The following is a 57,671-nucleotide window of genomic DNA, read 5'->3' as shown; positions in this document are numbered from 1 at the left end:
TTAATTGGTTTAATGTTAGTTCTAGCGGTATCAACAATAGCTTTTGAGTGTAAACCTGCTTCGACAGTTTTTACTTTTGCTTTTCCGTATACTGGCGTTACGACTCTGGTATTATGTGGGCCAAGATCATATGTACTAACCATACTAAGTTTAGAAACTTCGTACTTAGTGATTCTTTTACCAAAAGTCATATTAATTGTCTCTTCAACTTCATAAGCTACTATTACACGATCGTCTTTTGGCGAGTTGTTTGACTGAGAAGTTGTGTTTCCTAATGCTGCAATGTTTTGCGAAGTGCGATTGATACTTTGTCCAAAACATTTAAAAGAAAAAGCAGCCATAATTGCGATAATAAGTACTGCATAAGTTTTCATGATAGGTTAGATAAAGTTGTTGTCTAATACAAAAAGACAATATAAAGATAGCTCTAGTTCTCTTTTTAATTTTATTATGCCCGTGAACAGCCTTAAAAGTCGTTTAAGTACTTGTTTTTGCTGTCAAAGTTCGGCAATTGAAACCATTTCTTTACCTATTTACTTCTTTAATTTTTTATGCATTCATAATTGCAATGCAGGCTTTTTCTATTTCTTGATCTGAGAATGGCTCTAATGCTTTTGCCAACATTTTACTGGTTTTGATACAACCTATCATTTTAGTTCGCAAATCGAGATCGTCGCCAATTTCGGTTTCGAGAATGTTATCAAAAATTTCGGCTAAATAATCGGGCTGATTTCTAAAATCGCCTTCTAACCAAAGCGCCGAAAGAAATTTGGCTAATGCTAATAATACATCACTATTTTGTATCGTTGTTTGATTTTCTGTTTGCATGATTGCGATTTTTTATAATTTAGTTCCAGAACATTTTCTATCAGAAAAATTGTATTTTTGTTTTTTATCGAAAGTAAATAACAACTTGCATTGTATCGAAACTTGCCAAATTGTAAACCACAAACGCAAGCTTGTGTTTTACAATACAAATAATTTTTTTCAAGAATTTTAAATATCTTTGAACTATGAGCACAGCAATAAAACCAAAACATATTGGAAGAAATATAAGCCGAATCAGAGAGCTTAGAGGCATGAAACAAGAAGCCCTTGCAATGGCAATTGGCGTAAGCCAGCAATCTGTTTCGAACATTGAAGGAAGTGAAAGTATTGACGAAGAGAAACTACAAGCAATTGCCGAAGTTTTGGGCGTGTCTGCCGAAGCAATTAAAAACTACAGCGATGAAACTGTTTTAAATGTTATCAACAACACTTTTTCTAGCCATGATAGCTCAACGATTAATGCAGTTAATATTCAGCCTAATTTCAATCCACTTGATAAAGTTGTAGAACTTTATGAGCGTTTGGTTCAAGCTGAAAAAGATAAAGTTGAATATTTGGAGAAGTTGTTGAAAGGGAAATAATTCTTTTTAGAAATATATAACTAAGGAAAAGAGGTCTCAAATTGAGCCTCTTTTTTACTTTGTAGAGCTAATTACGGATATTCCTCGTTCCTGGGAAAGACAAACTCTAGGAAAATATTATTATAAAAATTATTATTCTAGCCCCGATAGAAGTGGAAATCCTTTTGTGCCGGGGTTCGGCACAAAAGATTGTAACAGATAGCGGGATTAGCTCCTAAAAAAAGATTTGGTTTTATCATAGAAATCGGAAAGACAAGATTATCTAAAATTGAAAAACAAAAAAAAGCGCCACAATTACTTGTAGCGCTTTTCTATTTATTTTAAAATCTGGAATAAAATTATACTCCAAGTTTTTTAGCAATATCAGAAGGAATTCCTCCTTTGTTTACTAACAAAGCAGTCGTTTTATATTTCACGAAATTTTTGGTTACAAACAAGAAACCTTTGTAATCGTTTGTTTCTCCCCAAGAATTTTTTACGATGTAATATTCTTTTCCAGATTGATCTTTTGCAAGACCAATAATGTGCATACCGTGATCGTCTGTAGTTGTGTAGTTATCAAATGCAGTTTGACGCATTTCTGGAGTAATTTCCGGTTCTGCTTTTGGTCCGTTAAACATGTCTGCTTTTTCTTCGGCAGTCATATCTTCAAATTTCTTTGTTGGAACGTATGCTACTCCATTTTTCCAGCTAAAGCTTTTCTCGCTTACATCTGTTGCCCAAGCTACTGTGTATCCTTTTTTCAATGCATTGTCGATAACATCTGTCATGTCGTTTACTTTTACATTGTAAACCTGATCGAATGACCAGTTGTCCGGTACCATCATTGTTGTTTTTTGGTAGTATGGAGATGTTGTAAATGACGACATTTCGATATACTCATCTGGATTAATTCCTACTACATCTTTAGCAAAAGATTGTGGTGTATAGTTTTTTCCTTTGTAAGTAAAGTTTTCCGGTACTTTTCCTAAATACGAATCAATAACGGCAGCATATGCTTTTTGCCAGTTTGGTGTTAATTCTCCGTTTGGATTTTTTACAACTGCTGCCAAAACTCCTTCGATAAGAGCCGACATTTCTCCAAATTTATTTTTATCTGTTCCGTAGTTTAATCCTGTGTAAACTTCTCTAGGAACGGTTCCGTATTTTTTGTACATATTAATTACATCATGCAATGCACCACCGTCACCCAAAGTAACTGCACCGTGCATGCGTACATAATTGATACCTTTTTCTACATAAACATTTCTTGCTGAGTAAATTTGAGATAATTCAACTGGTTGTTTCCCCAAACGAATCATTTCTGACTCTAAGAAAGAGTTTGTTGAATAACTCCAACAAGTTCCTGATGAACCTTGCAATTTTACCGAAGTTGTTCCAAGATTAATTACTTCTGTGAATTTAAAGTTTTCTTTACTTTTTTCGCTTGCATTAAGCTTTAGTGAATTCACTAAAATGTCTTGTGCAAAACAGCTAGATGCTCCAACAAAAAAAACTGAAGCCGCCAGTACTGATTTGAATGAAAATGTATTCATAATGTAGATTTAATGTTTTGATAAATTAGTTGTTGTAATTTACTTTTTGTTACAAAACAATTAAATAATAAATAATTTGTGCGAAGTAAAACAGTTAATATTTTCTTAAATATTTAACATTATACCCCTTATAACTGCGTAAAGCCCCTGTAGATACAACTATCGGGGCTTTACAATGAACATCTAACTAACCAATTTCTTTATATATTTAATACTATTAATTGTATTATCGTAGCCAGTTACTGCCAAAAACTACGTAATATGCCCAATCTTCGGGACCTTTTGCTACGTCGACTCCCATTCTGAGTTTGAATTTTCGAGCCAATAAATATCTAAATCCCGAACCGTAACTGTAAACGACTGGTTTAGAAAAAGCTTTATCCCAATCATTAAAAGCACTTGCTAAGCCACCATAACCCATAAGACTCCATCTTTTGTACAAATCCCAACGTAGTTCGCCCTCGGTAACCACACTAGCTTTTCCTTGATATCTTGCGGCGGGAACTCCTCTTAAATTAATTCCTGGTCTAAGATAAAAAGGTGGACTCCCAAACGCCTGCTCTCCCTCTAACCTAAGTCCACCAATTAATTTTTTGGTTAAAGGATAATATCCTATTGCAGATAAATTTACCCTCCAAGCCTGATAATCACTACCTAATGCTTTATCTGACCAAAAAAAGTCTGCCTGTAGTCGCACTCCTTTATCTGGTGTAAATATATTGTCACGCCCATCAAACTGAATTGCCGCTCCTAACTGACTCACTGTACTATTTACATCTGTAAGTTTAGCAAACGATGGAAGATTATTTAAATCTGGAAAATTAATTTTAGAATCTAATAAAAAATATTGTGGTCCTGCACTCCATTTTGCGTTCCTAAATTGTTTCATTACTCGTGTGTAAAACACAAACGATTCAAAATTAAGATCAAATTCTTGGTCTTTGCCATTGGGCAAATTTTCATAAAAAGACATGTTTACATTTCCATATCCAGCCCCTACACGATACATTATTTTCGATTTTACAAAACTTCCTGCTCGAAATGCACCTGCAACCCAACTTTTATTGCCTGTATACATTCCCATAGCTCCTGTAATATCAGGATCTATAAATCTTTTTTTTCCATTTTCATCAATTACCGGTGCATGCTTTTTAAGAAAAAGTGGCACAACTGCACCACCAATTCCTCCTAAAGCAGGCTCTGTTATTAAGGTTGGAACTACAATAAAACCATGCGCATAAATAATGTAATCGCTTAAATCTATAGCACCATCTATTGAATCTCTTAAACTTATATGTTGCTTTTGAGCAATTGCATTAAATGATAAAAGAAAAAAAAGATTTAACAAGGCTATTTTTTGGAAGATTTTTTTGCTTTTCATATTAGAATCTGAATATTTATTTGCCATTTAAACACCTTTAGAATTTATCGTATTCATTAAAAAAGAATAATTACTCAGACTTAAAACGGTCCTTATTATTGCTTTTAATTATTTTTTCTTGAAACTAAATACATGTGCCAACGTTAGAAAGAAAGTATTACCCTGAAATCTATTTATTGCTTCGACCTCAGCGATCCAGCGAATTCCGGCAGAAGTGCTACACCCAAGATGAAAATAATTTATCTCGGCTCCTATTCCGCCAACGCGATCTTTGGTCGTTTCTATTGTACCAATTATAGGAACTGGAATTTTATCGCTTGTCATTTTATATTGCAAATAATATATCAAACCTGCATTAATAATTGATTTCGGCATTGGGTTTGTTCCATCCATTACATAAAAAGTTTTTCCCAAACCTCCTTCAACACTTAAGATATCACCGGTTTTAATGTCGGTATCTTTCTTTTTTCCGTTGATCTCATATGATGCTAAAGCAGAAAAATGAAATGTTTTTTTATCATTAAAAAATAAGGTTGTTCCTGCTGAGATTTCATTCATAAACATTCCCAAACCACTATTGTCTGAAGCTCCTGCAGTAAATTTTCCAGTTGGAAGATACATTTGATAGCTAAAAACAAAATCGGCTCTTTTATTGTGCCAGCCTAATTGTAACGGCTGAACATAGGAATCTGTAAAAGCCAAAGAATTATGAACATCTGTACTGTTTCCTTGAATTGTATTGGCCGCAAAAGCAAGTAAAACGGTTGCTCCGTAATTAGCTCCTAAAATTTTAAAATCACTCACATAAGACGCTCCTACACCAGTAATGCTCATGGTTAAATCAGGATTTGCTATCGATTTGTCTCCATCTGCATTTCTTAAAGAAGATGCACTGTAAAAATAACCTGGTATATAGACGCTTAGTGTATTTTCGGGAGTTTGAGTTCCAGATTGTAAACCCATCGCTCCAAGTATATGTCCTCCTTTGAGTTGCGCATGACTAAAGAAACAAAACATTAGAAGTATTAAGGTAAAAATAGATTGTACAATTTGTCTTTGCTTATTAAATTTCGTTTTCATAGCTAATATTTAAAAATTATTGAGTCATTACAGCTACTCTTAATAAACCATTGTTAATTTGAAGTTTGCTTTAAATAATAAGGCACTGTTTTCTCAGGATTAATTCTAATTACTTTAAAATATTCAGAAGGAGATTTTCCTGTATGTTTGATAAACGCTCTAAAACAAGTCGTTCTAGACTTAAAACCTGATCCCCAGGCCATACCTTCTAATGATAAATCTTTCCACTCAGGATCGTTTATTTTTTCTTTGAAATAAATAATCCTTTTTAAATTTACATAATCTTGAAAATGAAGATTTAGTTCTGAATTGATTAAATTAGAAAGATGATGTACAGATATTCCAGTTTCATCAGAAATATCACGAATTACTAAATCTTTCTTCAAAAAGAGTTTTTTGGAAGTAAAAACACTTTCTAATTTTAAGAGGTATTCCTCTTTCTTTTCTGTCGTTAGATCTTTAACAACTGGTAATATTATTTTATTTTCTGTTTCGATCGTAATCGACACTTTATCTATAAAATCTAAATTTTCATTTGTATCGTAAAAAACTTGTGGTTTAAAATAGAGCCATCCCACAGTAAAAACCAAAACTGATGAGATTAAAATATAACATGAAAAATCAATACGATCTATGCGACTAATTAAAAAATAATGAACAAAAAGGGCTGAAAATAAAAATAAGATCATCAAATTATAGACTCTTATCCAACTTAAAACCTTCGTTCGACCAAAATGATTTTCTTTGAATTTTTTTAAATCGTAATTCAAAATCATCATCGTTTGACAAAAAGCGTAAAACAGCCAAATCGTAAGACTTAACATCGAAAAAGGATTACTTATTTTGGTAGAAACATAATCAACAATGTTAAGATTGATTTGACTTCCAATCCATACAAAAATTGTTAAACTAAAATAAACTAGAAAGGGTAAGAAATGTAGCCAATCATATTTTCTAAACATTCTTTCTGAAAATAAAATGCTTCTAACATATAAAAATGCACATGGAGCCACTAAAAAAATAAAAGATTTTGCAATCATAAATAGGTCCGGAAAATCCTTTAAATCATTTGCTGACAAATAAAAATTATAGATACTTACTACGGCAAGACTAAACAGAAATAGTCCTAAAAAGAAACTTTTTGAATATTTTTTCTTTGAAAAAAGAACCATAAACGATGTCGCAAAACCAACTATTGTTGCCACAAAAAAGAAAATTGAGAGTAGTATATCTATCATGTTGATTAAGCTTGATTTGTTGGAATATTACCTTTCCCTTCAAAATAAATTTTAAAAGAAATGATCTCTAACTTATTAAATACTATACTTATCGGGGGATTGATAAGTATAGTATTTAGTATAAGTATTATATGCTATTTTTTTGCCAAACCAGGAGGGAAACCTTCCAGGATTTTCTTGATTGAATTCGCAACAAATTCATCAGGATTATCAGGTTTACTATCAATTTGGGCATTCCCAATTCCTTGCCAAATTAGTTTTTGCGTTTTAGATGATACAATGTCAATTATAAGTGAGCCATCAACATAATCGTAAGTATTAAATGTTGTGTTTGCTCCACCCATCATGGCACCACCACCCCAATATCCATAAGGGCGATACATTCCGCCATAACCATAAAAATCAGAGTTGGCTGTAACCTGAGTTTTGTTTTTTAAGATTGTTACTGCATTTACTTTTAAATCCGGATTATTGGTCGTTTCTGTAAAACCTTTACTGATAAGTTCGGCACGAATTGCCTTTGTAATACGATCAACATTTAATTGATTTATCTGTCCTTCCTGCGCTTTTAGATCATAAAACGCAAACGTTTTGTATTCGCTAAAATTTGCACCATGGTCATAATCAGTTGTAACTTTTACAGTTGGAGAACAGCTGTAAACTAAACCCAAGAACAATAATGGGATTATACGAAGACTCTTTCTTTTAATATTCATATTGTAGTTTTTAAATTAATGATTAAAATATTTTAACTTGAAATCTTTAAAATCTTGCTTAAATCCTGAATATGTAGAAATTCTGTCAGATAACTGCCTAATATCGCATAATTAACTATGCAACAGCACCTTACTATATACTCAAAGATAAATTATTTTATTTAACCAACATAGTGTTGTGTATAAAATTCTTACTTATTTTTTCAAAAAATTTTATAACCTATAAAACAATCTTTAATAAGCTTTATTTAGGACCTTTATTTTCCTTGAACAACAACATAACTGTCTTGTCCATCTTTTGAAATTGGCTGATAATACACATTGTTATAAATCATGTATTTTTGACCGTCAATAGTTTTCTCTTCTGCTCCTTCTGGAAGATGCGAAACAACAGCTCCAACCGGGGCATTTACTACTTTATATTTACTTGTGTCCTTAGCATAATAAGCTCCGCCGTAATAGTAATAATCTGTCCCTGAAACATTAACGGTCACATAACCTTTAGGTAGTTCTGAAATTGTCGCTCCAAGTGGTGCTGGCACTACTTTATAACCATCCGATTCTTTTACATAATAAACTCCATCATCATAATTGTATTGATTATTTTCTACTGAAATTACTATAGCAGCAGTCGTTAAGGTTGCCATAAAGAATCCTACAGGATACCATGTTGGACCCCAAACATAAGGAACGAAGGGATGGTAAGCATAAGGAAATGGTACCGGATAAGGATGAAATGGTACCGGATATGGCCTAGGATATGGGTAAGGATGTGGATATGGATGCGGAGGTGGCGGCAATGGTCTTGGAGGAATTGGACGCGGCCCAGGAGGAATTGGTCTAGGTTCAGGTCTAGGCATTGGCATTGGTCTAGGCATAACCGCATGTGGTGTAAAATGACCAAAACGTTGCGCAGTTGCCTGTTCCGGAATCATAAGTAATAGTGCAAAAAATGCTATAATTATGAGTGATATTTTATTTTTAGGGTAAATTGTTTTCATAGCTCTGAATATTTAGTGATTATTTGGTGTTTTCTCTAGGCGCTAACTTCACTTTTGTGGCTTTTGGCGGCGTCGTAAACTCAAACATAGAATCCGGGTAATCAGTATTTATTGTCCAGTCTTTATAAATTGCTTCATATTGAGGTTTCTCTTTATCAGAAGTATACACTATTACCATTTTTATGGGTAAAAACAAATTGTCATCTCCTATCCAAAATTGAAAACTTTTTGTTTTGTCGCTTCCAGCGATATGAAAACATTCACGTCCATCGACTATCGTTTTTCCTAAAAAGACTAAATTTCCTTGTTCTGAAATAAGATCTTGTAAAAAAGTAGGATAGAAAAAATCTGCAGCAGGAAATTCAATTCCAAATTTTTTGCTCACCTCATCAATCGTTTCTATAACAGAAGCAGGAGCCGTTACAAAGCCATAGGTATTATTATCAAGCGAATAATAATTTACCTTTTTACCATTATACCATAAACCTCGATTTCCTTTATCACCTGTCGAAGTGACTTTCATTTTGTTAGGAAACTTAATCGCAACTTTGTCTGTTATCGCGTGCTTTATCAAACCTAAACTTTCACTTGGAATGTCGTAAGTTGTAACTGCCGTAAAGCTACAAGACTTAATATCCTGAAAGGTTACACTTGTCCGGTTTAATAGATAAACAGCCGTAGAATCGATACGCTGTGTTTGGGCTTTTGTCGTAATCGACATTATTACAAAGCCTACTAAAAATAATAGTTTTCTATTCATACTAGTTTCTTTTTTGAATATTTAAAATGATAAATTAAAGATTTTATTTATAAATAAATTGGCGCTTCTTGTAGGTCTTTATTTAATAATAATGATCGCTGATTTATAAAAATGCTCTATTCAGAAATAGGTAACTTTCCTTTCTTTATAGCTTCTAACATTTTATCATAATCTGAATCATTTTGGTTGGCGTAAGAAATAGAAAATCTTGAAATTGCATTCGCAAATTCATTACTTTTCCCAATATAGCCTGACAACACTGATGGATCTCCTGTGCGTGCATGTGCTCTCGCAAGGGCCCACCCACAGGCTTTTGCATAATCCTCCATATTTTTTGTTTTCATAATTTCGAGTACTGGTTTTACTTTGGCATCACGAAGTTGGCGGATATAGAAAAATTTACCCTTATCATCGTTTGTCCATCCTAAAAACATGTCCGAAGCTGATTGCATTAGCTTTTGCCCTTGAACGATTCGCTCTCCTTGATGACTGTATTTACTTTTCGCTTTAACATGAGCTTCTAAAACACTCTTTCGGGCTTCTTTGAATTGTAAAAAAATTGGTTCGCCTGTAGCCGACATTAATAAACTTATTCCACAAAGTGTTCCTACACTTCCTACTCCTACTACCTTTATAGCTAAATCATGCAAAGTATATCTACTTAACAATACTTTTTTTTCATCAGACAATGTTTCGAGATAGCGCTTGTGTATGATTTCGGCTTCTTTTAAAATGCGCTTCTCTTCGTCCCCCGACGGATGATAAATTAAAGGCGGATCATCTTTTATTCGTGCGCGAGACCCTTCCTGATAAGTCATTTTAGCGAATTCTTTTTCATGAGCGCTATATTCAGCAGCTTTTTTTATACGCTTATGTTGAAACGATTTAATCTCTTCATCTTCTCCTTTTTCGATTAAATCTGCCAAATCAATATCAGCATACCAAATTTGAAGTGCCGATAATTGACTATATTCCAGCATATGTCTTTTGTAGCTGTCAGCAACATTCCAAGCAAATTCTTTACAAACTTTATTCGAAAAATTTTTCCATCTACCTGCAATAACGAAACTTGTGGCAAGCCTTTTTACATCCCATTCCCAAGGTCCGGGAAATGTTTCGTCAAAATCATTAATATCAAAAACCAATTTGCGTTCTGGTGTTGCAAACCCACCAAAATTCATTAAGTGACAATCGCCACAAAGCTGAAGATCAATTCCTGTATTTGGAGTTTGCGCCAAATCTGCAGCCATAATTGCAGCAGCTCCTCTAAAAAATGCAAATGGCGATTCCATCATACGTGAATATCGAATTGGCAATAAACTCTCAATTCTACCAACACTAGTTTTAATCAATATTTCTACAGGATCTTCACGATTTTTGGCTGGAGTCCATTCCTGATGATGAGAACGAGGCGTAATTTTCCTAATCGCAGTGCCCTTTTCATAGCGAGCCGCTTTTGATGCTACAGGATCAAATATATCTTCCTTGTTGTCTTTAAATTCTTCAGTCATAGCTTTTAGATTTAGATTTTATTTTCTTTTAAAAGGCAAATCTGTAGTAAGCGTAACTCGAATTGTATGATTCATTCGACTTAAACCACTATCTGTATCTGCTGATTTAAAAAAAACCTGATTCATATAACCCAGTTCCATTCTAATTTCTCTTCGTTTATCAAGACTATAAGCAGCTCCTAAATACAACCTATTTTGATCTAAATAATTCTCATTACTGCTGGCCGCATTTGTTCTAATATGAAGTTCATCATAAATTACAGCAGCCCACCGCGGTTTAAACCAATATTGATATCGAAGCTGATAACGAAACGTGTTTTCGAATTTATAGTAATCAAAATGATCACCTTCGCTATCGGGATCATCTTTTCGGCCTAACCACCGTTGCTCCATTCTAAAACGTTGTGACCATACTTCATTCCCTTCTTTTTTAACGATACGCCAAATAAATTGTTCGTATATTCTGTAGTCCGGATTATTATACGGCAATGAAAGTTCATCGTAAGGCAAGTCCCATTGATAAGCGATACCAGCACCTAATCTATTTCCGTTTTTAAGATAATAATTAGCTCCAGCCCGATAAAAAGAACCTTGTAACTCTGATATCAAATCGCTCCCTTTAGAATATCCTTCGAGCAGTAATCCCCATCTTCCATCTTCTTTAAAAGGCAGATACATTTCATAACCAATCCACGCTGCTGTATTCTGAACCATTTTCTGCGCCTTTGTTTGGACACTAAATGATAATGCCAGTACAATTAAAGCAAATAGAGTTTTAGGAATGTTGGTTATTTTCATATTATCAATCTGGTTAGTTTTCTAATTCAAAAATTTAAATAAAATAATTTCTTACTTAGCTTTCAAAACTGCTGGAGGTAACCAGGTATCTTTCACTACTCTATCTTCCGGCCAATAACATCTTATATATAATGAGAATGTTTCTTTGGGCGAAGGCAGCCAATTGCTTATTTTGTCAATAGAAGGTTGAGTGTTCTGCACATAAAGTGTCAATGAACCATCAGGATTGTATTTTAAATCTTTATTCTTGGTTCCTAAAGAGAAGCGGCTAATTGGGTTTGGCGAAAAGAAATGATATTGATTATACAGGGTAAGTGACCAAAAACCTTTAACAGGCGGTACTTCTCCTTTTGCAAAAGTCACTGTATAATTGCTTCCTCCGTTTAGTCGAATTCCTACTGCATCTTTATCTTGGTAGAAATACTTGGTTTCATTTGGCTTATTAACAAATATATTTGCTTTTGCGCAAGCAGTTCTAGTTAGATAATCCAATCCAAATTGTGCCCCATTCCCTTGAGTTGTCCAATTGTCTTTTAAAGGATAGCCAACATTTTCGAATTGAAACAAAGGAGCAATTAGTTTTTGATCTGCTTCTACTGCTGCTTCTTTTAACATATCTTTGATTTTAGGATCTTTTGCGGCAGCAGCAATAACAGATTTAATTTGCCCGTAAATCGCTTCTTCGCCTGGTAATGGCGGAACTTCTTTTAGAATGATCGGCAACTCATCAAAAAACACTTCTGGCTTTACCCATTTCGTTTCTTCATTACTTGTACTGGGTGGTGATGGCAAAACGGGTATTTTTGTCCAGTCTTTTGTTTTTACTTTCCCATCAAATTCGCTTACAGAGTACATTAATATTTTTTGAAGTATGGGTTGAATTCCTTTTTTATCAGCTGGATCGTCTGTTTGAAAGACACGAGGAATTACAACTCCCAAATTGGTATCACATTTAAATATTCCTGTGATTCCATCTGGAACTTTTCCACTCCATTTTGGACCTGTCAATAAATAAAATCCTGGTTTTGTTCCGTACATTTTCCCCAAGGTTGCATAACCATCTGTACGCTGATTACATACCTGATAGACCCAAAAACGATCTCCAAAATCTGGAACTTGAACAACGAGCGCATCAACCTTTGAAAAATCGGTTAAACCAAAGCCGTACACAACATCCTGATTAGGGCAAGTCACATCTTTTTCACCGGGTTTTATATAATCTGTAAGCATGCACAATTGATTTGGCGGACTTAGAGGTACAACACCTCCTTTATATAATGGTCCAGGAAGTTTTTCAAACATTACCTTTCGGTTATGAATGTTAACCATTGGCCATCCCCATAAATAAGCTATCGCACCAATATGTTTAACATATTCCGCTGTCAATATCGTGTTTGCAACTGGCCCAGCAGGGATACCTTTTCTATCTGACGTAGAATCTATAGTCGCTAAATCTCCTGTCTCAGTTCTGACAATTACTGTATCTTTTTTACAGCTAATAAGCAATAAACCTGCGAACAATATTATAAGTAGTTTTTTCATCTTTTAGCTAATAAATAATTAAGAATTACTTTTTCTCTTCAATTGGAGCAGGAAACCATTTTCCGTCAAGAACCTCTTTTTTAGAAACGTACATACGTAGATTTAAAGAAAATCCTTTACCTGAAGGGGTTGGTAACCAATTACTCTCGATTGCATTTTTAGGCAGTGAAGATGCTAGCCAAATACTCAAAGACCCATCAGGATTTGTCTTTAGTCCTGAAACATTATTCAAATTGTATCTTTTTAGTTTATTGTCGACTACTCTGTAATCCGGAACACTATACAAGGTTACAGACCAAAAGGCATTTACTGCTGAATCTGGCAATTGACCTTTTGGAAATTTGATTTCATATACTTTGTCACCACTCAAAGGTTGCTTATTGCTATCTGTCAGTCCAATAAAATAAATGGCTTCCTCTATTGTATTTGCCCATAAACCTCCATAATTAATAATGTCTCTAGCCATAATATCATCGCCAAAATTTCCGGCAACGTAAGTCACTGACCATCCTCCCTTTTGTGTACCAAATCCTTTTGCTCCTGCTAAAAATGCGGGAATCGCTTTTGTTTTAACCACTTCATCGATATGAGATTTTATTTTAGCATCTTTTTTAGCATAGTTTGCAACTGCAACTGCTTTAGCCTGATATTCTTTGGCTTTTGGCATTGAATCAGGATATGAATTGAGTACTTCTTCAACGTTATCGAATATTTCACCACCAATTGGTGCTTTTGGTGTAAATTCTGGAATTTTAATGGGTGAGGCAATTTTAATACCCGAAGGAACATCAAATGTAAATTGTCGCTGAAGTTTTTGTGCTACAGCTGGAGTTCCTTTTAATTCTACCCGAGCTAACATTTTGGCTTTTTCAGATGGTAATTCGATTTTTACTGCTCCCGCAGGAATTGCTGGATTTGTACCTTTTAAAACTAAAGCAAATTTTCCATAGGGTGTTTTAGGATAATTACGTTCATTAATATTTGTAATTACCTGTCCCCATCCGTCAAGAAGTTGTGCGGTATAATAACGTCCTTCAATTTTAGGAACGTTTAAAATAACTGCATGATCTTTATCAACGGCAATCCAGGCTTCGAGATAGGCAACATCTAAATTTGGATTTACAAATTGAGCCGATCCTAACGGATTGTATTTAATTTTATTATAGCCAACTTTTTCAATATTAATATCATGATTTTCCTGTTGAAGCACCAAGTATCTTGCATACAAATAGGTATAGGCATCTATGATATCTTGGTCTGTAGGAGTTGAACTTTGTTCATTTACTGAAGTTGTTGAAGTTGAAGTTGAAGTTGCGTTTTCTTTTTTACAACCAATGAATAGAAAGCCTACAACTAAAATAAGAAGTACTTTTTTCATCTGAATAGTTTTAAAAATTTAAAAATTTGATTTTTATGAACCTGGAAACACAAAAGCGACTACAGCTCTTAATCCCCAATCTGGTCTCATATCATGTGGACCTACAATTGGTATTAAAGGCATAACAGCAAACTGTACAACCTGATCGCCTAATTTTGTAACAGCTCCTATATTAGGGCTTAAAGTAACCAGAGTTGTATTACCCTCCCAATTTTGAGTGATTTCTGAAGTGATTCCTAAACTGGCACCACTTTTATAAGTATGTGTGAGGAATATTTGTGTATAGAACTGATTAAAATCAGCACGATCTTCATTTCCTGCTACAGACCAAATTTGATTGGCTATAAAACCAATCGATAATCCTTTTCCTTGGTGCATTACTAACGCACTTGGACCTACTCCAAATTTTTCTGTGCCTAAAAACTTGTCTGTAGCCGTTGGGACCAAAAATGCAGGTCCAAATCCTAAAATCAAGCCCTTTGTTTTTGGTGCAAAAAAGGCTGTTACAGTCGCATCACTTAAACCAAATTGATGTGTGTTTTCGCCAGTAATATCTCTTTGATCAACAACTGGAAGAATATAACGTGTAATTAAATTTAAGTTTTCACTTAATTTAAATGGAATTACAGGCTGCACATTTATAGTATATTTTGAACCGTTAAAAGCGCCTATACCATAAGTAAGATTATTTTGTAATGGCACACTAATTAAACTTGCCACTGGGTTTGCCAATTTATCTGCAAGTTCTTGGGCACTTGCACCAGATTTTGGGGCTTCTTCTTGAGCAAACGCAGCAAGATTTACGAGAAAGAATGTTACACCAAAAAATATTTTACGTGTATTATATGATATTGTGGATTTCATAGCGATATACTTTTAAAAAATTTTTAATCATTAAAAAAAGCGTACAGCTTTTGTAAGAAGCTGTATCACTCTAAAAACCGACCAAACCCTCTTTTTTATTTATCTGGAAAAACCTTTTTCCAATCATCCTTGATGCTAATAACATGATATTTGTATTTTGCAGCAGTACTTAATGATAGGTTGTCTTTTTCCTGATAACTGTACTCCCTAATTGAATCGTTATGATTTACAATTAATTGAAAAGAAGGATATTTGTTTCCTTGCGAATATCTAAGCATGGCAAGATCTCCTGCACCACCTTCGTTTCCACAGGCAAAAACTGGTCGTTGACCAATATGCAATTGTATACCAACAGGTTTTCCTTCCTTATCATTAAAATGATCTAAAGCAGCTTGCCTTTTTATACTATTTGTAGTGTCATCAAAAGTGTATTTGAAAGAAGTTCCTACAACCTGATCTTTGGGAATTCCATAAAAATCAGCCGATATCGCACGTACTAATTCAACAGTTCCGCCAGTTACAATAAAAGTTTTAAATCCGTTTACACGTAAATAATTCAATAATTCTAATTGTGGTTGATATCTGATTTGTTTTAGGGAAACATTTTTTCCAGGATATTTAGCCCCTGCAAAAAACGCTGCAGCATCTGCTTCAAACTCATCTTCGGTCATTCCTGTATGAGTTGCAGCAACTAATTCAATAAGAGCTTTATCTCCTCCTTTTTCGAAGAATGCTTTATCTTTTTCTACAACAGCTTTAAAAGGTTGTTTTTGAGCTAAAGCTGGATTTGCTTCTACCATTTTCTTAACTCGGTAAAAAGCAAATAATTCCTGAACATATGGTTTTTCAGCCCAAAGTGTTCCATCATTATCAAAAGTTGCAATTCTGTTCTCTACAGGAATAAAATCTGGACTTCCTTCTTTAGTTACCTTCGTAACATAATCAATAATATCTTTCTTTAAAGCTCCTTCATTCCAACTTGGCAACGGGTCTCCACTTGTTGCAACTGTTTCAGTACCGTCTTTAGGATTTGTAGTAGTAATGCTGTCAGACTTTTTGCAGGAAATTAATAAAGACAGGAATAGTAGTACTATATATATTTTTCTATACATGATATTGATTTTTTAATTTAATAAAACTTGAGTTATGGGGAACTCAAGTTCTATTTTTGTTATTATCATTTTTTCTTAGACGTTTGTGTATCTGATTTTATTGCTTTTTGCAATTTGATCCCATTTAATGTTTCTTCCATAATTGTAGCAGGAGAAAAACTTGGTGGTATAGCTCGAGGTGGATATTCTTTAAAAGTTTCAGCAAATTCTGCTACTTCAGCAATATACTCGTATCCATAATATACATGATTTAAAATCCAGTCCCAATATGTATTAGATGTTATATCTGCTCTTTCATATGGGTCCTGATATAAATTATACATTTTTTGTAAGCGTAATTTGGTAAAAGGTTCTGCCCAAAGTTCTAAAGTCCCAGGAGAACGTTGCTCTGCAAAAACAGATTTATAATCTCCTTTTCTCATCGCTACAAGCAAACCATCATCATCAGAGTAGAAAAATTTATCTCTGGCACTTTTAGGACTTTTCCCCTCTAAAAATGCTGATTGATCATAGCCGTCTAAGTGTACTTTATAGTTTATACCATTAGCTTTATAGCCGGTTAATAATTTTTTTACCAAGTCGGGCTCTCCGGCAATTGATGCTAAAGTTGGAATCCAATCAAGATGTGACATAATTTGATCATTCACTTGTCCTGGTTTAATATGTCCTGGCCAACGAACTACACAAGGAACACGAAAAGCTCCTTCCCAGTTGGTATCTTTTTCAGAACGAAATGGTGTCATTGCTGCATCTGGCCAGCTGTTCATATGAGGTCCATTATCAGAAGAATATACTACGATAGTATTATCAGCAATTCCTAAATCGTCTAATGCTTTTAAAAGTTCTCCAACAGTCATATCATGTTCGATCATACCATCGATATATTCGCTGTCACCATGTGTATATTTACCTCTGTGTTCTTTTCTTACATGTGTACGCAAGTGCATACGAGTAGCATTGTACCAAACAAAGAATGGTTTACCTGCTGAATTTTGTCTTTTGATATAATCGATAGCTGCAGAAGATGTTTCATCATCTATAGTCTCCATTCTTTTTTTGGTAAGAGGACCTGTATCTTCAACTGTTTGTTTCCCTATTTTTCCAAAACGAGGATCAACGGTAGCATCATCAACATTTGTCGCTTTACATTTTAAAACACCACGAGGTCCAAATTTATTGAAGAAAGCAGGATCCTTTGGATAATCAGGTAATTCAGGCTCTTCTGAAGCATTTAAATGATATAAACTTCCAAAATATTCGTCAAATCCATTTACTGTTGGCAAATTTTCATTACGATCTCCTACGTGATTTTTACCAAACTGCCCAGTAGCATAGCCCAGATTTTTCATGATTCCACCAACAGAGGGATCTAACTGATTCATACCCATTGGAGCGCCAGGAAATCCCACTTTAGTCAAACCTGTACGTATACCTTGTTGGCCAGTTAAAAAAGCAGCACGCCCTGCTGTACAACTTTGTTCTCCATAATAATGCAAAAACTTTATTCCTTCATTAGCAATACGGTCAATGTTAGGAGTTTGATATCCCATTAAGCCATTACTGTAAGTACTTATATTGCTTATACCAATATCATCTCCCCAAATGATAAGAATATTGGGTTTCTTTTTGTCTTGAGCCTCCAGTTGATTAGTCGTAAGGCATACAAATGCAAATAATAATATCGCATTCTTAAAACCACATTTAAAATTGATTTGTTTCATAGTGATAAAATTTGTTAATGATTATTGTTATAAATGTTTTACCAATAAATTAATAAAGGGTCAATATCTTAATGAAAGCCAAGAAAATTCATTTCGATTATAAATAATGTTTCGCTTTTTTAGCATCATTATTTAGGGATAATTTGAAACAAGAATTTTCTTAGATTTTTTTAAGTGTCTCAAAATTAGCCAATAAAAAATCTAAGAATTGTGTTTTTAAGGCCTTACATTGTTTCATTTTATAAAATGAAACATCAAAAACACTTTATTTTACCCCAATAAGTCTCATTTTGTAAAATGAAACACCAAAAATCCTGTATTGCAGAAATTAGATTTCTATTGGATTATTGAGAGAGGAAAAAAAGAATATCTGAGAATATTCATATTTTCAAAAAAATAGATTGAGAATCTTGTTCTTTCAAAACGAAATATAAATTTCTAGATTAATTCAATATTTGAATTAATCTAAAAGGAATTATTGAACAAAAAAAAAGAGCCATCAAAAGTATTGATGGCTCTTTTTTATAATCTTAAAAAAAATTATTCTATTTCAGAAACTCTCATGGTATTTACCATTCCTTTTTCTTTAATTGGCATTGCAGCAAGATTGATTAAATAATCTCCTTTTACCGCGTACCCTTTTTGAACTGCAATTTCATTAACATCAGTTACAGTATCATCTGTACTTTCGTCTTTATCGTAGAAGTATGATTTTACTCCCCATAATAAATTCAATTGTGTCAAAATTCTTCTGTTTGAAGTAAACACTAAAATATGTGCAGATGGTCTCCAAGCCGAAATTTGGAAAGCTGTATAACCACTATTTGTTAAAGTACAAATTGCTTTTGCTTTAATTTCATTAGCCAATAAAGCTGCCTGATGACAAACTGTTTTTGTAACAAAACGTTTTGTTTTAATTTGGGGTGTGTTTTGTGGAACCTGAATTAGCGGAGAATCCTCTACAGCCTCACAAATTTGAGTCATTTTTTGAATAACTTGTACTGGGTAGTTTCCTGTAGCAGTTTCTCCAGACAACATTACAGCATCAGCTCCATCCATTACAGAGTTTGCAACGTCATTTACTTCAGCTCTTGTTGGAGTTAAACTTGTAATCATTGTTTCCATCATTTGTGTAGCAACGATAACAGGAATTCTAGCAGTTTTTGCTCTTCTAATCAAATCTTTTTGCACCAATGGTACTTCGTGAGCAGGAAGTTCAACTCCTAAATCTCCACGAGCAACCATTAAAGCGTCGCAATATGCTACAATTTTATCCATGTTCTCAAGAGCTTCCGGCATTTCAATTTTAGCAATAATTGGAATTTTAACTTCTGAATGCTTAGCGATTAATTCTTGCAAATCTTGTAAATCACGAGGTGTTTTTACAAACGAAAGTGCGATCCAATCTACTTTTTGCTCAATTGCAAAAATTGCATCTGCAATATCTTTTTCAGTTAAAGCCGGTAAAGAAATTTTAGTGTTTGGAAGATTAACGCCTTTTTTAGATTTTAACTCTCCACCTTGAATAACTACTGCTGTAACTTCTGTTTTTTTATCAGTTGTAAGGATTTCAAAAATAAGTTTTCCATCATCAAGCAAAATACGCTCTCCCGGGTTAACATCATTTGGGAAATTTTGATATTTCATGAACACTTTTGAAGCTGTACCTATAATATCTTCAGCAGTTGTAAAAGTGATAACATCACCATCATTTACTACTGTTCCTTCTTCCATAACTCCAACTCTAAGTTTTGGTCCTTGCAAATCTCCAAGAATTGCAGTTGTGTATCCAAACTCTTCGTTTAAACCTCTAATAATACTAATTTTATCCTTAACTCCTTCGTAATCAGCATGCGAAAAATTGATTCTAAACACATTAACCCCTGCCTCGATCATATCTTTGATAATCTCTCTCGTACTACATGCGGGACCAAGTGTAGCAACAATTTTGGTTTTTTTGTTTGTTTTTATCATTTTTTTTAAAAAATTAGATTGTTTTTTGATTTTATTTTATCAGTATCTACAGCATATATTGCTGCAATACTTTCGATGGTATTTAATTGTTGTTGAATTTCTGAAAAATCGAGAGCCTCTTCGCTATTCTCTATTTTCAGGAAAAAATCTACTTTTTTGAATTCAGGAAGTAAATGAATTGTTGTTGAAACCTCACTTGTTTCATTGGAAAACAAATCTTGAAAATCATTCTTACTCGCTGAAATGATTTCATTTTTATTCTGAATCAAATTCCATGAAACTGCTTTTTCGGCATCATAATAATAGAATCTCGAAAAATTTGCCTCGCCTTCTTTAGTTTGAGCATGGATCTCGTTTTTGCTCTTACTTAAGTTTATCGGAAGGTTTTTATTGATAAAATAGGCCAATCTATAATCTTCTAATGAAGTATGAATTGCCATTAAATAATAATCAATTTCGTCAAATTCGTCTAAATCCAATCTATGAATAGCCATGTCATGAAAAATCAAGGTGTAAATATACTATTTCTTGCGGAGCTTAAATAGTTAAGATGATCTTGTTTTTATTAATTTATAAACGAAAACGTTATAGCGTTAAGACAGTTACTGCATTTTTGTAGCTATTTCTTGTCTATTTTTTCTTGAAATGCAAAATAAGCTCTTTGTGATGCTTTTTCTTCTGCCTTCTTTTTTGAAGTTGCTCGCGCTCTTGCGATTACTTTATCGTCTATACTTAATTTAACGCCAAACAAGCGTTGGCCGTCTATACCGTTATCTTCAAAAATGTCATAGTGAAAAACTCTTTTTTCTTTCTGACACCATTCGATAACCAAACTTTTATAACTAATTACTTTACCCTCGAGTCGCGCGATGTCGACATAAGGTGCAATAACTCTTTTTTGAATAAACTTTTCACAGAAAGAATATCCTTTGTCTAAATAAATAGCACCAACAAGTGATTCAAAAATATTACCATGAATATTTTCTCCAAAATGCTGAATTGGCACTTTACTTTCTACAAAGCGAACTAAATTTAAATCTTTACCCAGTTCATTCAAATGTTCACGGCTTACGATTTTTGAGCGCATTTTGGTCAAATAACCTTCATCGCCATTGGGTGCTTTATTAAACAAATGTGCTGCAATTACAGCACTTAACATTGCATCTCCTAAAAACTCTAATCGTTCGTAATTTATTGGATGGCCTGATTCGTCTAATTTATTTGAAGATCTATGCGTAAACGCTTTCTTATAAAAATCGATTGTAACAGGCTTAAAACCAAGTATTTTCTGAATAGTGTCAAAAAAAATCCCGTCTTCTAGAGAACGGGATTTAGAAAATATTTTTTTGATAATATTCATATACAGAAATTAGTCAACTAATTTTTTAAACAATACACAAGCATTGTGTCCACCAAATCCAAAAGTGTTACTCATAGCAACATTCACCTCTCTTTTTTGAGGTTTGTTTAAGGTAAGATTCAATGAAGGATCAATGTTCTCATCAACAACTGTATGATTAATCGTTGGAGGAACAATACTGTTTTGCATTGCAAGAATTGAAGCAATTGCCTCAATAGCTCCAGCAGCACCAAGTAAGTGTCCTGTCATTGATTTTGTTGAATTGATATTGATATTTTTTGCATGATCTCCAAACACAGCACTAATTGCTTTCAATTCGGCAACATCTCCTAATGGAGTAGAAGTTCCGTGAGTATTGATATGATCAACATCTTCAGGATTCATTCCAGCATCTCTCAATGTATTCTTCATTACTGCGATAACTCCAATTCCTTCCGGATGTGGTGCAGTTAAATGGTAAGCATCAGATGACATTCCGCCTCCACCAATTTCGCAATAAATTTTTGCTCCTCTTGCTTTTGCATGTTCGTAATCTTCAAGAACCAAAGCTCCTGCTCCTTCACCTAAAACAAAACCATCTCTGGTTGCATCAAAAGGTCTTGAAGCTGTTTCAGGACTTTCATTTCTTGTAGACAAAGCGTGCATAGAGTTAAAACCTCCCATACCAGCAATGGTAATAGCTGCTTCTGAACCACCAGAGATAATTACATCACACATTCCTAAACGAATGTAGTTGAAAGCATCAATTAAAGCATTTGCAGAAGATGCACATGCAGAAACTGTAGTATAATTTGGTCCCATATACCCATTACGCATAGAAATATGCGCTGGAGCGATATCGGCAATCATTTTAGGAATAAAAAACGGATTGAATTTTGGAGTTCCGTCACCCTTAGCGTAATAAATTACTTCTTCTTGAAAAGTTTCTAAACCTCCAATACCTGCTCCCCAAATAACACCAACTCTTGTTTTATCGATGTTATCATTAGTAAGTCCAGCATCTTTAATAGCCTCATCACTTGCAGCAACAGCATATTGAGCGAATTTATCTAATCTACGAGATTCCTTGCGATCCATGTAATCTTCAATATTGAAGTTTTTTACTTCGCAGGCAAATTTCGTTTTGTGCTTCTCTGTATCATAATATGTTATAGGAGCCGCTCCGCTAACCCCATTCACAAGTGCATTCCAGTAATCCTGAATATTATTCCCGATAGGAGTAAGTGCACCTAATCCTGTTACAACAACTCGCCTTAATGCCATAAATATGTATTTTGTACTTTAAACAAATAAAACCCACGCTTTCTTAACACTATTGTTACTTAAGAGCCATGGGCATTACAATATAAATATATCTTTTTGATTGAAAACCAATCGAAATTTAATTTTAAAAAAATAATAACACCCGACTTATAAAATATAAAAATCGGGTGCGGTATTATTATTTTTTAGCTTCTTCGATATAAGAAATAGCTTGACCAACAGTAGCAATGTTTTCTGCTTGATCGTCTGGAATTTGAATATCAAATTCTTTTTCGAATTCCATAATAAGCTCAACAGTGTCTAATGAGTCAGCTCCTAAATCATTAGTGAAGCTTGCTTCTGTTACAACTTCGTTTTCGTCAACACCTAATTTGTCTACGATAATCGCTTTTACTCTTGATGCAATGTCTGACATAATCTTTAATTTTAGAATTTAATTTGTTGGCAAAAATAAAAAACTTTATTTTAAAACCACGATTTAGTTTATAAATGTAACACTAATTTATAAAATTAATTTCAAGAAAGACTTTTTAATACTATTTATTTTCGATTATTATTCCGTTTTTTGCATTCTCAAACTAAATTCGATTATGAAAAAAATTATTGTTTTTGCCTCAGGATCAGGAACTAATGCTGAAAACATCATAAAATATTTTGCAAAAGGAAAAACAGCAAGAGTAGTTTCTGTTTTTACGAATAATGCTTCGGCAAAAGTTATCGAAAGAGCAAAAAATCATCAAATTTCGACCGAAATCTTCTCGAAAAACGAACTTTTAGAACGAAATGTATTACAAAAAATACAAGAAATCGACCCAGATCTGATAGTTCTGGCTGGTTTTTTATTGAAATTTCCAGAGAATATAATCGAGAAATATCCCAACCAAATAATCAACATTCATCCGGCACTTTTACCTAATTATGGAGGTAAAGGAATGTATGGCATGCACATACATCGAGCGGTTGTTGAAAATAAGGAAAAAGAAACCGGCATAACTATTCATTTTGTAAACGAAAATTATGACGAAGGTGCCATCATTTTTCAAAAAAGTACAGCATTGACAAATGAAGACACTCCTGAAACAGTGGCAGAAAAGATTCACGACCTAGAACAAAAGTACTTTCCGGAAATTATTTCCAGACTTTTAGAGGAATAGATTTATGAAAAAAGTACTTTTAAATTTAATGTTTCTTTTACTATTTTTCAATTCTTACTGTCAGGAAAAATTAGATATAAAAAGAATTGGATTCTCAATTGATATTCCAAAAAACTGGACTACTATACAAAATGATGAGATATTAAAAAACTTAAACAATTTTGAATTTACAGACGAGCAAATTAACCATCTTTTTAAATCTAATAATTCCTCTGTAAATCTTGCAACTTTTGTTAAATACAACCCTAAGACCTATGCTGGAATTATTCCGACTATTAAAATTAGAACTAGAGAATCCGAAGTAGCAAATCTTCAAGATTTTTTAAAACAAATCCAAAATTCCAATGAAGAATTAAAGAAAACATTAGACGATTTTAAATTTATTGATAACCCAACATTCATTGAGCTTTCTAGAAAAAAAGTTGTAAAATTTTCAGTTCAGTTTCATTTAAAAAAAGACGATCACATATTCACTATATCTAGTAGAAGTTATTATATTCCAAAAGATGGATATTATATTTCTTTAAATTTTATTGAAGAAATTGGAAAAGAAGACAATAGTATACTTTTTGAGGATCTTATAAAAACAATATAGCTAACAGATTAATAATAATGACCCAATACGAAGTACATATATACACAGATGGCGCTGCAAAAGGAAATCCAGGAAACGGTGGCTATGGCGTAGTGATGGAATTAGTAGGAACTCCGCATAAGAAAGAATTTTACGAAGGCTTTCGTCTTACTACCAATAATAGAATGGAACTTTTAGCTGTAATTGTAGGCTTAGAAAAACTAAAAAAACCAAATATGAAGGTTTTAGTCGTTTCTGATTCTAAATACGTTATTGATTCTGTTGTGAAAAAATGGGTTTTTGGCTGGGAGAAAAAGAACTATGCAGGCAAAAAAAATCCTGATCTATGGAAACGCTTTTTAATCATTTACCGCAAACATCAAGTAGATTTTAAATGGATAAAAGGCCACAATAATCACCCTCAAAACGAACGTTGTGACGAGTTAGCGGTTATGGCAGCCATGCAAAAAAATCTTTCTATAGATGTTTATTACGAAACCATTGGTTCAAAATCATAAAAAAACGCATCAAAAATTAATTTGATGCGTTTTTCATTTCTAACTTAAAATCTACTCTTCTTTATCCAAATCTTTAGCTGTTTTAAATCCAACTAAAAGTCCGATACCTGCCATTATGAAAATAATTGAAGGATAAACGGCTCCGTTATTAAGAGAAGTATAAGTTGTAATTAATAGTGCAAGAAAAATTCCAACGCCGCTTCCTATTAATAAGAAAGCCAGATTTACAACAAAAATTTTCCATACCGAACCTCCTTTAGATCTTCCGTTTAAAAATATACTGGCATCGACACCTTTTTCTATAAGAGCCAAACGCTCTCTGTTTCTTGTTGAATAAATAAGATAGACAATCCCAAAGATCATCGCAAATAGACTAAGTGGTACTAAAACTTGTGGTCCCATAATTTTTATGTTTTTATAATTGATTGATACTCCATATGACGACACGTTTTAAATTGAGGTTACACCTTTTAGCGAAAAATTTCAATTTTTAAATCCTAAGTTGAAAAACTTATTGATAATCAGTTAATTTTGAATATAAAAACTTTGTAGCCTAATGTTCGTTTCGACATTTTTGTCATCTCAACGAAGGAGAGATCACACTAGAAGCTACGCAGAGCAAATCACCAATCTTTGTCGAATTTTGTGTGTGATCTCTCCTTCGTCGAGATGACAATATTAATGTTAAGCTCTGTCAAATTTTGACAATCCTACAATTGGTCCCGAGGCTTCGGGATGGAATTTAAAATTTTTTTAAAATTCTTGTAACCTAAAATAACAAACTGTCGTCCTATACAATATGAGTGCAATTCCGGATCAACATTATATCGATAGAATTTTGCAGGGCGAAACAAATTTGTTTGCCATGCTGGTTGATCGTTATAAGGATATGATTTTTACTTTGGCAATCAAAATGGTTAAAAACAGAGAAGAAGCTGAAGAAGTTGCACAAGACACTTTTATCAAAATCTATAGTTCGCTGATCAAATTTAAAGGTGATTCGAAATTTTCGACCTGGATTTATAAGATTGCTTATAATACGTGTTTAGATCGTTTGAAGAAAAATAAAAAAGAAGACCTTAATATATCAATAGATGAATTTTCGGCACATTTAATCAAAACGATGGATAATGCTTTGAGTGCTTTAGAAGATAAAGAACGAAAGCAAACGATTCAAGATTGTTTGAATTTGTTGCCGGGCGACGAAAATTTCTTACTAACTTTATTTTATTTTGAAGATCAGAGTTTAGAAGAAATTGGAAAAATCATGAATATTAATGCTAATAATGTCAAAGTAAAATTGTTTAGAAGCCGACAAAAATTAGCCGTAATTTTAAAAAAGCAATTAGAACCTGAAATAGTAGAGTATTATGAAAGAGAGCGATAAAAATATAGAAAATCTTATTGAAAAAATGATGGAGGAAACTACTTTGCAATCGCCATCTATCGACTTTACTTCGAGCATAATGTCGCAAATTCTTGTTACTGAAAAAGCAAAAATTAAACCTTACAAGCCTTTAATTTCCATTTCAACGTGGATTTTTATCGGAATTACTTTGGCTATTTTAGTTCTTTATAATGTGTTTTTTGCCGAAACTCAGAACAATTTAGAAATAGGAAAATCATACACTGATAAAATTTCGGCACTAGTTTCCGGAATTCATGTTTCTAAAACTTTATTGTATGCGCTTTTAATAGTTCCTTTTATGATTTTAATTCAGATTGGAATTCTGAAGAATTATTTTGACAAGAAGTATCAGTTGTAATTTTTAAAAAAAATAAACGATAAAATGGTAATATTTAATAGCATTATAACAGCAGAAAAAACATGCAAATATCCTCTCTTAATGTTGTTGTTTTTTGTCGCTAGTTGTGCATCAGCACTTCCACCAAACTTTAGTACAAAGGAAATAAAATTTGTTAGTGAAGGAGTTTCACTTTCTGGAACTATTTTTACACCTAACAATGTACAAGCAGCCGTTGTAATTGTTCATGGATCTGGACAAGAAAAAAGAATGATAGATTTTGCTACAACTCTAGCCAATAATGGAATTGCGGTTTTAACCTATGATAAACGTGGAGTTGGAGAATCAGCAGGTGTATATGCGGGACCTGAAGTAGGAACTAACAATGTTGATTTCTCAAATCTAAATCTTTTGTCTTTAGATGCGAGCGCTGCTGTAAATACTTTATCAAAATATCTCCAAAATAATAAAATACCAATCGGCTTAATAGGCGGTAGTCAAGCTGGATGGATAATTCCATTGGCGGCAGAAAAAAACAAGAAAGTCAAATTTATGACAATATTTAGCGGAGCACTTATAACGGTTAAAGAACAATTGAGATTCCAATTTTATACAAATGGAAATAAAAATTTTTGGGATACTCACTCAGAAGAAGAGGCAAGAAAACATGTATTCAATGACCCAGACAAATATGAGTTTATTGACACAAATCCCAATGATGTTCTTTCTAAATTATCAATTCCAGGAATCTGGATTTTTGGAGGCAAAGACATTCAAGTTCCTGTAAAACTATCAATCGAATATCTTGATATATTAAAGTCTAAAGGAAAACATTATGAATATAGATTGTTCCCAAACTTGGGTCACAATACAGCGTTTTCAGACGATGAAGAGCCTATGAAAGATGCAATCAATTGGATGAAAAATATCGATAAATTAAAAAATCATAAATAGAAAATATCGCTAATAGTCACTATAACATCTTTTAAGCTTTCTAATAAAATATTAAAAATACGAGTTGTAATTTTTATCTAAAAGAATCTTCTCTTTTTTGAATATAGTATGTAGCAAGATGATCATCAAAACCAACATCATATTTGTTTTTATATAAAAGATATTTGATTGTCGATAAATCATTTTTTTGAATGATAGACGTATTGAGTTTAAGTTTCTCTTTTCCAACATTATCTTCTGAATACTTTTTAAGAAAATTATCAAATCCTAAACTCACATATTCTTTCTGTATTTTTTGATTTAATTTAAAAGAATAAAAACTTTTTGAATTTTCATCTAAAAGAAATTCCCTATTTAAGACTTCATCTAAAAAAATTTCAAACGAGGCAAATTTTTTAAAATAATTCTTTCTATAGTAAGTGAATAAATCATGATTATTTGTTCTACAAATTTCTTTATCGTTTGTAAAAATATACAGATCCAAACGTAAATATTCAGATGGCAATAAACCTAATTCTACATCTTCATACATGTATGCCAATTTCTCTATCATTTTTTTAGAAAAATTAGGTTCTTTTCTTTCACAAGAAATCAAAGAACAAAGCAAAAATAATATGAATAGAATTTTCTTCATAAATTAGAAATGATATTTAAACAAATCTAACTAAAATCTTTAAAGCATTTTCCAAAAACAATTATTGTATTTTAATTCCAAAAAACATATTTTAAGCACTCCAAACCACCAAATACAATTCACTCATTTACAACAGTTTTAAGTCTTAAATCGATCTTGTTTTTTTATGAAAATTTTGAGAACTTAAACCGTTGCAATATTGCAACTTATGAAGTATCTTTGCACCCTAATTCGAAATTCATAAAATGAATAAATTATTGATTGTTGGAACGGTTGCTTTCGACGCTATCGAAACTCCTTTCGGAAAAACAGATAAAATATTAGGTGGTGCTGCAACGTATATTGGTTTATCGGCATCATTTTTTAACTTACAATCGGCTATTGTTTCTATAGTTGGAGACGATTTTCCTCAAGAACATTTAGATCTTTTAACGTCAAAGAATATTGATATCTCTGGTATCGAAATTGTTAAAGGTGGAAAAACTTTTTTCTGGAGCGGTTTGTACCACAACGATTTAAATTCTAGAGATACTCTAGTAACTGAACTAAACGTTTTGGCTGATTTTCAACCAAAAGTCCCTCAAAACTATAAAGATGCTGATGTTGTGATGTTAGGAAACTTACATCCGCTGGTACAAAGTAGTGTTTTGGATCAAATGGAGAAAAAACCAAAATTAGTAGTTTTAGACACTATGAATTTTTGGATGGATTGCGCTCTTCCAGAATTATTAGACGTTATTAAACGTGTAGACGTTATTACAATTAACGATGAAGAAGCAAGACAACTTTCTGGAGAATACTCTTTGGTAAAAGCTGCAAACAAAATCCAAGAATTGGGACCAAAATATGTGGTGATCAAAAAAGGAGAACACGGAGCACTTTTATTCCACAACAGAGAAGTTTTCTTTGCACCAGCTTTACCACTAGAAGATGTTTTTGATCCAACAGGAGCAGGAGACACTTTTGCAGGTGGTTTTTCAGGTTTCATTGCACAAAGCGAAAACATTTCGTTTGGCAATATGAAAAATGCAATTATTTACGGTTCGAATTTAGCTTCATTTTGTGTAGAGAAATTTGGAACTGAAAGAATGGAAACATTAAGCAAAGCCGAGGTAGCAATTCGATTACAGCAGTTTAAGTCGTTAACTCAGTTTGACATAGAAATATAATGCCCTAAAGCCTCGATAACACGGGGCTTTTTTATTACGTTATTACGCACAACTTACAACAACAACAACAACACAAAACACACAACACAATGAGCGACGCTTTAAAACACGAATGTGGTATAGCCTTAGTTAGACTTCTTAAACCGCTTGAATATTACAAAGAAAAATACGGAACGGCTTTTTACGGGATACAAAAAATGTATCTAATGATGGAGAAGCAACACAACCGTGGTCAGGATGGTGCAGGTTTTGCAAGCATTAAATTAGATGTTGAACCAGGAGAACGTTATATCAGCAGAGTTCGTTCAAATCATTCGCAGCCAATACAAGACGTTTTTAAACAAATCAATGAGCGTATCAACGAGGAGATGACTACACATCCTGAATACGCAAATGATGTTGCTCAACAAAAAGCAAACATTCCTTATATAGGAGAATTATTTCTAGGACACGTCCGTTACGGAACTTTCGGAAAAAACAGCATCGAAAGTGTACACCCTTTTTTACGTCAAAGCAACTGGATGCACCGTAATTTGATTTTGGCCGGAAACTTTAATATGACAAATGTTAAAGAACTTTTCGAAAATCTAGTTGAACTTGGACAGCATCCAAAAGAAATGGCTGATACCGTTACAGTAATGGAAAAAATTGGTCACTTCCTAGACAAAGAAGTAATGCAACTTTACCAAGATTGCAAACAAGAAGGTTATTCTAAAAGAGAAGCTTCGCCAGTAATTGCTGATCGATTGGATATTGGAAAAATATTAGCACGTTCTGCTAAAAATTTAGATGGTGGTTATGCAATGGCCGGATTACTAGGTCATGGTGACGCATTTGTTTTTAGAGACCCAGCAGGAATTCGTCCAGCTTACTATTATCAAGATGACGAAGTAGTTGTTGTAGCTTCTGAAAGACCCGTTATTCAAACTGTATTCAATGTACCTTTTGAAAGTGTTCAGGAAATCGATCCGGGAAATGCTTTGATCATCAAAAAAAGCGGAAAAGTTACTATGGAGCAAATCCTGGAACCAACTGTTAAGAAAGCATGTTCATTTGAAAGAATTTACTTTTCTAGAGGAAGTGATGCCGAAATTTACCAAGAACGTAAAAATCTAGGGAAATTAATTTTACCTGCTGTTCTTGAATCAATTGACAGCGATACAGATAATACTGTTTTCTCTTATATCCCAAATACTGCCGAAACTTCATTTTATGGTTTAGTAGAAGCAGCTCAGGATTTCTTAAATCAGAGAAAAAATAATTATATTTTAGCTAATAGAAACACTCTTACCGCAGAAACATTACAGGAATTATTGGCTGTAAAAATTCGCACAGAGAAAGTTGCGATTAAAGATGCTAAACTTAGAACCTTTATTACAGAGGATAGTAGCCGTGATGACCTTGTTGCACACGTTTACGATGTGACTTACGGAGTAATCAAACCAACAGACAACCTTGTTATCATCGACGATAGTATTGTTCGCGGTACGACACTTAAAATGAGCATCATAAAAATGATGGATCGTTTAAAACCTAAACGTATCGTAATCGTTTCATCGGCTCCACAAATTCGTTACCCTGATTGCTACGGAATTGATATGGCTAAACTAGAAGGTCTTGTTGCCTTTAGAGCTGCTCTTGCTTTATTAAAAGAAAGAAACCTATATCATATTGTAGACGAAGTTTATACAAAGTGTAAGGCGCAAGAAAATTATTTAGACAGTGATGTTGTAAATTATGTAACAGCAATTTACGATCAATTTACGCCAGAAGAGATTTCAGATAAAATTGCAGAAATGTTAAGCTCTCCAGAAATCAATGCCGAAGTAAAAATTATTTTCCAAAAGGTAGAAGATTTACATATCGCTTGTCCTAAAAATCTTGGAGATTGGTATTTTACAGGAGATTATCCAACGCCAGGAGGAAATCGTGTTGTAAATAGAGCTTTTATGAATTTTTACGAAGGAAAAGACGCTAGAGCGTATTAAAAAAATACTAACAAAAGGTTAATTTGTGCATTTCATCGGTTTTATTTGCCGTTCGTCCCATATGTTTGGTAAAAATGAAAAGCTACAATACTTTTGGAAAACCATAACATTAGTAGGTTAAGTTTATGGTAGATTTGGGGCAAAAAGGGTGGAAGTAATTCCACCTTTTTTATTGGAATAAACTCAAATATTTCAAAAGCAATAAATTACAGTTACTTTATCGGATATATTTACCATTCATCTAAAAAGTTTTTTTCATAAGAATAGCTACCATACATTTACTGAACCATAACATTAGTAGGTTAAGTTTATGGTAGATTTGGGGCAAAAAAGGCGGAAGAAATTCCGCCTTTTTTATTTTCTTTTTTTTATAGAGATTAGAATAAAGAAAACAGAACAAAGATTACTAAAGAAGAAGGAGCATAGAAAAACCACTCTAGATAAAAATAAAAAATATAGACACAAAAAAAAGACGAATAACCTTTAGGCCATTCGTCTTTTCTCTTTATTCTTTAATCTTTAATCTATTTTCGACTATTTATCTAAAGCAAATCTTCTAGCAACTTCTGTCCAGTTAATTACACTGAAAAAAGCTTCAATATAATCAGGTCTTCTGTTTTGGTAGTTTAAATAGTAAGCATGCTCCCAAACATCCATTCCTAAGATTGGAGTTCCACCGCAACCAACTTCTGGCATTAATGGATTATCCTGATTTGGAGTTCCACAAACATCAAGTTTTCCACCTTTCTCCACACATAACCAAGCCCATCCTGAACCAAACTGCGTAGCTCCAGCTTTAGCAAATTTTGCTTTAAACTCGTCAAAAGTTCCAAAAGAAGCTTCGATTGCTGCTAATAAATCACCAGTTGGTAATCCACCACCATTTGGAGACATTACAGTCCAGAATAAGTTGTGGTTGTAAAAACCTCCACCATTGTTACGAACTGCTGCGTTTGATTTATCTAAATTGATTAAGATATTTTCGATTGTTTTTCCTTCCAAATCTGTACCAGCAATAGCTGCATTTAAATTTGTAGTATAAGCATTATGGTGTTTTGTATAATGGATTTCCATTGTACGAGCATCAATATGTGGTTCTAATGCATCGTATGCATAAGGTAATTGTGGTAATTCAAAAGCCATGATATTATGATTTTATGATTTATAATAATTTATTTCAAATTTAGACATTTAACTTTGGAATAGAAAATACTATTTCGTTATAATTCGATTTGATTAATCGATTATTTGATTATTTAACACATAAACACCTGTAAATCTTTATTTTCCGTTAAAAGTTGTCATTGTATTTTCTAATCCGGCAGTTCCAAATGATTTGATAATTTCTGACGCAACTTCTAAACGTTCCGGTAATTTCGCTTTCTCTTCTTCATCCCAATCACCTAAAACGTAATCTACTTGTTGCCCTTTTTTGAACTGGTCACTTATACCAAATCTAAAACGAGTGTATTGCTGCGTATTTAAAACTAGATTGATATTTTTAAGTCCGTTATGACCTCCATCGCTCCCTTTTGGCTTAATGCGAATTGTTCCGAATGAGAGATTTAAATCGTCTGTGATAACTAAAATATTCTCTAACGGAATGTTTTCTTTGTCCATCCAGTATTTAACTGCTTTACCGCTTAGATTCATATAAGTATTTGGCTTTAGCAGAAGAAATGTTCTTCCTTTAAATTTATATTCGGCCAAAGAACCCAGTTTAACGGTTTCGAACGAAAGCCCTTCTTTTTTAGCTAAAAAATCCAGCACTTTAAAACCTATGTTATGTCTTGTATTTACGTATTCGGCACCAATATTACCAAGTCCGACAATTAAATATTTTTTACTCACGTTTTTTATATTGTTTTTTTGGTGTTCGTGAACCTCCGGTTTCATATTATCGATGTTCTCTTCTTTTTGTGTTGATGAAAACAGTTCTGTTATCCATTTTATCATGATACAAAAATAGGATTAATGTTGGTAATTAGAAAATGTGTCAATTAGATAATTTATTCTTAACCGCAATGTCCGCAAAGGTTTACGCAACGTACGCTAAGAATGGTACGATGATCACGAAGATTTAAGCAGATTAACACTGATCTCTTACTTTACACCTTTGAACCTTTCCCCTTTGAACCTTTTCTCAGAACCTCAGCATCTTAACAACTCAAAACCTTTAAAACAAAAAAAAAGCACCAATCTTTCGATTGATGCTTTTTGTATTGATTTGAAAAAAATTATTTTTTCTTTCCTTTTGCAGGAGCTTTTGCAGCTTTTGCAGCTTCTTGAGCAGCTTTCATAGCAGCACGAGAGATTCTTACTTGAGCAACAACAGTGTTCTCTGGGTGCATAATTTTGAATTCTGGAGAACCCACTTTAGTAACGTATAATTTGTTACCCATTTCAAGTGGAGTAATGTCAGCTTCAACAAAATCAGGAAGATCTTTAGGTAAAGCTTTAACTTTTAATTTACGAGTGTTTAAACGTAAAACACCTCCAGCAAGAACACCTTTAGATGTACCAACGATTTTTACTGGAACTTCCATAGTGATTTCTTTGTCATCAAATAATTGAAAGAAGTCAATGTGTAAAATTTTGTCAGATACTGGGTGTACTTGAATGTCTTGCAAAATTGCATTGAATGATTTTCCTTTTCCAAGCTCAATCACAACTGTGTGTGCGTTTGGAGTGTAAACCAAGTTTTTGAACGCTGCAGCGTCTGCTGAGAAGTGTACTGCCTGATTTCCTCCGTATAACACGCAAGGAACCGCTCCAGCATTACGTAAGGCTTTAGTTGACACTTTGCCCACGCTTTCTCTTTCTGATCCTTTAATTGTAATCGATTTCATTGTAAAAAAAATATAGTTATTAAATAATATACACTGCTTTAAGCTTTAAGCACTGGGCCTTAGGCTTTTTGTAAAGTGATATAGCTTACGGCTTAAAGCCCAAAGCATATAGCTTTTACATAATAAATTTTCCACTAATGGAATTGTTGTGGTGCACCATGTGCATTACTTCAGCAAAAAGAGGTGCACAACTCACGACTTTTATTTTCTTTGATTCTCTCTTTAACGGAATAGAATCGGTAACTATTAACTCACTTAATTTTGAGTTTTCAATTTTTTCGTATGCGTCACCTGATAAAATGGCGTGTGTACAAATTGCTCTAACGCTTAACGCTCCTTTTTCGATCATTAAATCGGCAGCTTTTGCTAATGTACCACCAGTATCGATCATGTCGTCTACTAATATTACGTTACGACCTTTTACTTCACCAATTAATTCCATAGTGTCGATAACGTTGGCTGCTTTTCTTTGTTTGTAACAGATTACTACATCTGATTCTAAAAACTTAGAGTAAGCATATGCTCTTTTTGAACCTCCCATATCTGGAGATGCAATTGTTAGATTTTCTAACTTTAAACTTTCTACATATGGTAAAAAGATTGTAGATGCAAATAAATGATCTACTGGTTTTTCGAAAAACCCTTGAATTTGATCTGCATGCAAATCCATTGTCATTACTCTTGTTGCTCCGGCAGCATCTAATAAATTAGCTACTAATTTTGCCCCAATCGGAACTCTTGGTTTATCTTTTCTATCTTGTCTTGCCCAACCAAAATAAGGCATAACAGCTGTAATGTGTCTTGCTGATGCGCGTTTTGCTGCATCAATCATTAATAACAATTCCATCAAATTATCAGCAGTTGGAAAAGTTGAGCACACGATAAAAACGCGTAATCCTCTAATTGATTCTTCGTAAGATGGTTGAAATTCTCCATCACTATACGTTGACATAGTTACTTTTCCTAACGGAATTCCGTATTGTTCTGCAATTTTTTCTGCAAGATAAACACTTTGTGAACAAGCAAAAATTTTAGCTTCTGGTTCTAGGTGCGACATTATAATTTGTTGTTTTGTAGTTAGTTGTGTGTGCTTCGTTTTAACGAGGTGCAAATTTAGAAAATTTATTGGACACTGAAAGGAAAAAATTAAGTATTTTTATTAGAATTTTTAATTTTATTTTTTACATTTGCACCGTGTTAAAGGAATAAGCACAGTTATGACATCATAATTAACTTATTCTATTGCGTTAAAATAATTAATTTATTAGTTATTTTTTCGTCTGCTAAGCCCGGATGGCGGAATTGGTAGACGCGCTGGTCTCAAACACCTGTGGGAAACCGTGCCGGTTCGACTCCGGCTCCGGGTACAAAAACCTCTTCGAAAGAAGAGGTTTTTTTGGTTTTATGCTATTTTAAACCATATAAGTTCATTTACAAGATGGTATATAACGTAAGATCAATATTTACTTATATAACTCATACGGTTCAAATAAATTATTAAACTTCACAACTAGCCTCATGCAAAACAGGAAAATTGCAGGAATTAGCAATAAAACACAATTGATTTGCTTTAAAATGTAAATCCAAAGCCAATTCTATTTGGTCTGGATTTGAAATTTTCACTATAGGCTTTAACCTAACCTCAACAAAACGTCCACTTCCCGATGCTGAAACTTCAAGCGTTGCCTCGGCATTGTCTAAATATTCGAGAACTTCTATTCCGTTTTGAGAACAAACATATAAGTAGGACATCATATGACAGGAAACCAAACTACTTAACAACAAATCTTCAGGATTATATAATTTCGGATCGCCTTTGAAAGCTTTTGCAGCAGAAACATCTAAAACAGGTTTTCCATCAATTTTAATTTGATGTGTTTTGTTGTGAATTTTTGAAGTTGATTTTTCCTCTTTTTTCGAAGTCCAATTTAATGCTACTTTGAATATGTGTTTGAAAGTCATTTTTTGTTTTTTTAGCCACGAATTAAATAAAGTTGAAATTCATGGCTAAAATAACACAATTCTGTTGATCCAATTTTATTTATCCCATTTAGTAAAATCTGAATCTGGTCTTTTAAAAGGTTCTGATAAAAATTTATTGGCTATTGCATTAAATACTTCCGGACTTGAAGCCGGCGCAAAATGGGTCTCTCCAGGCATAATACATAGCTGTGCTTTAGGTATATTTTCGAAAATTTCAACCGTATGCTCATTTCTGATTACGTCTCTATCTCCTGCTATTACAAGCACTTTTGCTTTAATTTTTGATAAATCTTTTGCTGCAATATTAGGCTGATCTGCTAAAAGTCCAGAAATTTGTTTCAGCAGATTCCAGTTCTCGCTAGTGTCTTTTTCTTTAATTTTTGCACTAAACACTTTTCTCTCGTTCTGAAGACCTTTTACCGCCCATGAATAAATAGCAGTAGAATCAGGTCGTAAATTGGCACCCATCGCTATGATTTTCTTTATTTTTGATTTCCCTGAAATCCCCATTTGTAATCCAACAATTCCTCCGTCACTCCATCCAATAATACTTATTGAATCCAGTTTTAAGTGATTAACTAATGCTTCAGTATCTTTTGTCATTTGGACAAATGTTAAAGAATCTGTTTTCAACTCCGATTTGCCTTGTCCTCTACTATCAAGAGCAATTACTCTGTATTTACTTTTAAAATAAGCAATCTGATTTCCCATTGTTTCAATACTTCCACTATTTCCATGAATCAATAACAACGGTTCTCCTTTTCCATATTCTTCATAATAGATTTTAGCTCCATTGAGTTCGACAAACTTTCCAACAGCGGTATTGTTACCATAAGGCGTGTCAAATTTAGAATTCATCTGAACCTGAGCATTTGCTATTCCAAATACTGAAGATGTTAATAACAGAAGTAATGCTTTAATTGGGTTTTTCATTTACTAATAGTTTTTACAATAATTATCCCTCAAATATATCAAATAATTGAATAAATTAACAAAATCCTTACAAATCGTAATGCGTTTTAATAATTACAAATAAAAAAACCTCGCAAGTATAACTTACGAGGTTCTTTAGAGAATTACTGAACTAATAAACAAATCCTAAAACTATTTCTTCACTGAGAATTTAAAAGTAGTTTTAGTTTTATAATTTTCTCCCGGGTTTAAAACCGTTGTTGGAAAGTTTTTCTGATTTGGAGAATCCGGATAATGTTCTGTTTCCAGACAAAGTGCGGTTCTGTGACCAAATGTTCCGCCTTTAGGCGTTGGTAAAGTTCCGTCAAGGAAATTTCCTGAGTAAAACTGAATTCCTGGTTCGTCTGTTGTTACTTCCAAAATTCTTCCGCTTGGCGCGTGATATACTTTTGCAATTATTGTTTTTCCTTTTTCAGGATTGTTCAATACCCAACAATGATCGTAACCTTTTCCTCTTTCTAATTGTTCGTTTTTAGCATTGATGTCTTTTCCAATTAATTTTGGCGTTCTGAAATCGAAAGGCGTATTCGCAACATCTTCTAATTTTCCTGTTGGAATTAAAGTTGCATCAACCGGAACAATTTTATCAGCATTTAAAGTTAATTCGTGATCTAAGATTGTTTTGGTGAAATCTCCAGATAAATTAAAATACGAATGTTGCGTTAAATTCACTACCGTTTTCTTATCTGTTGTAGCTTCATACAAAACTTCTAATTGATTATCATTTGTCAAAGTATAAGTAACAAAAACCTGTAAATTTCCAGGATATCCTTCTTCCATATCTTTGCTTAAATACGATAATTTTAAAGAAGCTGTTTCTCCGGATTTAGCCTCATCGGCTTTCCAAACGACGTTAAAATATCCTTGCGGTCCACCGTGCAAAGCGTTTGGTGCATTATTTATAGCCAATTGATATTCTTTTCCGTCTAAAGAGAATTTTCCTTTTGCGATTCTATTTCCATATCTTCCAATCAAAGCTCCGAAGAAAGGATTTTCTTTTTCGTATTGTGCCAAAGAATTAAATCCGATTACTACATTTTCTGAAACTCCTTCTTTATTAGGCACTTTCAAATCTGTAATTCTTCCTCCAAAAGTGATGATATCAACTTCCATCCCATTTTGGTTTTTTAATTTGTAACTGTCTACTTTTTCTCCTTTTGCAGTTGTCCCATAAGAAGATTTTTCGATTGTAACTGTAGCTTTTTGATCTGAAGAAACTGTAGCGTTATCCATTTTTTTATCGTTTTTGCATTGAACTGAAATTGCCGCCAAACTCAACAGGCCGATTCCAAAAACACATCGTTTTATTACATTCATAAATGATATTTTTTTGATTTGTAAAAAGTAAAATGTTAGATGTTAAAAGTAGCAAAAAACTCTGAACCTTTGCTTCTTTGAACCTTTGCACCTTTAATTAAAGTCCATGCTGAAACAAATGAAAATACGCTTCATTAGCATTAATCTTATCTTTAAAGTCTCTTACCGTAGTTTTTTCATCAATAACCAATAATTCAATTCCGGCAATATCAGCAAAATCCTCCATATATTCTGTTGTTAATGACTGACTGTAAACGGTGTGATGCGCTCCTCCGGCAAGAATCCATGCTGTTGCAGCTATATCCAGATTTGGTTTGCAATCCCATAGAACTCTGGCAACAGGTAATTTTGGTAATTCTGCCAATGGTTTAATAGCTTCAACTTCGTTTACAATCAAACGAAAACGAGTTCCCATATCAACCAAAGAAACATTGATTGCATCTCCTGCAGGGGAATTAAATACCAAACGAGCCGGATCTTCTTTTCCTCCAATTCCTAAAGGATGCACTTCACAAGAAGGTTTTCCATCAGCAATTGAAGGACAAATTTCTAACATGTGCGATCCTAAAACATATGATTTTTGAGGCGTGAAATGGTATGTATAATCTTCCATGAAAGAAGTTCCTCCTTCAAGACCAATATTCATTACTTTTAATGCTCTCACCATTGCAGCGGTTTTCCAGTCGCCTTCACCACCAAAACCATAACCGTCGGCCATTAATCTTTGTGTTGCGATTCCAGGAAGTTGTTTCCAAGCACCAAGGTTTTCGAATGTATCTGTAAAAGCTCCGAAACCTCCTTCTTCAAGGAAAGCTCTTAAACCTAATTCAATTTTTGCCGCTTCAACTAAAGAACTTCTTTGCGCTCCACCTTCTTTTAAAGAATCAGTTAAAGTATAAGATGACTCATAAACTGCCAATAAATCAGCTAATTGTTGGTCTGTAACTTTTTCAATATGTTTGGTAACATCCGATGAATCGAATCCGTTTACGGAAACTCCAAAACGAATTTGAGCTTCAACTTTGTCTCCTTCTGTAACGGCAACTTCACGCATATTGTCTCCAATACGAGCCACTTTTAAGTTTTGAAGTTCGTCCCATCCAAGTACAACTCTTGACCAGATACCTAATTTTTTCTGAACTCTTTCATCTTCCCAATGTCCTACAACAACTTTACGTTTTTTACGCATTCTTGACATGATGAAACCAAATTCACGATCTCCGTGAGCAGATTGGTTTAAGTTCATGAAATCCATGTCAATAGATCCCCACGGAATTTCAGCATTATATTGTGTGTGTAAATGACATAATGGTTTTTTTAGAATACTCAAACCGCCAATCCACATTTTTGCTGGTGAAAAAGTATGCATCCACGCAATAATTCCGATACAGTTTTTAGCCGAATTTGCTGCTAAACAAACGTCTAATATCTGAGATGGAGATTTTACCACATCTTTATAAACCACTTTTACCGGAATACTAGATGAAGCATCCAATCCTTTTGCAATTATCTGCGAATGTTCTGCTACTTTTCTTAGTGTTTCTTCACCGTATAATTCCTGGCTTCCTACTACAAACCATACTTCTTTTTGAGATATATCTATCATTTTTTATTTTGTTTCAAGTTTTCTTTGTTTCAAGTTTCAAGTTTTGAAATGCCGAAAATCTTATTGTTATGTTATTATTTTTGTTTTATCTGTTTCATGTTCACGTTCCAATTTTCACGTTCCAACAACTTGAAACAAAAAAAACCTGAAACCTGAAACAAATTTTCTACTGTCCGTAATACGAATCTTTTCCGTGTTTACGATTGTAATGTTTCTTTATTAATGAATCTTTTAATCTTGGTGCATTTGGGTTTATTTGTAAAGTCAGGTACGCCATTTCGGCTACAACTTCCAGAACCTTACTGTTATAAACTGCTTTTGCTGCATTTTTTCCCCATGCAAACGGACCATGATTTCCAATCAAAACCATTTCTACTTCTTCGTATGAAAGATTTTTTTCTTTGAAACAATCCAAAATCTGAATTCCGGTATTGTGTTCGTAGTTTCCTTCAATAAGTGCATCTGCCATTGGCGGTGCGCACGGAATATCTGCTGTTAAATGATCTGCATGTGTGGTTCCGAAAATTGGAATATCTTGTTGCGATTGCGCCCAAGCTACTGAATAGGTTGCGTGCGTATGTGCAACGCCTCCGATATTTGGCCAGTTTTTATATAAATAAGCGTGCGTTTTGGTGTCTGATGACGGACGCATTGTTCCTTCGATAATGTTATTATCAAAATCGACAATTACAATATCTTCGGATTTTAAATCTTCGTAAGGAACACCGCTTGGTTTAATGGCAAAAACACCATTTTCTCTATCTACTGCGCTTACATTTCCGAATGTATAGACCACCAAATTCAATGCGTTTAACTGCATATTGGCTTCGTAACATTCTTGTTTTAAATCTTTATATTGAGAACTCATGTTGCGAAATTTTAATAGTTGGATCTTCGTAAGCGCTTAATTGATCGTAAGCAATAAGTAGTTTGTTATAGGCTGCTACTTTATCTAATTGAGGAAAATATTCTCCGTCAAAATCGCTTCCTATTTTTTGGCTTGCTTCGATTACGTTTGAATAAATTCCTGCTGCAACGGCCGCATAAATTGCTGCACCTAAAGCTGGGGTTTGGTCTGAAGCTGCAATTTTAATTGGCTTGTTTAAAACGTTTGCCAAAGTCTGCATGATAAAAGGAGATTTGCGGGCAACGCCACCAATTCCGATAACACTGTCAATTTTTACACCTTCTTCTTCAAAACGGTCTACAATTTTCTTTGCTCCAAAACAAATTGCGTTTACTAAAGCTTTAAAAATGTGCGGTGCTTTTGTTCCTAAAGAAAGGTTTGAAATCGCGCTTGTTAATTCCTGATTAGCATCTGGAGTTCTACGTCCGTTAATCCAGTCCAAAGCAATTGGAAGACTATCTGAAACCGCAATTTTCTCGGCTTCTTTTGTTAATTCTACAATTAATTTATCACTGAATTCTTCTCTTAGTTGCTCTTTTTGTTCGTCATTTAAAACAGTCGAAGCTGTTAATAAATGATCTGTTGGCCAAAGCAATAATTCTTTGTACCAAGCCAATAAATCTCCAAAAGCAGATTGCCCTGCTTCAAGACCAATAAAGCCCGGAATTACAGATCCGTCAACTTGTCCGCAGATTCCACGAACAGTTTTAGTTCCCACTTCATCATAAGAACCAACCAAAATATCGCAGGTTGAAGTTCCCATAACACGAACCAAAGTATTTTCTCCAATTTTTGCCCCAACTGCTCCAGAATGTGCATCGAAGGTCCCAACAGCTACAACAGTTTCTGTTGAAAGTCCTAAACGATCTGCCCATTCTTTACTTAAATTTCCGGCAACTAAATCAGATGTATACGTTTCATCGTATAAATTACCGCGAAGCTGTGCTAAATAGGGATGTAATTTTTCTAAAAATTCAACCGGAGGAAGTCCGTTCCAGTCTTCGTGCCACATTGCCTTATGTCCCGCGGCGCAACGGCTTCTTTTAAATGTTTTTAAATCTTTTTCTTCGATTAATAAATACGTCATTAAATCGCAATGCTCCATCCAGGTATACGCTGCATTTCGAACGGCTTCATCTTCTCTGGCAATGTGCAGGATTTTTGCCCAAAACCATTCTGATGAATAAATTCCACCAACATATTTGGTTACGTTTTCTCCGCCCCAGCTTACAGCCAGTTCATTGATTTCGTTTGCTTCATTTATAGATGTATGATCTTTCCATAACACCATCATTGCATTTGGGTTTTCTTCAAAACCTTTTGTCAATGCCAACGGAATTCCGTCTTTGGTTACAGGAACCGGAGATGATCCCGTCGTATCAATACAAATTCCTTTTATTAATGAAGGATCTACTTTACTTTCTTTTATAACGGTTTGAATCGTAATTTCTAAACCTTCAATATGATCTAAAGGATGCTGACGAAATTGATTTATCGACGCATCGCAATATTGTTTGTTTTTCCATCTCTTATAATGAGAAACATTGGATGCCAACTCTTGCCCATTTTCAGTGTCTATTAGCATCGCTCGAACAGAATCTGTTCCGTAGTCCAATCCTATAACGTAATTTTTCATTCGAAATTCATTTTTTAATAGTGACAAATATAATTATAAATAATTCATAAGTGTATAAAAAACACTTAACAAAAAAGGCGTGCGATATTTTTACAAATAATGCATCAAAATCAAACATTTAAGATTAAAACTAAAAACAAACGTAACTTTTACACTTGTTCAATTACGAATACTTCATCTTAAATTCAAAATATCACCAAATTCAAATATAAATTGGCTTTATTTTAATTTGTTAGCATTCTTGTTACAAAGCTCTTTTACTCTAAAATAAAAGAGAATTATGCTTGCAATTCTATTTTCCTTCTAAAACCAATACTGAAAATGGAGGAATTGTAATTTCTAGTTTTCCTTTTTTATTTTCAAATCCTTTAAAAGCTGTTGGTACAATTTTATTGGGCGTATCAAAAGAATTAAAATCCTGTAATTTTGATGCGTTTAAAATTGTTCCCGTAAAGTTTTTTACTCCCAAATTATTTACATCAATTTCTATTTTGTTTTTATTTTTTGAATCGATGTTTACTATCGAAATATGAACTTTTCCGCTTTTGTCTTTTGAGGCTGATGCCGAAACCGCCGGAAGTGATTCTCCTCTATAGGTATAATTTGGCGCGCTAAAATTTAGATTTAATAATGTAGCGTCTTGATGTACATTGTACATTTTCATTACATGGTAAGTTGGCGTAGTAATCATTTTTGCTTTATCTGTTAAAATAACGGCTTGCAAAACATTTACACATTGTGCCAAATTTGCCATACGAACTCTATCTGCGTGATTGTTAAAAATATTTAATGTTGCTCCTGCCAAAACCGCATCTCGCATCGTGTTTTGTTGGAATAAAAAACCGGGATTAGTTCCTTTTTCAACATCGTACCAACCACCCCATTCATCTACAACAAGGTCAATTTTTTTGTTTGGATCATATTTGTCCATAATCGCCGAATGTTTGGTAACCAACTCTTCCATTTTTAGCGCCTCTTTCATTGTTGCAAAATATTGATCTTCGGTAAAATCAACGCCGTCTCCTTTTTTATTCCAATCTATTACAGAATAATGATGAAGTGCCAAGCCTCCTAACATATTGGCTGGAATATTTTTCATTAAAGTTTCTGTCCAATTATAGTTGTCACTATTTGCGCCCGATGCAATTCTTACGATATCATTTGGCATAAATGTGGCATATTTTCTATACTCATTTGCATAATAATCTGCCGTCATATTTCCACCACAACCCCAGGCTTCATTTCCAATGCCCCAAAAATTCACTTTCCAAGGTTCTGTTCTGCCATTTTTTGTACGCAAGTCACTCATTGGGCTTTTCCCTTTAAAATTGGCATATTGCACCCAATCCGAAAGTTCCTGTACGGTACCGCTACCAACATTTCCGGATAAGTAAGGTTCTGCCCCAAGCAATTCGCACATGTTTAAAAAATCATGTGTCCCAAAACTATTATCTTCAGTTACTCCTCCCCACCATTGATTTACAATTGTCGGTCTATTTTCTTTTGGCCCAATACCATCTTTCCAGTGATAGGTATCTGCAAAACAACCTCCAGGCCATCTTAAATTTGGAATTTTTAATTCTTTTAAGGCTTTAATAATATCATTTCGAACTCCGTTTGTATTTGGAATTTTTGAAGTATCCCCCACAAAAAAACCTCCATAAATAGATCGTCCTAAATGCTCGGCAAAATGTCCATAAATGTTTTTATTTATTATGGGTGAAGTGGTGGTTTCTTTTATAGAAATTACTGTAGTTTGGCTTTGGGCAAAACTATTGCGAGCGCAAGTGATAATAAGAAATGCTACTAAAAGTGTTTTTTTCATAATATATCTGTTCTTTAGTACAATACAAATTTTTAGAATCGATTCTACAGCAATTCACATTAATATAAGTGTTTTTTATACATTTGTAAATTTAACTAAAATAAACACTCAAAAACAAATAAATAATATTAAAAAGGTAAAATAAAAACACATTTAGCAAACGAAGTGTGAAAATCCAAATAAAAACGGATACTTGTCTTGCAAAATCTTGTTCTAAATCTAAAATTTTGAGAAAAAGAATTGATAATTATAGATTTTTAATAAAATTTGAAATTTAACGCGTCATTTTAGCAAGAAAAAAACCATTACTTTTGTCTGTATTTTCATAAAAACCATTAACTTAAGAATATTATTAAAAAGCATTCTGTCATAAGTGTAAAATACACATTAATATAGTTGCAAAACAAATTAGGAAGTTTATATATTTACCAATAAAAAATTTAATATGCTAAACAGTTATAGCTCTGCAGATAAAGTACTATTAGCAGTAGATTGTATCATTTTTGGGTTCGACCATGAGGGGTTGAAAATCTTATTAATCAAGAGAGACTTTGAGCCTGAAAAAGGAAAATGGTCTTTAATTGGTGGCTTTTTAAAACGTGATGAAGTGCTTGACGATGCGGCTATCAGAATTTTAAATACATATACGGGTTTAAACGATATTTATATGGAGCAATTATATGCTTACAGTGAAATTGATCGTGACCCTGTCGAAAGAACCATCTCTGTTTCGTACTATGCTTTAATCAATATTGAAAATCATAATGCCGAATTGATTAAAAATTACCATGCACAATGGTTTAGTATTACTGATGCGCCAAACTTAATTTTTGACCATAATGAGATGGTTAAAAATGCTATCAAAAGATTGCGATACAGGACTTCGATCAAGCCTATTGGTTTTGAATTGCTTCCTGAAAAATTCACAATGCGTCAGTTATTAGAATTATATGAAGCTATTTTGAGTAAAGAATTAGATAAACGAAACTTTATCAGTAAAATCAACTCGCTGGAAATTTTAAACAAATTAGAAGAAAAAGATATGCAGTCGTCACGAAAGGGATCTTACCTGTATACTTTTAATAAAGAAAAATACGAAGAAAAATTACTAAACGATTTTGTACTGAATTTATAAAAAAGACAGCCATATATTGCAAGAAATTTGTTGAGGACTTTGACAAAGAGAAGCTAACTTGAATGATCTATAAAAGAGACGCGGATGATACAGATTTACAAAAGTAAAGTCGCGGATTAAAAACTGATTTTAAAATAATTGAAAATTAAATCCGTTTAATCCGTGTTTTCGCTTTAGCGAATCCGCATAATCCGCGTTCCTTTGAAAAAGTGTTAGATAGAATTAAAGGATTTGCACAGATTTTCTACATCATTTTAATATTATGCAATTTTACAAAAAACCAAAACCCTGAAAACTACAACCTTTCAGGGTTTTTTACTTCAATAAAACTATTATTAAAAAACTAAAAATTAAAGAATAAGAAACAAACTAAAAATATTAAGTGTAAAATTTACATTTACAAATATATACAAAAAAATGTTTCATTCTTTTTTTTAAATAGTTTCAAACAAAAATGTTTTTAGTTGTGAAATAAACCGTATTAAGGAAATATCACTTTACAAAGAATTCCGAATAATTAACGACGATTTGTTTTCTATTTGTTCTTTGCTTCCTTTAAGAACCATGCTGGCGAGAATTTTTCCCATAGTTTCAAAATGAGTTGAAATAGTTGTAATTCCGTTTGCGACAATTTTCTTTAACGGAGTTTCGTTGTACGATATAATTCCAAAATCGGCACCAAGTTTCAAATTTTGAGATCTCGCTTTTTCGATTACGTGAACCAAATCACGATCATTCGGAATAATAAACAAATCGCCAAAAGTAATTTCTCTCTCAGCAAATTCAGTAATAATTTCGTACTCAAAATCATTTTCAGTACAAAAAGCTTCAAAACCAATTTTCATTCCAAGAGGTTCTCGAAATCCGGGAAAAATTAAAATCAATTTTTGGTATTTATTGAGCTTTGCTTTTCCTTTGGTCAACCCTTCAAAGATATCTTTTTGATGATTTTGATAAATTGCAGGATACAATTTTAAGTCCTGATTCGTTTGATCTAGTATGATTACTTCACCTACTGGTAGGTTTTTTAGGAAACTGGCAACATCGCTTAAATTAGTTGGCATTATAATGTATTTGGTATAATTGCCGTAACTGTCACTTATTAATTTCTGAAAAACCTGTGCATTAAAATGATGAAAGAAAATATCGACCTGAACATTTTTTCCAATGTGTTGCAAAAACGAATTATAGATATCTTCTTTAAAACTATTTAATTCATCAAATAATAAAAAAATCTTTTGTTTTATGGTGGTTTCGACGCTTTTAACATAATAACCTTTACCGGGAATGGCATAAATAATACCTCTTTTTTTGAGTTCGTCATAACCTAATAAAACAGTATCTCGAGACAATGAAAATGCCAGACAAACTTTGTTTACAGACGGAAGTCGGTCTCCTTTTAGCAACTTTCCTTCTTCAATCGATTTCTCAATTGAAAGAATAATCTGCTTATATTTTGGCAAACCAAGATTGTTTTGAATCGAAATAACATTCATAAAAATTAGTTTTTTTTGCAATATACTAAAAACTGGTAGGTACTGGTATGTAAAAATAGAGAATGTTTCTATTTTTGGATTTCATTTTTTTCAAAGTTTATATGGAAACAAAGAACATATCGCATTCTCCAGAAACATCTGCATCGAAATCTTTTGGTATAACATTAGATAACGAAGAAGTTCTTTCTTTTAAATTATCGAACAAAAATGGTATGATTGTGCAGATTATAAATTATGGTGCAACTGTTACTTCTTTACAAATTCCAACTTCGGGCGGCAATCTTGTCGATGTAGTTTTAGGTTTCGATAATCTGGAATCTTATCTGGCTTCTTATAATTTGCCAAGTGCTCCTTATTTTGGTACAACTGTTGGGCGATATGCTGGACGAATCGATAAAGGTGCTTTTACATTAAACAATAAAAGTTTTCAACTTAATACTAATAATAACGAGAATGCTTTGCATGGCGGAAATATTGGTTTTGGAAAAAAAGTATGGAATGTTACTAATTTAACTTCTGGTGATAATCCGTCGATAACCTTCAGTTTGTTGAGTCCAGATTTAGACGAAAATTTTCCTGGCACATTGCACGTAGATTTGACTTATACTTTGACGGAAAAAAATGAATTGGAATTAGAGTACAAAGCCACGTCTACTAAAGATACTGTTATCAACCTGACACATCATAGTTATTTTAATCTTGATGGTCATGATGCTACTGTTTTAAATCAGGAAATGATTATTGAATCGGATAAAATATTAGAAACAAATGCAGGAAATATTCCAACAGGAAAATTCACAGCGCTTTCTAATCACGATTTCGATTTTAGAAGTCCAAAAAAATGCCCTGCATCAATAGATCATTCTTTTGTACTTGAAGCTACAAATAATGTTGTGGCGCAATTGTTCAGTTCAAAAAACAATTTGCAAATGAGTGTTTTTACAGATCAGCCAAGTGTACATATATATGTAGGCGGAAATTGTTTTGATATTTTAAAAGGCAAAGAAAATGCTAATTATCATTCGTCAAGCGGAATTTGTTTTGAAACTCAAAATTTTCCAGACGCACCCAATCATGACCATTTTCCGAATTCGGTTTTGAAAAAAGGAGAAACATACCAACAGAAAACAATTTATAAGTTTGAAAATATAAATTAGTATTTCAGCTAAAACAATTACAAAAAACAGAAGCATTACTATTTCAATTACAAAATAATGAATGACATTTTAATACAAAATACAACTGCTTTTTTTGAGAAATCGTTCGGATCAAAACCTCAAAAAACAGTTCTTTCCCCAGGAAGAATAAATATTATTGGCGAACATATTGACTACAACGACGGTTATGTTTTACCGGCAGCAATTGACAAAATAATTTGTTTTGCTTTTGAAAAAAACAATTCTAAAAAATCTAAAATAATTGCCATTGATTTAAATGAGGAATTTGAAATCGACTTGACTGAAGAAATCACATTAAGTGATGTTGTCTGGACAAATTACATTCGTGGCGTTATAAAACAATTACAAGATAACGGTTTTTTGTTTGAAGGTTTCAATTGTGTTTTTAGCAGTAATATTCCGGTTGGTTCAGGATTATCGTCTTCGGCAGCTTTAGAGTGCGGAATGATTTTTGGTATCGCAGCGCTTTTCAATTTAGAAATTAAAAAAGTAGATCTTGCTTTATTAGGTCAAAAGGCAGAACATTGGGTAGGTATTAATTGCGGTATTATGGATCAGTTTTCGAGCGTTCATGGTCTTGAAAACAAAGTGATAAAATTAGATTGTAATACGCTGGATTTTGAATATCACAATGCCGATTTTAAAGATTATTCTTTGATTTTATTTGATAGTAATGTAAAACATTCGCTTTTTACCTCTGAGTATAATACTCGTAGAATTGAATGTGAACAAGGTTTAGCGATTATTAAAAGTCATTTTCCTGAAGTAAAAAGCTTTAGAGATTGTACTGAAGAACAACTTTTGAGTATTCATGACAAAATGAATGAGACTGTTTTTAAAAGAGTACATTATGTTGTAAAAGAAATAAACCGCGTAATAAAAGCGTGTGAAGCTTTGGACAAGGGAAATATTGAGCTTTTAGGACAATTGTTGTTTGAAACGCATTATGGTTTATCGCAGGAATATGAAGTTAGTTGTGCGGAATTGGATATGCTTGTAGATACTGCAAAAGCTGATGATTCTATAATTGGTTCTCGCTTAATGGGCGGAGGTTTTGGTGGTTGCACGATCAATTTGATTAAAAAAGGGCAAGAAAATGCGGTTAAACGTAAGTATTCAAATCTTTATTTAGATACATTTGGGATTGAATTAAAATTTTACGATGTAAAAATCTCAAACGGAACAACATTACTTTAATACCACCAGAACAAAAATGAAAAATTTTGACATTAACGAAGATCCACACAGACGTTTTAACCCTTTAATTAACGAATGGGTTTTAGTATCACCTCATCGTGCAAAACGTCCATGGCAAGGACAAAATGAAACAATAGCAACAGAAGCTTTACCAGAATACGACTCAACTTGTTATTTGTGTCCGGGAAATGTTCGCGCTAATGGTGCAAACAATCCTACGTATGAAAACAGTTTTGTATTCGAAAATGATTTTGCAGCTATGAAGCAGGATGAAATTATTTTTGAGGAAGATATTAAACATACTTTTTTTAAAGCTATACCAGAACAAGGAATTTCGAAAGTGGTTTGCTTTTCGCCAAAACATGATCTTACGCTACCGGAAATGGAAATTGACGGAATTGAAAACATCATTAAAACCTGGCAAAAAGAATATACTGATTTAGGAAATATTAAATACATCAATCACGTTCAGATTTTTGAAAACAAAGGAAGTGTGATGGGATGCAGCAACCCGCATCCGCATGGGCAAATCTGGGCTCAGTCATCACTTCCTACACAAGTAGAAAAAACTCATAATAGTCTTAAATCCTATTTTGATAAAAATAATAGAACGCTTCTTGAAGATTATCTTAAAGCCGAATTAAGAACGGGAGAACGTGTTGTAATCGAAAACGATCATTATGTCGCTTTAGTTCCATTTTGGGCAATATGGCCATACGAAACCATGATTATTAGCAAAAGAGCGTTTGGAAAAATCACTGATTTTACGGATGAAGAAACCAATGCTTTTGCCAAAATTTTAAAGCAATTAACAATAAAGTACGATAATTTATTTAGTACTTCTTTCCCATATTCGTCAGGAATTCATCAGGCTCCAACAGATAATTTAGAACATCCGGAATGGCATTTTCATATGCATTTTTATCCACCATTATTACGATCAGCAACGGTAAAGAAATTTATGGTTGGTTACGAAATGTTGGGCGAAGCACAAAGAGATATCACTGCCGAAAAAAGTGCCGAAATTTTAAGACAACAATCTGACATTCATTACAAATTGAGTAAAAAATAAGATCAAAATCAAAATTTAACACAATAAATGTTTTTATAAATGTAAAAAATACATTTACGCTTGGTGTATTTATAATTATTTATTTTACTTTTGGCTTTCATTCTTATTTTCATAAAAAAATAACAAAATAAAAACACATATCACACTTTAAACCAACATTCACAATAAAAATATCGTTTCGAAAAATTTCCACAAAACGATGTTTTTTAAGAACCAGATAAAAACAAACAATCACCTATACTAATTTAAAATACCAAAAACAATGAACCAAAACCTCGCTTTCGCAGATTATGCGGTTTTTATAATTTATTTCATCGTAGTCTCGGCCTACGGTTATTCTGTTTACAGCAAACGTAAAAAAGACGAACATGATGCTAAAGCATACTTTCTAGCCGAAGGAAATTTAACTTGGTGGGCAATTGGAGCTTCATTAATCGCTTCTAATATTTCGGCAGAGCAATTCATCGGAATGAGTGGTGAAGGTTTCTTTTTAGGAATCGCTGTTGCAGCTTACGAATGGCTTGCAGCCGTTGCACTTATTATCGTTGCAGTATGGTTTATTCCTGTATATCTTAAAAACAAGATTTACACGATGCCACAATTCTTAAAAACACGTTACAACGAATCGACTGCTTTGATTATGGCTGTTTTCTGGTTGTTTTTGTATGTTTTTGTAAACTTAACTTCGATTTTATATTTAGGAGCAGTTGCTATTAACGGACTTGCCGGAGGAGAATATCTTCACGTAATTATGGTTGGATTGGCTGTGTTTGCTTTGTTTATCTCTCTTGGAGGAATGAAAGTTGTAGCTTATACAGATGTTATTCAGGTTGCTGTTTTAATCATTGGAGGTTTGGTAACTTCTTATATTGCATTAACAACTGTTGGACAATATTTTGGAGTGGGCGAAAATGCTATTGCTGGTTTCAAAGTTTTAATGAGAGAAGCTCCGGAACATTTCAAAATGATTATTCCAAAACCAACTGCTACTTCATCTCAATTGGAGATTGACAAATACTTAACTTTCCCCGGTTTAATGTCTTACGTTGCCGGTATCTGGATCATCAACTTAAACTATTGGGGTTGTAACCAATACATTACCCAAAGAGCTCTTGGTGCAGATTTACAAACTGCTCGTACAGGTATTTTGTTTGCTGGTATGCTAAAATTATTAATGCCATTAATTGTAATGTTGCCAGGTATCGCTGCTTTTGTTTTATACAAAAACGGACACTTACCACAATTAGTTGGAGGAAAAGATGGTGCATATTCTGCAGTATTGACTTTCTTACCAACTGGTTTAAAAGGACTTTCTGTTGCGGCTTTGACTGCTGCAATTGTAGCTTCACTAGCTGGAAAAGTAAACAGTATCTCGACCATTTATACTTTAGATATTCATAAAAAATACATCCAGAAAGAAGCTGGCGAAAAACAACAAGTAAACATTGGTAGAATTGCTGTTTTTGCTGCAATGCTTTTAGCTGTTTTATTTACATGGAATGATATTCTTGGAATTGGTGGTGTTGGTGGATTTACTTACATCCAAAAATACACTGGATTTATTAGCCCTGGAGTTTTTGCTATGTTCTTCCTTGGTATGTTCTGGAAAAGAACTACAGGAACTGCTGCAATTGTAGGTGTAATTCTTGGTTTTGTATTATCAGTTTTATTCAACGAATATGCTCCGGCTTTATTCGGGAACGAAACATTATTATATACGGCTTATCCTAACGGAAAAGGAGCTTTCGAAATCCCGTTCCATATTTGTATGGGATTATCATTCTTCTTTACCATGTTGGCTATGATAGGAATTAGTTTTGCAGGACCAAAAGTAAATCCTAAAGCATTTGAAATAGATTCCGAAATGTTTAAAGTAAAACCACAAACTACAGTATTAATCGTAATTACATTATTGATTATCGTAGCATTGTATGTTAAATTCTGGTAGTATAATTTTTTACTATATTATTTTTTGAAGAAAAAAAAGAGGATACCAAATTGGTATCCTCTTTTTGTATTTTATAGAACGATTAAAACTTATTCTTTCTCTGCTTCATCTTTCTGCATATTCAATAAATAAGCCATATTCGCAATTACGTGATCATGTTTTTTCACAAACGGATTTTCCTCATTCCAAACGTAACCAGCCAAAACGGAACAAATTTTTTCTTTTACATCTGGATTTTCAGGCTGATGAAAAAACAGCGTTTGCAAATTACCTGTATACCATTCTTTTACATAAGTAGTAAAAACGACAATTCCGCTTTTCATATATTCAGTAAATTCAACTTCCCAGTCAACAGCAATTCCTTGCGATTCTTTCAAGTATAATTTGGCCGCCAACATTCCAGATTCTGTCGCAAAAGCAACTCCCGACGAAAAAACCGGATCTAGAAATTCAGAACTATTTCCTGTTAAGGCAAAACCATCTCCGTACATTCTTTTCACGGCTCTCGAATAATTTTCGAGTTTTACAGGTTCAAACAAAAACTCTGTTCCTTTAAATCTTTTAATGTAATATTCTGATTTCTGAATGGCGTTTCGTAACGCTTCAGCGTTATCCTTATTTTCAGATAATGAATTAATAAAATCTGTTGGACCAACAACTCCTAAACTGGTATTTCCGTTCGAAAAAGGAATTACCCATAACCAAACTTCGGTTTCCAGAATATCAAATGAAATTTGAGTTCCCTCCTCTCCTTCTTCTCTATTAATATCTTTTACGTGTGTAAATATCGACGAATGCGGATCTAATTGCGATGGGGTATCAAGATCTAAAAGTCGCGGTAAAACTCTACCATATCCGCTGGAATCAATGATAAATTTAGCGTGAATTTCTTTTAAATTTCCATCCTTATCTTTTACGATTGTTTTAGAATTTTTCCCTTCAAAAGAAACCTCCAAAACTTCACTTTCAAATTCAAGATCAATACCTTTTCTAATTACTTCCTGCGCCATTGTATTGTCAAAATCGGCTCTTGGCACTTGCCACGTCCAATCCCAACCCTTGCCAAATTTCTTGCTAAAATCAAAAACACATATTTCTTCGCCTCTAATAAAACGAGCACCCAATTTTTTCTCAAAATTCATCGCATCAAGACTCTCAAAAAGTTCTGCTTCAGAAAAATGATCCATAACACGCGGTATTAGGCTTTCGCCAACCACAAGTCTTGGGAATTTTGTTTTTTCGACCACTTTTACCTTAACATTGTTTTTGTGAAGATAAGATGCTGACACACATCCCGAAGGTCCAGCGCCAATCACCAATACATCAACAAACTCCTTTATCATATTAAAAATATTATCAATTATTAACCTACATTTGCCATCATCAAAATAACTACATTTATTTTGATAAATAAAATTAAATTAGCACAACCAAAAACAATTTAATGAATACAATTAATGAATATTTAAGTTTAGCCGAATTTGAATCAATTATCTTTGGAAACAACAAAGTTACCATTAGTGATTTGGTTTTAAACCGTGTAAATGAAAGCTTTGAGTTCTTGAAAGAATTTTCGGGAAATAAAGTTATATATGGTGTAAATACGGGTTTTGGCCCAATGGCTCAATATAGAATTAAAGAATCTGACCAAATTCAATTACAATATAACCTAATTAGAAGCCACTCATCAGGAACAGGAAAACCTTTGAGTGCTGTTTGTGCAAAAGCTGCAATTTTAGCTCGTTTAAATACATTATCATTAGGCAATTCTGGAGTTCACCCTTCAGTAATTCACCTGATGGCAGAATTGATTAATAGAGACATTACACCTCTTATTTTTGAGCACGGTGGTGTTGGTGCAAGTGGCGATTTAGTACAATTATCTCACTTAGCTTTAGTCTTAATTGGCGAAGGCGAAGTTTTTTATAAAGGAGACAGAAGACCAACTCAAGAAGTTTTTGAAATCGAAGGTTTAAAACCAATTCAGGTAGAAATTAGAGAAGGTTTAGCGCTAATTAACGGAACTTCTGTAATGACAGGAATTGGAGTTGTAAATGTTCATCATGCTAATAAATTATTAGATTGGTCTTTAAAATGTTCTTGTGCTATAAACGAATTAGTGCAGGCATATGACGATCATTTCTCTGAAGAATTAAACCAAACCAAACGTCATAAAGGACAACAGGAAGTGGCAGCCAGAATGAGACAAAATCTTTCTGACAGTGCTTTGATTCGCAAAAGAGAAGATCATTTATATTCTGGAGAAAATACAGAGGAAATTTTTAAAGAAAAAGTTCAGGAATATTATTCATTACGTTGCGTACCTCAAATTTTGGGGCCAGTTTTAGAAACCATTAATAATGTTGCTTCTATTCTTGAAGACGAATTTAACTCGGCAAACGACAACCCAATTATCGATGTAAAAAACAAACACGTTTATCACGGAGGAAACTTCCACGGCGATTATATTTCGCTTGAAATGGATAAACTAAAAATTGTTATTACCAAATTAACCATGTTGGCAGAACGTCAGTTGAACTATTTACTGAATTCAAAAATCAACGAAATTCTTCCTCCATTTGTAAACTTAGGAACATTAGGATTTAATTTTGGAATGCAGGGCGTTCAATTTACTGCCACCTCGACAACTGCCGAAAGCCAAATGTTATCCAACCCAATGTACGTGCACAGTATACCAAACAACAACGACAATCAGGATATTGTAAGTATGGGTACAAATGCTGCGGTTATTACCTCAAAAGTTATCGAAAACTCTTTTGAAGTTTTGGCTATCGAAATAATTACAATTGTTCAGGCAATTGATTATTTAGAGCAAAAAGATCAAATTTCATCGGTAACTAAAAAATGGTATAACGATATCCGAAATATAATTCCTACTTTTAAAGAAGATCAAGTAATGTATCCTTTTGTTCAAAAAGTAAAAGATTACCTGATTAACAGTTAAGAATTTATTTCAAAATATTAATATTGAACCTAAAATCATGAAAAAAACACTTATTTTTTTATTCGTTTGCTGCATTCAATTTGTTAATAGTCAAGAATTGGCTTTGGTTAAAAAAAACTCTAAAATTGGATATCTTTCTAAAGACGGGAACTTTAAAATCGAACCACAATACAAATCAGCAAAAAGCTTTTCTGATGGCTTGGCTGCAGTAGAAGATAATGGAAAATGGGGGTTTATTGATACAAAAGGAACCTGGGTAATTCCAGCAACTTTTAGTGATGCAAAAGATTTTAATAGCGGAATTGCTATTGTAAAAAAAGATAAAGACTGGGTTTATATTGATACTAAAGGCGAAATTCAAAAAGCTCCTGCATCTGACAAACTTTTTGATTTTACCGACGGTGTTGCCTTTTTTAGACAAAACAATAAAGTTGGATTAATCAACAATAAAATGGCCGTGGTTCTTGAACCAAAGTACGACCAGATTAAGCCTTTTGAAAATGGTTTTGCAAGAGTCGAAAACAATAAAAAATGGGGAATTATTAATACTGCCGGTAAAGAGTTGGTAGAACCTGTTTATGATGAAATAGGGAATTATTTTAAAAATACAACCTGGGCAAAAAAAGACAAAACTTTTGGAATTGTCAGTTCAGGAAATTTTATTCCTGTTGATGGCGCAGACAAAATATGGGATTTTGAAACTCAGGATTTAACATATGCCAGAAAGAACGGAAAAATTGGTTTTATTGACTTAAAAGGAAACTGGACCATTCTACCTATTTATGATAAAGCAAAAGCATTTTCTAAAAACTTAGCTCCGGTTTGTGTAGGATCAAAATGGGGATACATAAACCCAAAAGCCGAATTTGTTATTCCGCCAACTTATAATGATGCCGAAGTTTTTAGTTCAAACGGATTGGCTCCTATAAAAGAAAAAAACTGGGGATTTATTAATGAATCCGGAAAATTAGTGATCCCAACACAATATGGTATTACCGCAAACGCAATTATTGCCATGTTTTTAAAACAAGACAAAGGATTTATTGACGGTGTTGCAAGAGTAAAAAACGAAGGCAAATGGGGTTTTCTTAAACCAGACGGAACTGTATTAGCCAATCAGTGGTTTGAAAATGCTGAATTATTTTCGCAAACTACCGAAAAGCCGCAACCTGTCGAAATTGCTGCCGAAAAACCAAAACAGGAAATAAAAGCAACTAAACCTGCCGCAAAAACTACTAAAAAACCGGTGGCTAAAAAAACGAAATAACTTTTATTTCAACTAAAAAATAAAATCAACATAGATGAAATCGCTTATAAATAAAGTGTTTTTACCATAAACTCCAATAAAAAGCGATAACATATATGACCAATAAAAAATAAAATCAACATATATGAAATGTGTATTAGTAACAGGTGGTTCAAGAGGAATCGGAAGTGCTATTTGTAAAAAATTAGCTGTTGAAGCCAATTATCATATTTTGATTAATTATCACTCCAATAAAACTGCTGCCGAAGAAACACTTCAGGAAATACAAAAATTAGGCGCAACAGGAGAAATCTTAGGATTTGATGTTTCTAATTTTGAAGAAGTACAAAAAATATTAACGCAATGGCAGGACGCCAATCCTGAAGCCATTGTAGAAGCTATTGTAAACAATGCCGGTATTACAAAAGATGGTCTTTTTATGTGGATGACTCCCGAAGATTGGAATGGCGTTGTGAACACGAGTTTAAACGGATTTTTTAACGTGACGCAATTTTTTATTCAAAAAATGCTTCGCAACAAATATGGTCGAATTGTTAATATGGTTTCGGTATCTGGTGTAAAAGGAACAGCAGGACAAACCAATTATTCGGCTGCAAAAGGCGCAATTGTTGCTGCTACAAAAGCTCTGGCTCAAGAAGTTGCAAAAAGAAATATTACTGTAAATGGTGTTGCTCCAGGTTTTATTAGAACTGATATGACAAGCCAATTGGACGAAAAAGAATTATTAAAACTAATTCCGGTAAATCGTTTTGGCGAAGCCGAAGAAGTAGCAGATTTGGTAAGCTTTTTGATCTCTAAAAAAGCAAGTTATATTACTGGAGAAATCATCAATATAAACGGAGGAATATATTCTTAAGAATACCATGTTTCCGGTTCTATTTTTAAGTTATTTCTTTGACGGCGAAAATTGCTCACAAAGACGCAAAGTCGCAAAGTTTT

53 protein-coding genes and 1 tRNA gene (1 of these 54 running past the window's edge) are annotated in these 57,671 nt (G+C 33.3%); 18 read left to right on the top strand and 36 right to left on the bottom strand.

Annotation, left to right across the window (positions count from 1 at the left end; genetic code table 11):
• Window positions 1-374 carry the 5' portion of a hypothetical protein gene (locus tag IW18_RS22780; protein WP_052480248.1) on the bottom strand. The gene continues 322 nt to the left of window position 1, outside the view, so 374 of the gene's 696 nt are visible here — the first part of the coding sequence; it begins with the start codon at window positions 372-374; its stop codon lies beyond the left edge, outside the window.
• 175 nt (window positions 375-549) lie between these two features.
• Entirely contained in the window at window positions 550-828 is a 279-nt protein-coding gene (locus tag IW18_RS20165; RefSeq protein WP_041519972.1) for a hypothetical protein, read from the bottom strand.
• 185 nt (window positions 829-1,013) lie between these two features.
• Between IW18_RS20165 and IW18_RS20160 the strand changes: the two genes are divergently transcribed.
• Window positions 1,014-1,409, top strand: a complete 396-nt coding sequence (locus tag IW18_RS20160; protein WP_041519971.1) for a helix-turn-helix domain-containing protein — start codon at window positions 1,014-1,016, stop codon at window positions 1,407-1,409.
• 338 nt (window positions 1,410-1,747) lie between these two features.
• On the opposite strand, the gene IW18_RS20155 is transcribed toward IW18_RS20160, so the two are convergent.
• The 19 genes from IW18_RS20155 to IW18_RS20065 all read right to left on the bottom strand — a co-directional run bounded on the left by IW18_RS20155 (window position 1,748) and on the right by IW18_RS20065 (window position 23,058).
• The gene (locus tag IW18_RS20155; RefSeq protein ID WP_041519970.1) at window positions 1,748-2,944 is read right to left on the bottom strand and encodes a C1 family peptidase; all 1,197 of its coding nucleotides are present in this window, start codon (window positions 2,942-2,944) and stop codon (window positions 1,748-1,750) included.
• Window positions 2,945-3,170: 226 nt separating this feature from the next.
• Complete coding sequence (locus IW18_RS20150) at window positions 3,171-4,352, bottom strand: BamA/TamA family outer membrane protein (RefSeq protein ID WP_052480247.1); 1,182 nt, start codon at window positions 4,350-4,352, stop codon at window positions 3,171-3,173.
• 81 nt (window positions 4,353-4,433) lie between these two features.
• Complete coding sequence (locus IW18_RS20145; protein WP_084608002.1) at window positions 4,434-5,405, bottom strand: SphA family protein; 972 nt, start codon at window positions 5,403-5,405, stop codon at window positions 4,434-4,436.
• A gap of 53 nt (window positions 5,406-5,458) precedes the next feature.
• Window positions 5,459-6,643 carry a helix-turn-helix domain-containing protein gene (locus IW18_RS20140; RefSeq protein WP_041519968.1) on the bottom strand — a complete coding sequence of 395 codons (1,185 nt, stop codon included), beginning with the start codon at window positions 6,641-6,643 and terminating at the stop codon, window positions 5,459-5,461.
• 134 nt (window positions 6,644-6,777) lie between these two features.
• A complete protein-coding gene (locus IW18_RS20135; protein ID WP_041519967.1) occupies window positions 6,778-7,359 on the bottom strand; it encodes a DUF4136 domain-containing protein in 582 nt (193 codons plus the stop codon).
• A gap of 257 nt (window positions 7,360-7,616) precedes the next feature.
• Window positions 7,617-8,360 (bottom strand): DUF6515 family protein, encoded by a 744-nt coding sequence (locus IW18_RS20130; RefSeq protein WP_123902564.1) that lies wholly within the window; start codon window positions 8,358-8,360, stop codon window positions 7,617-7,619.
• 19 nt (window positions 8,361-8,379) lie between these two features.
• Window positions 8,380-9,120 (bottom strand): DUF2092 domain-containing protein, encoded by a 741-nt coding sequence (locus tag IW18_RS20125; RefSeq protein ID WP_041519966.1) that lies wholly within the window; start codon window positions 9,118-9,120, stop codon window positions 8,380-8,382.
• Between the two features lie 116 nt (window positions 9,121-9,236).
• The gene (locus tag IW18_RS20120; protein ID WP_041519965.1) at window positions 9,237-10,631 is read right to left on the bottom strand and encodes a DUF2252 domain-containing protein; all 1,395 of its coding nucleotides are present in this window, start codon (window positions 10,629-10,631) and stop codon (window positions 9,237-9,239) included.
• Window positions 10,632-10,649: 18 nt separating this feature from the next.
• Window positions 10,650-11,429 (bottom strand): DUF2490 domain-containing protein, encoded by a 780-nt coding sequence (locus IW18_RS20115; protein WP_041519964.1) that lies wholly within the window; start codon window positions 11,427-11,429, stop codon window positions 10,650-10,652.
• 51 nt (window positions 11,430-11,480) lie between these two features.
• Window positions 11,481-12,971: a DUF1254 domain-containing protein gene (locus IW18_RS20110; RefSeq protein WP_041519963.1), complete on the bottom strand. Its 1,491-nt coding sequence runs from the start codon at window positions 12,969-12,971 to the stop codon at window positions 11,481-11,483.
• Window positions 12,972-12,996: 25 nt separating this feature from the next.
• Window positions 12,997-14,349, bottom strand: a complete 1,353-nt coding sequence (locus IW18_RS20105) for a DUF1214 domain-containing protein (RefSeq protein ID WP_084608001.1) — start codon at window positions 14,347-14,349, stop codon at window positions 12,997-12,999.
• 33 nt (window positions 14,350-14,382) lie between these two features.
• A complete protein-coding gene (locus IW18_RS20100; protein ID WP_052480244.1) occupies window positions 14,383-15,213 on the bottom strand; it encodes a hypothetical protein in 831 nt (276 codons plus the stop codon).
• A 95-nt stretch (window positions 15,214-15,308) separates the two neighbouring features.
• A complete protein-coding gene (locus IW18_RS20095; RefSeq protein ID WP_041519962.1) occupies window positions 15,309-16,325 on the bottom strand; it encodes an HAD family hydrolase in 1,017 nt (338 codons plus the stop codon).
• Window positions 16,326-16,390: 65 nt separating this feature from the next.
• Window positions 16,391-18,046, bottom strand: coding sequence for an arylsulfatase (locus IW18_RS20090; RefSeq protein WP_041519961.1), 1,656 nt, complete (start codon window positions 18,044-18,046; stop codon window positions 16,391-16,393).
• Between the two features lie 540 nt (window positions 18,047-18,586).
• A complete protein-coding gene (pyk, locus tag IW18_RS20085) occupies window positions 18,587-20,017 on the bottom strand; it encodes a pyruvate kinase (RefSeq protein WP_041520003.1) in 1,431 nt (476 codons plus the stop codon).
• A gap of 8 nt (window positions 20,018-20,025) precedes the next feature.
• On the bottom strand, window positions 20,026-20,514 hold the full coding sequence (locus IW18_RS20080; protein ID WP_041519960.1) for an IPExxxVDY family protein: 489 nt from the start codon (window positions 20,512-20,514) through the stop codon (window positions 20,026-20,028).
• A 125-nt stretch (window positions 20,515-20,639) separates the two neighbouring features.
• Window positions 20,640-21,380, bottom strand: coding sequence for a ribonuclease III (rnc, locus tag IW18_RS20075; RefSeq protein WP_041519959.1), 741 nt, complete (start codon window positions 21,378-21,380; stop codon window positions 20,640-20,642).
• A gap of 9 nt (window positions 21,381-21,389) precedes the next feature.
• Window positions 21,390-22,643: a beta-ketoacyl-ACP synthase II gene (gene fabF, locus IW18_RS20070; protein ID WP_041519958.1), complete on the bottom strand. Its 1,254-nt coding sequence runs from the start codon at window positions 22,641-22,643 to the stop codon at window positions 21,390-21,392.
• A gap of 178 nt (window positions 22,644-22,821) precedes the next feature.
• Window positions 22,822-23,058 (bottom strand): acyl carrier protein, encoded by a 237-nt coding sequence (locus tag IW18_RS20065; RefSeq protein ID WP_007137004.1) that lies wholly within the window; start codon window positions 23,056-23,058, stop codon window positions 22,822-22,824.
• 175 nt (window positions 23,059-23,233) lie between these two features.
• Here IW18_RS20065 and purN point away from each other — a divergent pair, with 175 nt between their 5' ends.
• Genes purN through rnhA form a run of 3 tightly spaced genes read left to right on the top strand, consistent with a single transcriptional unit; the run spans window position 23,234 to window position 24,889 of the window.
• On the top strand, window positions 23,234-23,797 hold the full coding sequence (gene purN, locus IW18_RS20060) for a phosphoribosylglycinamide formyltransferase (protein ID WP_041519957.1): 564 nt from the start codon (window positions 23,234-23,236) through the stop codon (window positions 23,795-23,797).
• Between the two features lie 4 nt (window positions 23,798-23,801).
• Window positions 23,802-24,392 carry a hypothetical protein gene (locus IW18_RS20055; protein ID WP_041519956.1) on the top strand — a complete coding sequence of 197 codons (591 nt, stop codon included), beginning with the start codon at window positions 23,802-23,804 and terminating at the stop codon, window positions 24,390-24,392.
• A 17-nt stretch (window positions 24,393-24,409) separates the two neighbouring features.
• The gene (rnhA, locus tag IW18_RS20050; RefSeq protein WP_041519955.1) at window positions 24,410-24,889 is read left to right on the top strand and encodes a ribonuclease HI; all 480 of its coding nucleotides are present in this window, start codon (window positions 24,410-24,412) and stop codon (window positions 24,887-24,889) included.
• A gap of 51 nt (window positions 24,890-24,940) precedes the next feature.
• Here the strand turns inward: rnhA and IW18_RS20045 are convergent, their stop codons facing one another.
• The gene (locus IW18_RS20045) at window positions 24,941-25,291 is read right to left on the bottom strand and encodes a DUF6249 domain-containing protein (RefSeq protein WP_041520002.1); all 351 of its coding nucleotides are present in this window, start codon (window positions 25,289-25,291) and stop codon (window positions 24,941-24,943) included.
• A 397-nt stretch (window positions 25,292-25,688) separates the two neighbouring features.
• Here IW18_RS20045 and IW18_RS20040 point away from each other — a divergent pair, with 397 nt between their 5' ends.
• From IW18_RS20040 to IW18_RS20030, 3 genes are read left to right on the top strand one after another with little or no spacing between them, the layout of a single operon-like run.
• A complete protein-coding gene (locus IW18_RS20040) occupies window positions 25,689-26,276 on the top strand; it encodes an RNA polymerase sigma factor (RefSeq protein WP_041519954.1) in 588 nt (195 codons plus the stop codon).
• On the top strand, window positions 26,260-26,655 hold the full coding sequence (locus IW18_RS20035; RefSeq protein ID WP_041519953.1) for a hypothetical protein: 396 nt from the start codon (window positions 26,260-26,262) through the stop codon (window positions 26,653-26,655). The genes IW18_RS20040 and IW18_RS20035 overlap by 17 nt, the downstream gene beginning before the upstream one ends.
• Before the next feature lie 24 nt (window positions 26,656-26,679).
• The gene (locus IW18_RS20030; protein WP_240475587.1) at window positions 26,680-27,588 is read left to right on the top strand and encodes an alpha/beta hydrolase family protein; all 909 of its coding nucleotides are present in this window, start codon (window positions 26,680-26,682) and stop codon (window positions 27,586-27,588) included.
• Window positions 27,589-27,661: 73 nt separating this feature from the next.
• Here the strand turns inward: IW18_RS20030 and IW18_RS20025 are convergent, their stop codons facing one another.
• A complete protein-coding gene (locus IW18_RS20025) occupies window positions 27,662-28,141 on the bottom strand; it encodes a hypothetical protein (RefSeq protein WP_123902566.1) in 480 nt (159 codons plus the stop codon).
• 326 nt (window positions 28,142-28,467) lie between these two features.
• Between IW18_RS20025 and IW18_RS20020 the strand changes: the two genes are divergently transcribed.
• Together IW18_RS20020 and IW18_RS20015 are read left to right on the top strand one after the other, a co-directional pair.
• Window positions 28,468-29,391: a PfkB family carbohydrate kinase gene (locus IW18_RS20020; protein WP_041519951.1), complete on the top strand. Its 924-nt coding sequence runs from the start codon at window positions 28,468-28,470 to the stop codon at window positions 29,389-29,391.
• Window positions 29,392-29,480: 89 nt separating this feature from the next.
• Window positions 29,481-31,379: an amidophosphoribosyltransferase gene (locus tag IW18_RS20015; RefSeq protein WP_041519950.1), complete on the top strand. Its 1,899-nt coding sequence runs from the start codon at window positions 29,481-29,483 to the stop codon at window positions 31,377-31,379.
• A gap of 534 nt (window positions 31,380-31,913) precedes the next feature.
• Here IW18_RS20015 and IW18_RS20010 read toward each other — a convergent pair.
• From IW18_RS20010 to IW18_RS19995, 4 genes are all read right to left on the bottom strand, one after another.
• Window positions 31,914-32,522: a superoxide dismutase gene (locus IW18_RS20010; protein ID WP_041519949.1), complete on the bottom strand. Its 609-nt coding sequence runs from the start codon at window positions 32,520-32,522 to the stop codon at window positions 31,914-31,916.
• A gap of 138 nt (window positions 32,523-32,660) precedes the next feature.
• Window positions 32,661-33,335: an aminoacyl-tRNA hydrolase gene (gene pth / locus IW18_RS20005; protein ID WP_041519948.1), complete on the bottom strand. Its 675-nt coding sequence runs from the start codon at window positions 33,333-33,335 to the stop codon at window positions 32,661-32,663.
• Between the two features lie 281 nt (window positions 33,336-33,616).
• Complete coding sequence (locus IW18_RS20000; protein WP_041519947.1) at window positions 33,617-34,228, bottom strand: 50S ribosomal protein L25/general stress protein Ctc; 612 nt, start codon at window positions 34,226-34,228, stop codon at window positions 33,617-33,619.
• A 115-nt stretch (window positions 34,229-34,343) separates the two neighbouring features.
• Window positions 34,344-35,285: a ribose-phosphate pyrophosphokinase gene (locus IW18_RS19995; protein ID WP_041519946.1), complete on the bottom strand. Its 942-nt coding sequence runs from the start codon at window positions 35,283-35,285 to the stop codon at window positions 34,344-34,346.
• 230 nt (window positions 35,286-35,515) lie between these two features.
• Between IW18_RS19995 and IW18_RS19990 the strand changes: the two genes are divergently transcribed.
• A tRNA-Leu gene (locus IW18_RS19990) sits at window positions 35,516-35,595 on the top strand.
• A gap of 130 nt (window positions 35,596-35,725) precedes the next feature.
• Here IW18_RS19990 and IW18_RS19985 read toward each other — a convergent pair.
• The 7 genes from IW18_RS19985 to IW18_RS19955 form a co-directional block, all read right to left on the bottom strand.
• Window positions 35,726-36,190 carry an OsmC family protein gene (locus IW18_RS19985; protein ID WP_041519945.1) on the bottom strand — a complete coding sequence of 155 codons (465 nt, stop codon included), beginning with the start codon at window positions 36,188-36,190 and terminating at the stop codon, window positions 35,726-35,728.
• Window positions 36,191-36,265: 75 nt separating this feature from the next.
• Window positions 36,266-37,144 (bottom strand): alpha/beta fold hydrolase, encoded by an 879-nt coding sequence (locus tag IW18_RS19980; protein WP_052480243.1) that lies wholly within the window; start codon window positions 37,142-37,144, stop codon window positions 36,266-36,268.
• A gap of 171 nt (window positions 37,145-37,315) precedes the next feature.
• Window positions 37,316-38,500, bottom strand: a complete 1,185-nt coding sequence (locus IW18_RS19975) for an aldose epimerase family protein (protein ID WP_041519944.1) — start codon at window positions 38,498-38,500, stop codon at window positions 37,316-37,318.
• A 97-nt stretch (window positions 38,501-38,597) separates the two neighbouring features.
• Entirely contained in the window at window positions 38,598-40,106 is a 1,509-nt protein-coding gene (araA, locus tag IW18_RS19970) for an L-arabinose isomerase (protein ID WP_041519943.1), read from the bottom strand.
• A gap of 166 nt (window positions 40,107-40,272) precedes the next feature.
• Window positions 40,273-40,974, bottom strand: coding sequence for an L-ribulose-5-phosphate 4-epimerase (locus IW18_RS19965; RefSeq protein ID WP_041519942.1), 702 nt, complete (start codon window positions 40,972-40,974; stop codon window positions 40,273-40,275).
• Entirely contained in the window at window positions 40,958-42,649 is a 1,692-nt protein-coding gene (locus IW18_RS19960; protein WP_041519941.1) for a ribulokinase, read from the bottom strand. Before IW18_RS19960 ends, IW18_RS19965 begins: the two co-directional genes overlap by 17 nt.
• 292 nt (window positions 42,650-42,941) lie before the next feature.
• Window positions 42,942-44,474 (bottom strand): alpha-N-arabinofuranosidase, encoded by a 1,533-nt coding sequence (locus tag IW18_RS19955; RefSeq protein ID WP_041519940.1) that lies wholly within the window; start codon window positions 44,472-44,474, stop codon window positions 42,942-42,944.
• Between the two features lie 445 nt (window positions 44,475-44,919).
• On the opposite strand from IW18_RS19955, the gene IW18_RS19950 reads away from it, so the two are divergent.
• A complete protein-coding gene (locus IW18_RS19950) occupies window positions 44,920-45,609 on the top strand; it encodes an NUDIX hydrolase (RefSeq protein ID WP_041519939.1) in 690 nt (229 codons plus the stop codon).
• 497 nt (window positions 45,610-46,106) lie between these two features.
• Here IW18_RS19950 and IW18_RS19945 read toward each other — a convergent pair whose 3' ends face one another.
• A complete protein-coding gene (locus IW18_RS19945) occupies window positions 46,107-47,105 on the bottom strand; it encodes a GntR family transcriptional regulator (protein ID WP_041519938.1) in 999 nt (332 codons plus the stop codon).
• Window positions 47,106-47,206: 101 nt separating this feature from the next.
• On the opposite strand from IW18_RS19945, the gene IW18_RS19940 reads away from it, so the two are divergent.
• The 4 genes from IW18_RS19940 (at window position 47,207) to IW18_RS19925 (ending at window position 52,500) form a co-directional block, all read left to right on the top strand.
• Entirely contained in the window at window positions 47,207-48,262 is a 1,056-nt protein-coding gene (locus tag IW18_RS19940) for an aldose epimerase family protein (protein ID WP_041519937.1), read from the top strand.
• A 57-nt stretch (window positions 48,263-48,319) separates the two neighbouring features.
• On the top strand, window positions 48,320-49,480 hold the full coding sequence (galK, locus tag IW18_RS19935; RefSeq protein ID WP_041519936.1) for a galactokinase: 1,161 nt from the start codon (window positions 48,320-48,322) through the stop codon (window positions 49,478-49,480).
• Window positions 49,481-49,496: 16 nt separating this feature from the next.
• Window positions 49,497-50,552 (top strand): UDP-glucose--hexose-1-phosphate uridylyltransferase, encoded by a 1,056-nt coding sequence (locus IW18_RS19930; RefSeq protein ID WP_041519935.1) that lies wholly within the window; start codon window positions 49,497-49,499, stop codon window positions 50,550-50,552.
• 262 nt (window positions 50,553-50,814) lie between these two features.
• Window positions 50,815-52,500, top strand: a complete 1,686-nt coding sequence (locus tag IW18_RS19925; RefSeq protein WP_041519934.1) for a sodium/sugar symporter — start codon at window positions 50,815-50,817, stop codon at window positions 52,498-52,500.
• Window positions 52,501-52,589: 89 nt separating this feature from the next.
• Here the strand turns inward: IW18_RS19925 and IW18_RS19920 are convergent, their stop codons facing one another.
• The gene (locus IW18_RS19920) at window positions 52,590-53,843 is read right to left on the bottom strand and encodes an NAD(P)/FAD-dependent oxidoreductase (RefSeq protein ID WP_041519933.1); all 1,254 of its coding nucleotides are present in this window, start codon (window positions 53,841-53,843) and stop codon (window positions 52,590-52,592) included.
• Between the two features lie 101 nt (window positions 53,844-53,944).
• Between IW18_RS19920 and IW18_RS19915 the strand changes: the two genes are divergently transcribed.
• The 3 genes from IW18_RS19915 (at window position 53,945) to fabG (ending at window position 57,588) form a co-directional block, all read left to right on the top strand.
• Entirely contained in the window at window positions 53,945-55,465 is a 1,521-nt protein-coding gene (locus IW18_RS19915; protein WP_041519932.1) for an HAL/PAL/TAL family ammonia-lyase, read from the top strand.
• Between the two features lie 37 nt (window positions 55,466-55,502).
• A complete protein-coding gene (locus IW18_RS19910) occupies window positions 55,503-56,732 on the top strand; it encodes a WG repeat-containing protein (protein ID WP_041519931.1) in 1,230 nt (409 codons plus the stop codon).
• Between the two features lie 124 nt (window positions 56,733-56,856).
• Window positions 56,857-57,588, top strand: coding sequence for a 3-oxoacyl-ACP reductase FabG (fabG, locus tag IW18_RS19905; RefSeq protein WP_041519930.1), 732 nt, complete (start codon window positions 56,857-56,859; stop codon window positions 57,586-57,588).
• Window positions 57,589-57,671 lie beyond the last annotated feature (83 nt).

The organism is Flavobacterium hibernum (genome assembly GCF_000832125.1).
GTDB lineage: Bacteria > Bacteroidota > Bacteroidia > Flavobacteriales > Flavobacteriaceae > Flavobacterium > Flavobacterium hibernum.
This window is presented reverse-complemented; position numbering and strand designations above follow the sequence as displayed.

Excerpts from the sequence above, each read along its gene's own strand:
- fabG (WP_041519930.1), top strand. The coding sequence starts at position 56,857 with ATGAAATGTGTATTAGTAACAGGTGGTTCAAGAGGAATCGGAAGTGCT.
- IW18_RS19920 (WP_041519933.1), bottom strand. The coding sequence starts at position 53,843 with ATGATAAAGGAGTTTGTTGATGTATTGGTGATTGGCGCTGGACCTTCG.
- IW18_RS20020 (WP_041519951.1), top strand. The coding sequence starts at position 28,468 with ATGAATAAATTATTGATTGTTGGAACGGTTGCTTTCGACGCTATCGAA.
- IW18_RS19910 (WP_041519931.1), top strand. The coding sequence starts at position 55,503 with ATGAAAAAAACACTTATTTTTTTATTCGTTTGCTGCATTCAATTTGTT.
- IW18_RS20000 (WP_041519947.1), bottom strand. The coding sequence starts at position 34,228 with ATGAAATCGATTACAATTAAAGGATCAGAAAGAGAAAGCGTGGGCAAA.
- IW18_RS20110 (WP_041519963.1), bottom strand. The coding sequence starts at position 12,971 with ATGAAAAAACTACTTATAATATTGTTCGCAGGTTTATTGCTTATTAGC.
- IW18_RS20135 (WP_041519967.1), bottom strand. The coding sequence starts at position 7,359 with ATGAATATTAAAAGAAAGAGTCTTCGTATAATCCCATTATTGTTCTTG.
- IW18_RS20100 (WP_052480244.1), bottom strand. The coding sequence starts at position 15,213 with ATGAAATCCACAATATCATATAATACACGTAAAATATTTTTTGGTGTA.
- IW18_RS20130 (WP_123902564.1), bottom strand. The coding sequence starts at position 8,360 with ATGAAAACAATTTACCCTAAAAATAAAATATCACTCATAATTATAGCA.
- IW18_RS20155 (WP_041519970.1), bottom strand. The coding sequence starts at position 2,944 with ATGAATACATTTTCATTCAAATCAGTACTGGCGGCTTCAGTTTTTTTT.
- pth (WP_041519948.1), bottom strand. The coding sequence starts at position 33,335 with ATGATAAAATGGATAACAGAACTGTTTTCATCAACACAAAAAGAAGAG.
- IW18_RS19960 (WP_041519941.1), bottom strand. The coding sequence starts at position 42,649 with ATGAAAAATTACGTTATAGGATTGGACTACGGAACAGATTCTGTTCGA.
- IW18_RS20095 (WP_041519962.1), bottom strand. The coding sequence starts at position 16,325 with ATGTATAGAAAAATATATATAGTACTACTATTCCTGTCTTTATTAATT.
- IW18_RS20160 (WP_041519971.1), top strand. The coding sequence starts at position 1,014 with ATGAGCACAGCAATAAAACCAAAACATATTGGAAGAAATATAAGCCGA.
- IW18_RS19955 (WP_041519940.1), bottom strand. The coding sequence starts at position 44,474 with ATGAAAAAAACACTTTTAGTAGCATTTCTTATTATCACTTGCGCTCGC.
- IW18_RS20055 (WP_041519956.1), top strand. The coding sequence starts at position 23,802 with ATGAAAAAAGTACTTTTAAATTTAATGTTTCTTTTACTATTTTTCAAT.
- IW18_RS20090 (WP_041519961.1), bottom strand. The coding sequence starts at position 18,046 with ATGAAACAAATCAATTTTAAATGTGGTTTTAAGAATGCGATATTATTA.
- IW18_RS19945 (WP_041519938.1), bottom strand. The coding sequence starts at position 47,105 with ATGAATGTTATTTCGATTCAAAACAATCTTGGTTTGCCAAAATATAAG.
- galK (WP_041519936.1), top strand. The coding sequence starts at position 48,320 with ATGAATGACATTTTAATACAAAATACAACTGCTTTTTTTGAGAAATCG.
- IW18_RS20140 (WP_041519968.1), bottom strand. The coding sequence starts at position 6,643 with ATGATAGATATACTACTCTCAATTTTCTTTTTTGTGGCAACAATAGTT.
- IW18_RS20165 (WP_041519972.1), bottom strand. The coding sequence starts at position 828 with ATGCAAACAGAAAATCAAACAACGATACAAAATAGTGATGTATTATTA.
- IW18_RS20105 (WP_084608001.1), bottom strand. The coding sequence starts at position 14,349 with ATGAAAAAAGTACTTCTTATTTTAGTTGTAGGCTTTCTATTCATTGGT.
- IW18_RS20065 (WP_007137004.1), bottom strand. The coding sequence starts at position 23,058 with ATGTCAGACATTGCATCAAGAGTAAAAGCGATTATCGTAGACAAATTA.
- araA (WP_041519943.1), bottom strand. The coding sequence starts at position 40,106 with ATGATAGATATATCTCAAAAAGAAGTATGGTTTGTAGTAGGAAGCCAG.
- IW18_RS20025 (WP_123902566.1), bottom strand. The coding sequence starts at position 28,141 with ATGATAGAGAAATTGGCATACATGTATGAAGATGTAGAATTAGGTTTA.
- IW18_RS20145 (WP_084608002.1), bottom strand. The coding sequence starts at position 5,405 with ATGAAAACGAAATTTAATAAGCAAAGACAAATTGTACAATCTATTTTT.
- IW18_RS20035 (WP_041519953.1), top strand. The coding sequence starts at position 26,260 with ATGAAAGAGAGCGATAAAAATATAGAAAATCTTATTGAAAAAATGATG.
- IW18_RS19940 (WP_041519937.1), top strand. The coding sequence starts at position 47,207 with ATGGAAACAAAGAACATATCGCATTCTCCAGAAACATCTGCATCGAAA.
- IW18_RS20125 (WP_041519966.1), bottom strand. The coding sequence starts at position 9,120 with ATGAATAGAAAACTATTATTTTTAGTAGGCTTTGTAATAATGTCGATT.
- IW18_RS20045 (WP_041520002.1), bottom strand. The coding sequence starts at position 25,291 with ATGGGACCACAAGTTTTAGTACCACTTAGTCTATTTGCGATGATCTTT.
- IW18_RS20150 (WP_052480247.1), bottom strand. The coding sequence starts at position 4,352 with ATGGCAAATAAATATTCAGATTCTAATATGAAAAGCAAAAAAATCTTC.
- IW18_RS20080 (WP_041519960.1), bottom strand. The coding sequence starts at position 20,514 with ATGGCTATTCATAGATTGGATTTAGACGAATTTGACGAAATTGATTAT.
- IW18_RS19950 (WP_041519939.1), top strand. The coding sequence starts at position 44,920 with ATGCTAAACAGTTATAGCTCTGCAGATAAAGTACTATTAGCAGTAGAT.
- IW18_RS19965 (WP_041519942.1), bottom strand. The coding sequence starts at position 40,974 with ATGAGTTCTCAATATAAAGATTTAAAACAAGAATGTTACGAAGCCAAT.
- IW18_RS20010 (WP_041519949.1), bottom strand. The coding sequence starts at position 32,522 with ATGGCTTTTGAATTACCACAATTACCTTATGCATACGATGCATTAGAA.
- rnhA (WP_041519955.1), top strand. The coding sequence starts at position 24,410 with ATGACCCAATACGAAGTACATATATACACAGATGGCGCTGCAAAAGGA.
- fabF (WP_041519958.1), bottom strand. The coding sequence starts at position 22,643 with ATGGCATTAAGGCGAGTTGTTGTAACAGGATTAGGTGCACTTACTCCT.
- IW18_RS19975 (WP_041519944.1), bottom strand. The coding sequence starts at position 38,500 with ATGAATGTAATAAAACGATGTGTTTTTGGAATCGGCCTGTTGAGTTTG.
- IW18_RS20030 (WP_240475587.1), top strand. The coding sequence starts at position 26,680 with ATGGTAATATTTAATAGCATTATAACAGCAGAAAAAACATGCAAATAT.
- IW18_RS20115 (WP_041519964.1), bottom strand. The coding sequence starts at position 11,429 with ATGAAAATAACCAACATTCCTAAAACTCTATTTGCTTTAATTGTACTG.
- purN (WP_041519957.1), top strand. The coding sequence starts at position 23,234 with ATGAAAAAAATTATTGTTTTTGCCTCAGGATCAGGAACTAATGCTGAA.
- IW18_RS19915 (WP_041519932.1), top strand. The coding sequence starts at position 53,945 with ATGAATACAATTAATGAATATTTAAGTTTAGCCGAATTTGAATCAATT.
- rnc (WP_041519959.1), bottom strand. The coding sequence starts at position 21,380 with ATGAATATTATCAAAAAAATATTTTCTAAATCCCGTTCTCTAGAAGAC.
- IW18_RS19980 (WP_052480243.1), bottom strand. The coding sequence starts at position 37,144 with ATGAAAAACCCAATTAAAGCATTACTTCTGTTATTAACATCTTCAGTA.
- IW18_RS20120 (WP_041519965.1), bottom strand. The coding sequence starts at position 10,631 with ATGACTGAAGAATTTAAAGACAACAAGGAAGATATATTTGATCCTGTA.
- IW18_RS19995 (WP_041519946.1), bottom strand. The coding sequence starts at position 35,285 with ATGTCGCACCTAGAACCAGAAGCTAAAATTTTTGCTTGTTCACAAAGT.
- IW18_RS20015 (WP_041519950.1), top strand. The coding sequence starts at position 29,481 with ATGAGCGACGCTTTAAAACACGAATGTGGTATAGCCTTAGTTAGACTT.
- IW18_RS19985 (WP_041519945.1), bottom strand. The coding sequence starts at position 36,190 with ATGACTTTCAAACACATATTCAAAGTAGCATTAAATTGGACTTCGAAA.
- IW18_RS19925 (WP_041519934.1), top strand. The coding sequence starts at position 50,815 with ATGAACCAAAACCTCGCTTTCGCAGATTATGCGGTTTTTATAATTTAT.
- IW18_RS19930 (WP_041519935.1), top strand. The coding sequence starts at position 49,497 with ATGAAAAATTTTGACATTAACGAAGATCCACACAGACGTTTTAACCCT.
- IW18_RS20040 (WP_041519954.1), top strand. The coding sequence starts at position 25,689 with ATGAGTGCAATTCCGGATCAACATTATATCGATAGAATTTTGCAGGGC.